Here is a 57,671-nt window from a genome sequence, read left to right as displayed (position 1 = left end):
CATCAGTTCGCCAAAGGAACGGAAAGAGCGGATGATGGCTGTCGGGATGATTTCCTCCAGCAAGTTCTGCAGTCCCAGACAGGAGAGGGTGTTGGAGTCGACGATTGCTATTTCAGGAGTCATTCTCGTTTTTTTGTTTCTGCAAAAATACGGATTATTTTTTAGGGTTTGTCTGTGCGGGGCTGCAAAATGAAAAATTCTCCTATGCAGAACTATTCTCCCTCTCCTTTTGGGGAACGGGGAGTGTCTCCTTTCGCATATTGGCTGGGGCTGACATTGAAATATTTCTTAAAGACTTCCCGGAAGTATTTCCCATCGCAGAAACCGGTTCTTTCTGCTACTTCAGTCACGGAATATTTCCCTTCTTTCAATAGCTCGGCAGCATGTTTCAAACGGATATTCCGTACGAAATCTGCCGGTGCCTGGCCGGTCAGCGCTTTCAGTTTACTGTAGAAACTGGTACGGCTCATATTCAGGAGCGAGCACAATACGTCTACTGTGAAATCGGGATTATCCATGTTCTCCTCGATATGTCTCTTTACATTCGACATGAATTTCCAGTCGAGACTGTTGGAGCAAGTGGTAGTTGTGGAGGGCTCTTCTTCTGTATTGATTTCCAAATCCGCATATCTCTTGCGCAGCAATGCGCGGTTGGCAAGCAGATTGGCAATGCTGGCTTTCAGTATGTTTATGCTGAAAGGTTTTACAATATATTCGTCCGCACCGATATGGAGTCCTTCGAGAATGTTCTTTTCATCTCCCAGTGCCGTCAGCAGTACTACCGGGATGTGGGATGTTTCAATATCGTTCTTGATGGCGATGCATAATTCGTCGCCTCGCATTTCCGGCATCATGATGTCGGAAAGAATCAGTTCCGGCCAGAATTGTTTTACAATGGTCAGCGCTTCCTTGCCGTTGTTGCATACTTGTACATTGTAAATCGGGGAGAACGACTGGAAGAGATAGTTGCGCAGCTCGTCATTGTCTTCTACAATCAAGATGCGATGCAGTTTGTCATTGTCTTCAGTCCGGAGTTCTCCGGCAAGTTTCAAAGGAACGGTGGGGACATCCGGTTCATAGAAGGTCTTCTTATCCTTAACGGACAGAGTGAAGTTCTTGAACTGTTCTTTCTCTTTGGGAAGGATGATTCTGACAGTACTGCCTTGGCATTCGGTGCTCTCAATGTATATTTTTCCATTGTGCAGGCTTACCAGCTTCCGCACCAGCATCAGACCGATACCGCTTCCCGTTATTTTGGAGTTGATGGCATTTGTTCCACGGAAGTGCATCTTGAACAGTTTTCTTTGTTCTTTGGCGGGAATTCCTATTCCATTATCTTTGACTTCCAGTCTCCAGGAACTTTTCATGTCATAAACAGAAATGAGTATATCGCCATTTTGGGGAGTATACTTCAGAGCATTGGATATGACATTTTCCAGGATAGAGTCCATCTTCTCTTTGTCGAACCATACATTCATGTAGCTGAAATTGCTTTCGTATCTGAAAGTGATATGTTTTATGGTGGCATAGGTCTGGAAATTGTTGTATATCTCCTTGATGTAAGTATTCAATTCATATTCTGCTATGTACAGATGAGGGGAATATACTTCTGCCCGTTCAAAGTTTATCAGATTGGTAGTCATGCGCAGGAGGGAGTTGACATTTCTCAGTGCCATGTGCATATTGTTGGTCTCGGCTTCGTTCAGTGTCTTGTTTTCAAGCATTTCTTCCAGAGGTGCCTTTATCAGTGTCAATGGCGTGCGGATATCATGCGCGGTATTGACAAAGAAACGGGTTTTCTCATCGGATATCTTTTTCTGTTTTCTCAGTGCCATGACACGGAAACCGACAACGGACATCAGTACTGTCAGCAGGACATAGCAGGCTATGGCCCAAAAACTGAACCAGACGGGGCGCGCAATGCTGATGTCGATGCTTCGCTCTTCAAAATAAAGATAAGGCTCTTCCTTGGATACCGCCCGTATGTAAAGTTTGTAATCGCCCGAGGCAAGGTTGGTGAAGCGGAGATGCCCTTCTTCACCCAGGCGGTTCCAGTCATCGTAAAAGCCTTCCAGCTTCCAGTAGAAAGTGACATTGTCCGGCGCGTCATAATTGATGGATGAAATACTGAGGGAAAAAGTGTTCTGGTTATATTTCAGCTTTAACCGGTCTGTCTGGTTGATGTTTTCCTTCAAGGGGGAATTCGGACTGCCGGAAAAGACTGTCTGATAGAGTATCTGAAAATCGCTGAGTATCATAGGAGAGTAGATGTACTTGGGCAAACGGGTTCCTTCGGGAAACTCGATGGCTCCGTCTGTGCTGCCAAAGACAAAACCCTTGTTCTTGCGTAGCGTTCCGGAAGAGGCACTGAAGCAGGAGGACATCAGCCCTTGCTCTTTAGTCCAGTTGTGGAATGTCTTCTCCGTAGGGTGGAAACAGCTGATTCCGTTTTCGGTACTCATCAGGATATGCCCGTCCGACTCGGGGAGTATGGTGTAGATGTTGTTTGAAATCAAGGCACAATTGTCCTTGTGATAATGCTTGAACGTATTGTCCTTTGCGTTGTAGACAACCACTCCGGAGCCGTTTGTTCCTATATATAGAGAGAGGTCTTCCGCTTGGTAAAGTGTGTTGATGTAGGTCATCTCTTCCTGCAAGGCGACATATTGGAATCTACCCGACTCTTTGTCCAGCAGATACAGTCCGGCACTTGTCCCAATCCACATGTGTCCGTCATCCTTTTCTGTAATGGCGGTGACGGAATTTATTCCGGGATACAGACGGACGGAATTCAGGGACAAATCGAAGCACTTCAGATTATAGAACCCTCCGGACCAGATATATCCTTTGGAGTCTTTTACGATGTCGCGGATATACTTGTCAGGACGAATGTTGTCCGGATTGAGCAGGTAAGGGGAGAAATATTCTACCGAGAGTGTCCTTTTATTTATTTTGTATACTCCCGAAGTATATCCTCCTGCCCAAATAATGCCGGGTGATACCTCGCATAGCGTAATGAAGATGTGATTCTTGTTTTTCAGTTGATGGTCGAAGGAGCTCAGGAATGAATGCCACTGCCCGGTTTTCGATTGATAAAGGCTGATTCCGTTACTTGTTCCGAACCATAGGTCTCCGTCACTGTCTTCAATGACAGAGTGTACCTGGTCGTTGACCAGCGATTGTCTGTTTCCGATAGAATGCTTTATCCAGTTGTAGCTTTTGTACCGGTTGTCTATAATGGTAATTCCTTCCGGGTAGTTGGCTATCCATATCCGCTTTTCTTCATCAATATAAATGTCATTGATGTTATTGCTGTTCATCTCATTGTGGCTTTTGTAGCTGGAGACGATGTACGGTTCCGAGATACACGAGTTCATGTTGATTTTGTGTATACCCATACCTTCTGTCGCTATCAATAGCTCTGTCTGGTTCAGAGGCTTGATTCGGGCAATGTTTACATCGCTCAAATCCGTATTGGAGTGTATAATCCGTTGTTGCCGTATGTCGTAGGCAAAGACGCCTTTTTCAAAAGTACCGATGAAAAGTCTTTGTGATTCTTGGTGGAAATAGAGTGAACTGATTTGGGCCTGGATTTTGTCAAGAGGTTCAAGAGGGACAATCTGCAATGTCTCATTTTCGAGTTTGACATATCGCAATCCCTTGTCGGTACCCATGAAGAAGTGGTTATTGTCCACTTGTTCGATACTTGTAATGCTGCTTTTCAGTTCATTGGACATTTGATGGACCTCTCCGGTTTGTGTGTCGTAGAGAGCGATGCTGTATCTGCTGCACAGCCAAATCCTGTGATTGCAGTCCATATAGCCGTAGCTGATATTGACCGGTGTCTTGGGCAGTTTATATACTCTGTTGAACACATCGTGTTCTTGGTTGTATTGAAAAATGCGACCGGCTTTACCTATGACCCATAATTTCCCTTTCTCTTCAAAATATAGCCAACCGAGATGGATGGGGAAACTTGACTCTTTGTTTTCTTCTATTAATTTATAATGCTTGATGTCTTTTCCATTGTACCGGTCTATGCCTTCGTTGGTGAGGAACCACATGTAACCTACCGAATCCTTTTGAATGTCGAAGATTCTGCGGTTGCTCAATCCGTTTTCCACCCCTATGTATTTATATGTTTGCGCCGTAGCTATGAGAGGCAAAAGGAATAGAAAGCATACAATGTTTATGATGAACCTCATAATAAATACAATATAACAACATATATGTGATAATAGTTTACAAATTAAACGAGAAAAAGTGAAAAATCAAAATTTGGATGTAAATATTATAGCTTAATCAAAGAATGCCTTTGCCGCTTCCGCACATCGTTCGCCGTCAATTCCGGCAGAAACAATGCCTCCGGCATATCCGGCGCCTTCTCCGCAAGGGAACAATCCTTTTACGCGTACATGTTGCAGTGTCTCCTTGTCTCTTGTTATGCGTACCGGCGCCGAAGTACGGGTTTCCACTCCAATCATTGTCGCCTCGTTCGTCAAGAAACCACGGCTGTATTTCCCGAATAGCTGGAAACCTTTGCTCAGGCGTTCTGCAATGAAAGAGGGCATCCAGAAGTGGAGAGGTGAGGAAACCAGTCCCGGTGCATACGAAGTTTCCGGCAGGTCGTAACTCAGTTTTTTCTTAGTGAAGTCTGCCATTCTCTGTGCCGGTGCTGTCTGCTTCATATTGCCTTGTTGCCAGCAGAGGCGCTCCAGATACTCTTGAAAATACATCATGCTTAATTGGGAATTGACGGTTGGCAATTGACAATTAGCCGCGCTGTTGTGCTGCATAGAAATTGTAAATTGTAGATTGTCAATAGTAAATTGCTCTATGTCTTCCGGGCGTAGCTCTACCACCATTCCCGAATTGCTCCAACGGGAACCGCGGTTGCTGGGACTCATCCCGTTGACTACAATCTGCTCGGGACCGCTGGCGGCGGGCACAACGAAGCCGCCGGGACACATGCAAAAGCTATATACTCCTCGTCCGTCCACTTGGTTTACAAAACTATATTCGGCGGCAGGCAGATATTTTCCCCGTCCGTTCCGGTTGTGATATTGTATTTGGTCTATCAAGGTGGCAGGGTGTTCTAGTCGTACGCCTACGGCAATGCCTTTAGCTTCAATCTCTACATTGTTGGCGGCAAGCCAGCGGTATACGTCCCGGGCAGAGTGACCGGTGGCAAGTATCACCGGGCCAAGGAAAGTCTTGCCGGTATTTGTTTCAATGCCTTTGACTTCATCCTTCTCTATGAGCAGGGCGTCCATGCGTGTTTCAAAGTGGACTTCGCCACCGCACTGGATGATAGTGTTCCGCATGTTTTCAATAACACGTGGCAGTTTGTCCGTACCTATGTGCGGATGTGCATCTACCAGTATGGAAGTGGAGGCTCCATGTTGGCAGAAGACATTCAGAATCTTGTCTACATTGCCGCGCTTTTTGCTGCGTGTGTACAGCTTGCCATCCGAGTAGGCTCCGGCACCTCCCTCTCCAAAGCTGTAATTGGACTCCGGGTTAACGAGTTGCTGGCGGCTGATTTGCGCCAGGTCTTTCTTGCGTTCCCGTACGTCCTTTCCACGTTCCACAATGACGGGGCGCAGCCCCAGCTCTATCAGTCGCAGGGCGGCAAAAAGTCCTCCGGGGCCGGCACCTACCACTATCACTTGGGGCTTTCCTTCTACATTATTATATAAGGTATGTTGGTATTCATCCTCTTTTGGCATTTCGTTCAAGTAGGCACGCACGTTGAGGTTGACGTAGATGGTCCGCTGGCGGGCATCGATGCTACGCTTCAAGATACGCGCTGCGGTTATCTCCCGTGCATTCAGTCCTTTTTCGTGTATTAAGTACTCTTTCAGGCGTTGCTCGTTTGCCGCTACTTCGGGCAATACGCGTAGTTGGTATTCTTGTATCATAACGATTATCCGAATAAGGCACGGAATGCCTCTTCTACCTTCCGTACCGGTATTAATTCTATTTTTATCTTTTGGGTATTGAGTCCCTGCATATTATACTTGGGAAGTATAAAACGCTTGAAGCCAAGTTTCTCTGCTTCTCCGATGCGCTGCTCAATGCGGTTTACCGGGCGTATCTCTCCCGACAGACCTATTTCTCCCGCCATGCACACCTCTGGCTCTATGGCCGTGTCCATGTTGCTGGAGAGGATGGCGCTGATGACGGCAAGGTCTATTGCCGGGTCGTTCACTTTCAATCCACCGGCAATATTGAGAAATACATCTTTCTGTGCCAGTTTGAAGCCTACACGTTTTTCCAATACGGCCAGCAGCATATTCATGCGGCGGATGTCGAACCCTGTGGCAGAGCGTTGTGGGTTACCATATACGGCACTGCTGACCAATGCCTGCGTCTCGATGAGGAACGGTCTGATGCCTTCTATCGCGGAGGCGATGGCTATGCCGCTCATACCTTCATGGTCCTGGCTCAGCAGCAGTTCGGATGGGTTGCTCACCTGCCGTAATCCATCTTGCCGCATTTCGTAAATACCCAGTTCGGCAGTGCTTCCGAAGCGGTTCTTGATGCTACGCAGGATGCGGTACATGTAGTGCTGGTCGCCCTCGAACTGGAGTACGGTATCCACGATATGTTCCAGTACCTTGGGGCCGGCTATGCTTCCTTCCTTATTGATATGCCCGATGAGGATAACCGCCGTATGCGTTTCCTTGGCAAAGCGCAGGATGGAGGCGGAACATTCCCGTACCTGGGCGATGCTTCCCGGCGACGATTCAAGGGTTTCGGTAGAAATCGTCTGTATGGAGTCGATGATGACGATGTCCGGGCGGATGTTCTTGATATGGACGTAAATCTGTTCCAGGGAAGTTTCGCATACGATGAGGCAATCACTGGAAGCACTTGTCAAGCGGTCGGCACGCAGTTTCAATTGGCGGGTACTTTCTTCGCCGGAGACGTAGAGGATGCGTTTTTCCGGTATGCGGAGTACGGTTTGTAGCACCAGGGTGGATTTCCCGATGCCCGGTTCGCCGCCAATCAAAACAAGAGATCCTTGTACAAGACCACCACCTAGTACCCGGTTCAGTTCGGCATCATGGAGGTCGATGCGCGGTTCGTCATCGGCTACAATTTCATGGAGGGTTATGGGTTTGGCTTTGGCGGTCTCTATGCCCGATACGGGACGCTTGTTCACCACTTCTTTCCGTACCACCTCTTCCACATACGTGTTCCACATTCCGCACGACGGACACTTGCCTACCCATTTGGGAGAGTCTTGTCCGCAGTTGCTGCATACATAAACCGTCTTCTCTTTAGCCATAGTTGTGCATTCTCTTCTAAAATGATTGCCCAAAGGTACAATTTTTCGATGCAGGGCTTGCAGACTCCCATAGAGTTTTTTTATTTTTGTGAGTAGAAAACAATAACATGTTATAAAAGCCATGATAGAAGATATTCTTGCATACAACAAGCGTTTTGTAGCCGAGAAGGGGTATGAGAAATACATCACGAATAAATACCCGGATAAGAAGATTGCCATCCTCTCTTGTATGGATACCCGTTTGACCGCTTTACTGCCGGCAGCCTTGGGCATCAAGAACGGCGATGTGAAGATGATAAAGAATGCGGGTGGAATCATTTCACATCCGTTCGGTAGTGTCATTCGTAGCCTGATGGTGGCCATTTACGAGTTGGGCGTGACGGAAGTGATGGTTATTGCCCACTCCGATTGCGGTGCGTGCCACATGAGCAGCGCCCAGATGATAGAGCATATGAAGGCCCGGGGCATCAAGCAGGAGACGATTGATATGATTCGTTTCTGCGGAGTGGATTTCGAGTCTTGGCTGTATGGATTCGAAGATACGGAGAAATCGGTAAAAGGTACGGTGGAAGCTATTATCAATCATCCGCTGATACCGAATGATATCAATGTCAGCGGTTTCATAATAGATTCTGTGACGGGAGAATTGACCCCGGTGCAGTGATAGTTGTGCTTCACACGGTAATTTCCCCTGCCAGCGGTCGTCCCATCAGTTCGCGTATTTCGGCAGGTGGATAATCGTGCCCCAGAAGGAACATCAGCTTGGTTACGGCAGATTCCGTTGTGCTGTCATATCCGCAGACAACTCCTGCCTGCATCAGTTGGTAACCGGTTTCATAGCGCTCCATTTCAACAGTGCCGGCACTGCATTGGGTGACGTTGACAATGATGATGCCTTGTTCGCAGGCATCATGCAGGCGGCGTAGAAACCATTCCTTTCGGGGAGCGTTGCCGGAACCGTAGGTTTCGAGGACTACGGCCTTCAGTCCTTTAGTGGCAAGTATGGCTGCCACGACATTTTCCTGAATACCTGGAAAAAGCTTCAGTATGGCGATGTTGGTATCAAGCAGATAATGAGGCTCCAGTTCGTGGGGAGTGCCGTGCGTATGAATTTGCACATTATTATATTTAATATGTATACCGGCGGAAGCGAGTACCGGATAATTGAAGGAACGGAAAGCATTGAAGTTCTCCGCGTTCATTTTGGTGGTACGGTTGCCGCGCATCAGGTGGTTTTCGAAGAAGATGCAGACTTCGGGTACGATGGGCTGTCCGTTGGAGTGGCGGTCGGTGGCTATTTCGATGCTGGTCAGCAGGTTTTCCTTGCCGTCTGTGCGGAGCACGCCAATAGGCAGTTGCGAGCCGGTTAGGATGACGGGCTTGTTCAGCCCTTCAAGCATGAAGCTGAGTGCAGAAGCTGTGTAGGCCATGGTGTCTGTGCCATGCAGGATGACGAAGCCTGTATATTGGTTGTAGTTGTTGCTGATGATGCGTACCAGTTTGCGCCAAGCATCGGGGTCCATGTCCGAGGAATCCATGGGTGGGTCGAATTGATAAGTGTCGATACGGAACGCAAATCTCTGAAGTTCGGGAACATGTTTCTGCAACTGCTCGAAGTTGAAGCTTTCCAGGGCGCCGGTTTCTGCATTCTCTATCATTCCGATAGTTCCACCGGTGTATATTAGCAAAACGGAAGTGTTTTCTGGGTTCATGCGCACTTTTCTTTCATGTTTTCCATGCAAATATAATGATATATATTGAGAGTGATAGCAAAATGTTAGAAAAGAATAAACGGATATACAGAAAAAAGGTATGGAAAGTGTGAAAGTGTAAGCCGTAAGTTGTGCATATTTCTTGCCTTTTTAGAGGCTTTCTGTATTTTTATCGCAAAAAAGTCGCAAAAAGTGATAGATTGAATGTTTTTATTGTTACTTTTGCAACACTTATCATAAATGATAGAAACAAGAGACTATGAACAAGTACTATCAACATACAGTCACATCCATGTGGACCATGACCCTTAGGGGTTAGGGATAGTATTTTGTGTTTCTACGTGTTACACCATTTTCAAGCAGTTTTTCCATTTAATTAAAGTCAATGCAAGCCGTAGCAGCTTGTTTCCGACACATTGTATCAACCATCTCAACAATATAAAGAGAAATGAAAGTAATGAAATTCGGCGGAACGTCCGTAGGTTCCGTGAACAGTATTTTGAGCGTCAAGAGAATTGTAGAAGCAGTCGATGAACCGGTTATCGTGGTGGTGTCCGCATTGGGTGGCATCACGGACAAGTTGATAAACACCTCTAGAATGGCGGCAGCCGGTGATGCTTCTTACGAGAATGAGTTCCGGGAGATTGTCTATCGTCATGTGGAAATGATTAAGGAAGTGATTCCGGCAGGCGAGGCGCAGGTTGCCTTGCAACGCCAGATTGGTGAGTTGCTCAACGAGCTGAAGGACATCTTTCAGGGCATTTATCTGATAAAGGACCTTTCGCAGAAGACGTCCGATACGATTGTGAGCTATGGCGAACGTCTTTCATCTATCATCGTTGCCCAGTTGACGGGAGCGGAGTGGTTTGACTCACGCAAGTTTATCAAGACGGAAAAGAAGCATTCCAAGCATGTGCTGGATACGGAGCTGACAAATTCGTTGGTGCGCGAGACATTCAGTAGCCTGCCCAAACGCGTATTGGTTCCGGGTTTTATCTCCACAGACAAAATGACGGGAGAGGTAACGAACCTGGGTAGAGGTGGCTCTGACTATACGGCGGCAATCATTGCTGCTGCACTGGATGCCGACAGTCTGGAAATCTGGACGGATGTAGACGGATTCATGACAGCTGACCCGCGTGTGATTTCCAGGGCATACACTATCAATGAATTGAGCTATGTGGAAGCTACGGAGCTTTGTAACTTCGGTGCGAAAGTGGTCTATCCGCCTACAATCTATCCGGTTTGCCACAAGAATATCCCCATTCTGGTGAAGAATACCTTCAATCCAGAGGGTGTGGGAACTGTCATCAAGCGAGAGGTTTCCGACCCGCAAAGCAAGGCCATCAAGGGTATTTCATCCATCAATGATACGAGCCTAATTACAGTGCAAGGCCTTGGTATGGTAGGTGTCATCGGTGTGAACTACCGTATCTTCAAGGCGCTGGCAAAGAATGGCATCAGTGTGTTCCTTGTGTCCCAGGCTTCTTCGGAGAATTCAACGTCTATCGGTGTGCGCAATGCGGATGCTGATCTGGCTTGCGAGGTGCTGAACGAGGAGTTTGCCAAAGAAATAGAGATGGGAGAAATTTCTCCTATTCAGGCAGAAAAGAACCTGGCTACCGTGGCCATCGTAGGCGAGAACATGAAGCATACGCCGGGTATTGCCGGAAAGCTGTTCGGTACGTTGGGGCGTAACGGTATCAATGTGATTGCTTGTGCGCAGGGTGCTTCGGAAACCAACATCTCGTTTGTAGTGGACAGCAAATCATTGCGCAAATCGCTGAATGTCATCCATGATTCTTTCTTCTTGTCGGAATATCAGGTACTGAATCTTTTTATCTGCGGCATAGGAACCGTAGGCGGCAGCTTGATAGAGCAAATCCACAGCCAGCGCCAGAAGCTGATGCAGGAGAACGGCCTGCAGCTGAATGTAGTGGGCATTGCCGATGCAAACAAGGCCATGTTCAGCCGCGAAGGTTTCGATTTGGGACGTTTTCGTGAAGAACTGCAGGAGAAGGGAAAGGACAGCTCTCTGGAAACGCTGCGTAATGAGATTATCGGTATGAACATCTTTAACTCTGTCTTTGTGGACTGTACGGCAAGTGCAGGCGTGGCTTCCCTTTACAAGGACTTGCTGCTGCACAATGTTTCGGTAGTGGCTGCTAACAAGATTGCTGCTTCTTCCGAATACGAGAACTACCGTGAACTGAAACAGATTGCCCGCCAACGCGGTGTGAAGTACTTGTTTGAAACCAATGTAGGTGCCGGACTCCCCATCATCAATACCATTAACGACCTTATCCATAGCGGTGATAAGATATTGAAGATTGAAGCCGTGCTGAGCGGTACGTTGAACTATATCTTCAATAAAATCAGTGCCGACATTCCTTTCAGCAAGACCATTAAGATGGCGCAGGAGGAACGTTACTCCGAGCCCGATCCGCGTATCGACCTCAGCGGAAAGGATGTTATCCGCAAACTGGTGATTCTGGCACGCGAGGCCGGTTACTGTTTGGAACAGAGCGATGTTGAGAAGAACCTCTTTGTGCCCGATGACTTCTTTGAAGGCTCCCTGGATGACTTCTGGAAGAAAGTGCCGAGCCTCGATGCCGATTTCGAAGCCCGCCGCAAGGTGTTGGAAGCCGAGAACAAGCATTGGCGTTTCGTAGCCAAGCTGGAAAATGGCAAAGCATCTGTCGGTTTGCAGGAAGTCGGCGCCAACCATCCGTTCTACGGGCTGGAAGGCAGCAATAACATCATCCTGCTGACCACGGCACGCTATAAGGAATATCCGATGATGATACAAGGCTATGGAGCCGGTGCGGGTGTAACGGCTGCGGGGGTATTTGCGGATATTATGAGCATTGCAAACGTTTAATCCAAATCGTAATATAGAAAGATGAAACACATCATTATATTGGGTGATGGTATGGCCGACTGGCCCGTGAAGGCTCTGGGAGGTAAAACCTTGCTGCAGGCGGCTGCAACTCCCTATATGGACAAGCTGGCACGCATGGGACGTGTGGGAAGGCTGGTGACGGTGGCCGAGGGATTTCATTCCGGCAGTGAGGTGGCGAATATGTCCGTTCTGGGCTATAACCTGCCGAAGGTGTACGAAGGCCGCGGTCCATTGGAGGCGGCGAGTATCGGTGTGGACTTGCAGCCGGGTGAGATGGCGATGCGCTGCAACATTATCTGCATCGAGGGAGACAATATCAAGAATCATTCTGCCGGGCACATTACTACAGAGGAAGCGGATGTGTTGGTAAAATACCTTCAGGAGCATTTGGGTGATGACCGCGTGCATTTCCATACGGGCGTGCAATACCGCCATCTGCTGGTAATAAAAGGAGGGGACAAGCGCATTGACTGTACGCCGCCCCACGATGTCCCTTTGAGGCCTTTCCGTCCGTTGATGGTGAAGCCGATGGAGGGTACGGAGAATATTTCGGTCCCCGAAGGCGGTGCAGAGCTTACTCCGAAGCAGACTGCCGATTTGATTAATGATTTGATTCTCCGTTCGCAAGTGTTGCTGGAAAACCATCCGGTCAACATGAAGCGGAAGGCCGAGGGTAAGGACCCTGCCAATAGCATCTGGCCGTGGAGTCCCGGTTATCGTCCGCAGATGGAGCGCCTTTCAGACAAGTTCCCGCAGGTGAAGCGTGGTGCTGTGATTTCTGCCGTGGATTTGATTAACGGCATCGGCTACTATGCCGGATTGCGGCGCATCACCGTAGAAGGTGCGACGGGGCTTTATGATACCAACTATGAGAATAAGGTGGCTGCCGCCCTTGATGCATTGCGGACGGATGATTTTGTCTACCTGCATATCGAGGCCAGTGATGAGGCCGGTCACGAAGGAAATGTCCCCTTGAAGATTATGACGATTGAGAATCTGGACAGCCGTGCCGTAGGTCCTATCTACGAGGCTGTGAAGGATTGGGAGGAACCCGTTGCTATCTCCGTATTGCCCGACCATCCCACTCCCTGCGAACTCCGTACGCATACGGCCGAACCTATCCCGTTCCTCATTTGGCATCCGGGTATCGAGGCTGACGAAGTACGGACATTTGATGAAGTGGCAGCCTGCGAAGGCAGTTACGGACTGATGAAAGAAGACGAGTTTATTAATGAATTTATGAGTTCCACCACAGAGTAACACAGAGTTTTACGGGGTTTTATTTATAGAGAATTCTGTGAGACTCTGTGGTGAATAAAAAAATACCGCAATGAAATATTATAGCACCAACAAACAAGCCCCCGAAGCCACTCTTGAAGAGGCCGTGGTAAAGGGGCTTGCCGCAGACAAGGGGCTTTTCATGCCCTTTACAATCAAAACTCTGCCACAAGAGTTTTACGATAGCATCGATACACTCAGCTTTCAGGAGATAGCCTATCGCGTGGCAGATGCTTTCTTTGGCGAGGATGTTCCTGCCGATACGCTGAAACAGATTGTTTATGACACACTCAGTTTCGATGTCCCTCTGGTCCGGGTGACAAAGAATATTTATTCGCTTGAGCTGTTCCATGGTCCGACGCTTGCCTTTAAGGATGTAGGCGGTCGCTTCATGGCGCGTTTGCTGGGATACTTTATCAAGAAAGAGGGCAAGAAGCAAGTCAATGTGCTTGTTGCTACCTCCGGTGATACGGGCAGTGCCGTTGCCAATGGTTTCCTCGGTGTGGAAGGCATACACGTCTATGTGCTCTACCCGAAGGGAAAAGTCAGTGAAATCCAGGAGAAACAGTTCACTACCTTAGGGCAGAATATCACGGCTATTGAGGTCGATGGTACGTTCGACGATTGCCAGGCTTTGGTTAAATCCGCTTTTATGGACCGCGAGCTCAACGAACATCTGCAACTGACCAGTGCCAATTCCATCAACGTGGCGCGTTTCTTGCCGCAGGCATTCTATTACTTTTATGCCTATGCTCAACTGAAACGTGCCGGCAAGGGAGGCAATGCCGTCGTGTGTGTACCCAGCGGTAACTTCGGTAACATCACTGCCGGCCTCTTCGGCAAGCGTATGGGACTGCCCGTGGAACGCTTTATCGCTTCCAACAACCGCAATGATATCTTCTTCCAATATTTGCAGACAGGTGTTTATACGCCGCGTCCCAGCATCGCTACCATTGCCAACGCGATGGATGTGGGCGACCCGAGTAACTTTGCCCGTGTACTCGACCTTTACGGAGGCAGCCATGCCGCCATCTCTGCCGAAATCAGCGGTGCCACTTATACCGACGAGCAGATTGCCGAAACCATGCGGGAAGTGTGGAAGAAGGACCATTACCTGCTCGACCCGCACGGAGCCTGCGGCTTCCGGGCCCTGGCCGAAGGACTGAAACCCGGCGAAACGGGCGTATTCTTGGAAACGGCCCATCCGGCGAAGTTCAAGGATACAGTGGAGAAGATTATCGGTGAAGCCGTAGAAATACCTGCCAAGCTTCAGGCCTTTATGCGCGGCGAGAAGAAGAGCCTGCCAATGTCGAAGGACTTTGCGGACTTCAAGCAATATCTGATGCATGTATAAAGAATGGGACGTCAGTAAAGAAAAACACCGGATTGCTTGACATTGCCTTTCGGATGTTGTATCTTTGTAACTGCAATCTTAGTTCAGATTCAATTTTAAATTAGCATAAAAGGAGAGGCGTCGCTTCTCCTTTTTTGTTGTGTTCTTCCGTCACTTCATTAGCCAAAGCTTAGGGTTTACTCTCCTAAACCGGTGCTTTACAGATTTAATCCTCCACTTCAGCAAGCGGAATGGCAGGCATTTGCTTGGAAAATTCCGGCGGTTTTGACGAAAAGTCCGGATGTTTCGGATGAAAAGCTCCGAGCTTTCGGATGATATGTTCAGCGCCGACAGATGGTGTGTCGAGGATAAACAGATGATATGTTCGGGACGGATACATGGTTTGTTGGCTATATGAACGGACGATCATGCGTCTGTTCCGTTAATCTTCCATAAATCTGCTCTTGACAAGATTGGCTGCTTTATTCTGTATCGGGTTCTTCCCGGATGATGTTTATCATGCTGCCCAACTTATGATGGTTGTTCCATAGCACAAGCACTTCAATCTTCCGGAGACTGTGCCGGTAAAGAAGCGTATAGTCGGGATGCGGAATGATGTACCGTATGTTCTCTGCTTCGGTGGGCTGTCCGATAAACGGATTCAGCGTGACACGGTACAATGCATTTTGGAACAAGGTGTACAGAGTCCCGCCACACCGTTTGTTGCCATCTCCTTCTTGCGAGGAAATCAGCAGGTCCTTCAGAGCTTCTTTGGCAAGTGGCGACCAGATTATTTGTTTAGCCATGCTTCCACCTCCTTACTGATTGTGACATCCTCTTGTCCTTCTCCCTCATCCAGTTGCCGGCAGGCTTTCTTAAGGTCATGGCGTAGCCGGGTGGAGAATGCGAGGACTTGCTTTGTTTGCTGGGACGATTGCTCTTCTTTAACTTTTGCCATAACGTTATCTCCTTTTCCCTTAAAACATTTCAAAGTAATGAATTGTTTGAGGGGAAAAATACGAAGCTGATGAAAGATAAGAAACTGGAAGCCAATCTCAGTATGGTTGCATCGCGCGTCATGGCGGGGTTGAATATGAATGGATTGAAATTTCTGCTCCCTTTGTGGCTGGGTGCATTGACGGGTGTCACGGTGCGTTGTGTCTTTGCTGCCGTGGCATTTTGGATAACAAGCTGGTTTGTAAAGGAGGCACCGGTCACAAGGCGGCAGCGGATAGGGCTGTTCTGTCTGGGAGCTTTCGGACTCTACGGGTTCATGTTCTGCTATCTGCTGGGCATCAGTAAGACGACTCCGGTTTCCAGTGCCATCTTCAACTCCATGCAGCCCATTTGGGTCTTTCTGATATCCGTCTTTTTCCTGCACGAAAAGGCTACGCTGATGAAGGTAATCGGCATAGCGCTGGGTTTTGGCGGTGCGTTGCTGTGCATCCTTACGCAAGGCAGTGACGACTTGGCGCACGATGCATTTACGGGAAACATGTTCTGCATGGTAAGTTCGCTGGTCTTTGCCGTTTACCTGATTGTGAGCAAGAAATTGCTGGAAGAGGTCGGGGTAGTGACGATGATGAAGTACATCTTTGGCGGTGCGGCAGTAATGGGATTGATAGTGTCGTCCATTATAGGCTGGGATGCACCCTTGCTTACGGATGCCTTGCATGGGGAGTGGCACTGGGTGCCGTGGGCGGTGCTGGCTTTTGTGCTGGTTTTCCCTACTTACCTCAGTTACTTTCTGGTTCCGGTGGGCTTGAAGTATCTCAAGACGACGGTTGTAGCCATGTACAGCTATCTGATATTGGTGGTGACTACCGTTGTTTCCCTCACCTTGGGGCAAGACCGTTTCAGCTGGACGCAAGCCGCTGCCATTGCCATGATTTGTATCAGCGTGTACTTTGTTGAAGTGGCGGAAGCGAAGAAGTAGTGACGAATACCAGGTATTCCCCTTCCGCCTCGATGGTGAATTCCGTACCGGTGCATTCGTTGAGTGTGCCTTGCCACCAGTTGGTGAAGTCGCTGAGGGGATAGACCAGTTCTTTGCCATGCAGACCGTGTGCAGTGAAGTTGATGATGGATACTTGCTGTCCGGGATGGCTTGGGAAGGTGCGGGTACCCCGGCAGGGGATGAAGATGCCGTAATCGGTATAGGTACGTACATCGGCTCCGGCGCGGAGATAGTCGATGAGCAGGCTGATATTTCCCAGGGTATGGTCTTCACGCTTGCCCGTGGCACCGATGATGGCGATGCGGCGTTTACCTTGCGCCAGCAGGAAATTGACGGCTTTGGTCTGGTCGTTGGTTTCCTGGTCGCTGATGCGGTGCAGGATATGTCCGAACTTCCGGCGGTTTTCATCACTGAGGGAGTCACCGTCGCCGATGATTACGTCGGGAGTATGGCCCCGGCGGATGTATTCGTCCGCTCCGCCGTCGCAACAGACCACGTAAGGCGCTTCTGCCAATATCTTTAAAGGTAGGGGACTTGCAGGATATTCCCCATTCGCCAAAACTACGGCATCAATAGTTAATAATTGCTCGTTGCTCGTTGATAGTTCGTTTTTCATATCTTTCTTAATCCCTAATCTCTAATCCTTCATCCTTGTTCATCATTTTCCTCCATTTGAAGTAGCCAAAGATAGCTATAATTGTATAAAGGCCGTATAGTCCGGCCGTAAAATCGAGTCCTTTGTAGATGTACAGCCCGGTGCTCACTACATCCACCGCAATCCATGCCCACCATTGTTCCACATATTTCCGTGCCAGCATCCACATGCCGATGATGCTCATGGCAGTGGTGAAAGAGTCCAGCCAGGGCACATTGCTGTCCGTGAAGTTCACCAATATCCACGCAATGCCCAAAAGGGCAGCAGCGAATATGACAGTCAGCGGCAGCAGATAGCGCACCGGCATCCGCGTAATGGGGAGTTCCTTCTGTCCTTCTGTTCTTCTGTCCTCCACCTGCTGCACCGGGGCTTTCTGCCGTAGAATCTTCCGGCGCAGAAACGTACCGTATTTCCACATCATCCACCCGTAGATAGCAGCCCCCAGATAGTAGATATTTATCCCGAAGTCGGCATACAGCCCCGCATCGTAGTAGACGAAGATGTAAACGGCAGGCATAATGATGCCCGCTATCCAAAGATAAATGCTTGCCCGGTACTCCAACCAGAGGTAGAGCAATCCGACAAGTGTACCGATAATTTCAAGAGCGTGTTCCATAAAAACAGAAAGACTATCCTCCCTCCCCTTCAAGGGAACGAGGGGTTTTAAAAATTAATAGCTATATGTCCCAGTACATTCGTTCCCGCTTGGGCAGCGTAGCCGGCATAGTTGTAACGGACTTTTCCTCCGTTATCGTCGAGATAGTATCCGCTGCCTGCGTATCCGTTGTTTTCGTATTCTTCATTGAACAGATTGTAGATGGTGCACCCTACGGTTACCGACTTTACTTTAGGCAACTTGAAGGTATAGGACAGATTCAGGTTGCTTACGAAATAAGCATCCAGCGTGCACTCCTCTTGCTTGGCGTTACTCATGTATTGCTTGCTGATATATTGTGACTGCAACGAGGCCTCGAATCCCTTGAACGTATAGCCCAGGCGGTTGTTCAGTATGAAGTCGGGAGAGAATGCGATGGGGGTATCCCCGTGTTTGATGACCCATGCCTCCGACCCGGCCTCCTCGTTTTCAAAAAGTGTTTCGGTAAAGTTCTGCACACGGTTCTTGCTGAGTGTGGCATTGATGTCCCATTGGAAACCGCAGTCCAGTTTGATGCCAGCCATCAGTTCAATACCCGTACGGTAGCTGTCGGGCACGTTGCTGGCCATGGCTTCGCCTATCTCGTTCAGCTCCCCCGTCAGTACCAGCTGGTCTTTATAGTCCATATAGTAGAAGTTGGCACCCGCATGGAGCCATGAGTTGGCGAAGGTATATCCCAGTTCGTAGTCGAACAAGCGCTCAGCCTTGGGATGTTCGGTGAAGTAGCCGTCGGTGTAGTTGTTGCGCGTAGGCTCTTTATGGGCTACGCTGAACGAACCGTATAGGCGGTGGTTGCGGTCGATTTGCCAGGACAGTCCGGCTTTCGGGTTGAAGAAGTCGAAGTCTTCGTCAATGTCCAATTTTTGCATTCCCGAAGTGGTGGCAGTCCAGTTGTACTTGTCGTTCAGTCCGTTTATCTTGTAGTTGATGTGGCGGTATTGCAGGTCGAGGTAGGCGCTGAGGCCGCTTACCAGTTCATAATTGGTTTTCAGATAAATATTTCCGTCATTCTTTGTGGCGTTGTTGCGGTAGTAGTCGTGGTCGGGATTCAGTTCGCCGATATAGTTCTTTACCCAAAGCACTTTTCCGAAGTGGTCGCCGTCATAGCGGTTCAGTGCACCGCCTAGCGAGGCATGCAGACGGTCGGCTTTGTAGCTTACGGAGAAGATTCCGCCGCCAAACCAGTTGTCCATTGCCTTCTTGCGGATAAGGTCGCTTACTTCTATCTTGCCGCCGTTGTATTCGAAAGGCGACATGCCGTACTCTGCCAACGAGCGTTCGCCTTTATATTCCTGGTAGTACCCGTCGCCTTTGGTGTAGTGCAGGCCGATATTCAGATTCCATTGCGAGGTGAAATTGTGGTTGAACAGCAACTGGTAATTCTTCTGCGTATAGTTGTCGGTCTGGTCGTCATAGAAATGCAGTGCACCTCCTTCGTCCGTGAGGTAATGCTTCTCGCCGTTGTCGTCTTTATAATATTCTTTGCTGTATACATGGCCGTCCCGGTCGGTGGCGTACATGAATCCGCAGGAATTGTAACGCCGTCCGTAACGTTCCATCTCCTCCTTGCTGGCATAGTTCCATGCGTGGTAAGTGCGCTCTTTGCCGGCAAAGGTTATCAGTTTGACGGAGGTATTGTCATTGTAGTATCCTCCTTGCAGATAATAGGAGTTCAGTCCCACAGACGCCCGGTCTATATACCCGTCCGTACTGATGTTGGAGAGCCGCGCATCGAACGACCAATGATTGTTGATGAGTCCCGTTCCCACTTTCACCGTCTCCTTGTGCGTATGGAAGGAGCCGTAGGAACCGTTGAATTCTGCATAGGGTTTCATGGAGAAATCACCCGTCTGCATGTTGATGCTGGCACCGAAAGCTCCTGCACCGTTCGTTGAGGTACCTGCTCCGCGCTGTACCTGCATGTCCTTGACGGAGGAGGCGAAGTCCGGCAGGTTGACCCAGAATACCGTGTGACTCTCCGCGTCGTTGATGGGAATACCGTTGGCGGTGACGTTGATGCGTGTGCCGTCTGTTCCACGGACTCTCAGCGTGGTGTAACCCACCCCGGCACCGGCATCGCTGGTAGTAATGGCGGAGGGTGTCATACTCAATAGATATGGCAGGTCTTGTCCGAAATTCTGTTTTTTCAGTTGTTCTTTGCCTATATTGGTGAATGCCACCGGTGTGCTGCTTGTGGCACGTGTGGAGATGACTTCCACTTCCTGCAGGTTTATCACCCGCAGACTGTCTAGCTCTTGTGTCTGCGCACAGACACCCAGTGCTGCCATAAGGAGGCAGGTCGCCATTGCATGTCTCTTCATTTGCAATTGTTTCGTTTAGATGAATACAGAAAAGGGGAACTTTTCTTCTTTTCCCTCCGCCGGCATTACCCGGATCAGGTTAATGGGTATGATCTCAGCCCGTCGTATTAGGGCACCCCTTAGTTGAAATCGGGAGCAAAGGTAGGAGTTTTCGTCGAAAGTGGCAAGTTAAGTGAACGAAAGTCAGAGTTATTTGTTAATTTTGCAGCATTAATTTTAAAAAAAGAGTATAGTTATGTTATCATCTTTATTCATGGCAGCCTTTGCTGCCCAAGTTGCTGACGACGGTTTCAGCAAACTGCAGATATTCCTTCAGCAATTGATAGATTGGGGCGTAAATGCCGGTGGACGTATTATCGGAGCCATTATCATCTTTGTGGTAGGACGGTTCCTGATTTCCCTTCTTCGGAAAATGCTGGCGAGGTTATTGGCAAAAAGACATGTGGATGCCAGTATCCAGAGCTTCGTGAAAAGTTTAGTCAATATCTTGCTGACCATTCTGCTGATTATTGCCGTTATCGGCAAATTGGGAGTGGAAACCACTTCTTTTGCAGCTTTGTTGGCATCTGCCGGTGTGGCTATCGGTATGGCACTTTCCGGAAACTTGCAGAATTTTGCGGGTGGACTGATTGTCTTGCTGTTCCGTCCTTTCAAGGTAGGTGACTGGATTGAAAGCCAGGGAGTGTCCGGCACAGTACGCGAAATCCAAATCTTCCATACGATTCTGACCACAGCCGACAATAAGGTAATCTATATCCCTAACGGTGCGTTGAGCAGTGGCACTGTGACCAATTACAGCCGCGAGGACACCCGTCGCGTGGATTGGGTGATTGGTGTGGAATATGGTGAGAATTATGACAAGGTAGAAAGCACCGTGCGTCGTATCATCTCCGAAGACAGCCGTATTCTGAATACTCCCGAACCGTTTGTAGCTCTCCATGCCTTGGATGCCAGCAGCGTGAATGTAGTTATCCGTGTTTGGGTAAAGAGTGGAGATTACTGGGGCGTTTATTTTGATATGAACAAGAAGATTTACTCCGTATTCAACGAAGAGGGCATCGGTTTCCCGTTCCCGCAGTTGACGGTGCATCAGGCGAAAGACTGAGTTATCATTTATGGGCAAAAAATAGTCACTGTTTCGACGGTGTCTTACTAATACTGATAAAGCAGATTATGTAGATTTATTCAATTTAAATCTGATTAATCTGCTTTTTGTATGTGATAGAAGTGGTTGCAGTTTGTTCTTTTCCTACTTTTGTTTACTTTTGCCGATATTCAATGTATCTAATACTAAAAAAAGAAAGCAAAATGGGCTATGCGGTTGATTTTGATGGTCAGCTATATAATGGTTTGAGCATTGGTAAAGCAGAAGCTTTTGCTTCTGTCTTTGATCGTTATCACCGTTTGTTGTATGCTTTGGCTTACCGGTATTTAAAATCCGGTCCTGAAGCAGAAGATGCAGTTCAACATACCTTTATGAGATTGTGGGAACAACGGGAAACTTTTGATTTTTCTGAAGGGTTGCGCAGTCTTTTATTTACTATTTTGAAGAATTATATCTTGAATGAGTTACGTCATCAGCGTATTGTGCTTGAGAAACACGAAGAATTGCTTCAACAGAATAGTGAAGAGGAAGATGTGATGAAAGCATTGGAGGATGCTGATTTTCGTAGACACTTGCGTTCTGTTATTGGTAAGTTACCACCTCAAAAACAGAAAATATGTTTGATGAAGATTGAACAAGGCTTGTCCAACCAAGAGATAGCAGATAAATTGCATATTACTATACCAACAGTAAAATCACATTATACACAAGCAATTAAACAACTTCGTGGTATGATCGATAAATTGATACTCATACTTTTGGTTTGCTGAAGTGTTTTATATAATATAATATCAAGGTAATGAAGATGGATAAAGAAATGATAGACCGGGTACTTGATAATTCGGCTTCTTCAGTAGAGAGTAAGGCTACTATGGATTGGTTTGCAACTGAGGAAGGACAAGAATATCTTTCACAAAGAATAACGGCAGAATCTGTGCTTATGGGGGAAAGAGAAATAGAAGAATGGACTGGTGGAAATATTCCCACAGAGCGAATGAGGAAGCGTTTCTTGGGACAAATAAAGCAGCATAGTAGATTGTGGAGGTGGTGGCAAGTCGCAGCTGTCTTTATACCTTTTCTGTTGTTTGGCAGTACCATTGTTTTTCTGGCAGATAAGGCAGGTGTCTTTTCTGATATACAATATGCAGAGATTGTAGTGCCGTGTGGTGAACGTATGCAAGTCGTTTTACAAGATGGAACGAATGTTGAGCTTAATTCAGCAACAACTTTGCGCTATCCTAAGAAGTTTGGACTATTCAGTAGGAAAGTAGAACTTTATGGTGAAGGATATTTTAAGGTGGCAAAAGAAAGGGGACGCCCGTTTACAGTACAGACAAAAGATTTGGAAGTGAGAGTGACTGGTACTCAATTTAATATGAAAGCCTATCCAGCTGATTTTCATATTTTTGTTACTTTGGATGAAGGAAGTGTGTTGCTAAAGGGAATGGGGGATAAGGTATACCCGTTAAAACCGGGGGAAAGTGCAGCCTATGATTGCCGTTCTGGCAAGTGTGACATTACTCGTCCTATAGATTTGGATGGAATGAAAGCATGGCGTACTAATAGTCTGAATTTTTATATGGCACCTTTGAAGGATATAATCAAAGTGATGGAACGGCAGTATGATACGCAGTTTATTATAAATGATTCTATTTTGTTGGATAGTAGGTATACACTGTCTACTAGTAAAGTGAATGTCATTGATGTGCTTCATGATCTGGAAAAGGTTTCTTGCATAGAATTTATTGAAAAGGATGAGAATGTCTTCGAAATAAGGAGAAAAGACTGATACCCAGTTAAGGGAATTATGATATAGGTGTATGGATTTAAACAGAATCCTGCACCTATTTTTTTGTATTGTTGAAAAAAAAATGTTTTCGACTCATACCTTCCGGAAGTTGATGTGTTAGCTTTATATGAAAGGCCTTTAAAGAGATTATTGAATTATGAATTAAAAAATTTAATGCTTTATGAAATCACGATTCAAAACAAAGAAATTACTTCTTTTGGGAATCTTGTTGTTTGGTTTGTCTGTTGCAACATGGGCACAAAAAGTTTCCTTGAACTATACCAATGTAGAGTTGCAGGATGTATTGCTATCCATTAAAAAGCAAACCGGTTATGTATTGGTGTTTAGTGATCAGATATTGGATGTACACCGAAGAGTATCGATAAAAGTAGAAGGAGAAGATTTGGTCAATGTGTTGAAGGAGTTATTAAGTGATGGTAATGTAACCTTCGAGATAAAGAATAAGAAGATATATTTTATTCTTAAAGAACTGGTTGATGTTGAATCTGCCAAATCCTGGAAGATAACAGGGGTGGTAAAGGATGTGAATGGAGAACCGATTATTGGTGCTAATATTCTTGTGAAAGGTTCTACCATTGGAGTGATATCTGATATTGACGGTAAATTTCTGCTGAATGAGGTGCCGGCCGGTTCCATTCTGGAAATTTCCTATATCGGATATGACAATCGGGAAATCAAGCTCAAAGATGAGGCCCCATTAACGGTTATACTGACGGAAAATTCAACTCTTCTGGAGGAATTGGTGGTAATTGGTTACGGGAGTGTTCGTAAACGCGATTTGACGGGAGCTGTATCGCAAATTAATGCAGATCAAATACAGAAAGGGCCGGTGACGAATATCCTGCAATCTGTGCAAGGAAGGATTTCCGGATTTCATGTTACTCCGAGTTCCGGACAACCGGGTGCAAGTACTGATGTTCTTATTCATGGTACACAATCCATTAATGGAACGAATGCTCCCATTTATGTGATTGACGGGACAATTTCTGAGAATATCAATAATCTGAATCCGCAGGATATTGAAACCTTTACTGTATTGAAAGATGCTTCTGCTGTGGCTATCTACGGTTCACGTGCCGCTAATGGAGTGGTGGTAATTAATACAAAACGTGGTAAAGTGGATGAGAAACCGACAATTTCGTTCAAGACGGAACAGAGCTTCCAACAAGAAGGCAATCTGAAAATTGATTATTTGAATGCAGCCCAATGGCTTGAAATAGCTACGGAGGCATATAAAAATGGAGGTAAGGATGTGCCTTGGGGTGACAGTGATTTGGAAAAGATAAAAGGCAATGACAATTGTTGGCCGGATTTGATGAAAAGAACGGGATATCTGACCAATAATAATCTTTCAATAACGGGGGGAAGTAAGAATTCCAATTATTTTGTGTCACTGAATTATTTGTATAATGAAGGTATCATCAAAGAACAGAGTTATAATCGTTTGAATCTTCGTTTGAACAGTGACCATAAGATTGGTGATAGGATTAAATTCGGACATTCTGTTAATCTCTATGCTTCAGAACAGACATCTCAACGTGATTTTGATTGGAGGGATACATATGCTGCCTCTTTCCGTTATTCTCCTTTGAATGCCATGTATGATAAGGATGGTGATTTTGCTACAATATCCAATACTTATCTACAAAGTAAAACTCCTAGCCCATTGTGGATGCTTAAAAATTCAGATAGAACTGTACGCAATAAAGGAATTGATGGTAATCTTTATTTAGCCGTTGATATTCTTGAAGGATTGAAGTTTACGGCCCGTGTGAGTGGGGAGTGGAAAAATGGTTATTCAAATGATTTCATTGGTGCCATGGATACAAAATACGGTATGGAGGGCAGTAATGTGAATAAGGTAACTAAAACGAATGCAGAAACATTCCATTGGATAACCGACTATACCTTGGATTACCAGAAAACCTTTAACCAAATTCACTCGGTTTCTGCATTGTTGGGTTATTCTGTAGAAAAACAGACTTTTGAGGATTTAATGGGGAGTCGTGGAAATACACCGAGCAATGATATTAAATTTCTGAATGCAGGTGATCCCAGTACTGCACTTAATAGCAATTCGTGGAGTGAATGGAGTTTCCTTTCTCAATTTGGACGTTTAGCTTATTCTTTCAAAGATAAATATTATTTCAGTGGTACGTTACGCCGTGACGGTTCGTCACGTTTGGTAAAGGATAAATATGGTATCTTTCCATCTGTATCGGCAGCATGGCGTATAGGAGAAGAGAAATTTATGGATGCTTTTAACTGGTTGGATGAACTGAAGTTCCGCTTGAGTTGGGGCAAGGTTGGTAATGTGTTGAGTATTAATCCTTATGGTACATCGGTATATCTTTCACAACAGAACGCGGTATTCAATGAAAAGGTTGTTGCCGGATATACATTTGCCAATGCTGTCAATACAGATTTGAAATGGGAAAGTACTGAAAAAAAGAATATAGGTTTGGATCTTTCCATGTTTGGAAATTCTTTTTATGTGGTTATGGACTTTTATATTGAGGATACTAAAGATTTGTTGTTCAACCAACCTATAGCTACTTCTGTTGGACTTTCAGGCAGTCCTTATATCAATGCCGGACATATACGCAATACTGGTATTGACTTTGAAATAGGATATAGACGTACGATTGGTGACTGGAAATTTGATGTTAACTTTAATGCTTCTCATGTACACAACGAAGTGATAGATTTGGAAGGACGGGATTTGACTACTTCAGGTATCAAGGAGGGCTATCCAATCGGAAGTTTTTATGGTTATGTGTCCAATGGCATTATCCGTACACAGGATGATTTGAATAATCATCCGCATTATGCCGGAAAACAGATAGGAGATATTTGGTTTAAAGATATTAATGGCTACGATGAAAACGGAAACCTTACGGGTAAGCCGGATGGAAAGGTAGACACAGCTGATAGAGCTTTGTTTGGAAAAGTATTTCCCGATTTGAACTATGGTTTGGCAGGCTCAGTCAGTTACAAAAATCTTACGCTTCAGATTCAGCTTCAAGGTGTTCAAGGTATTCAAAAGAATATGTTGAGCGGTGGCTATGCAACAGATATGTTTGGTGGAGAACCGAATATGGAGGCAAGCTATATTCTTGATAGATATGATGCTGAAAGAAATCCTAACGGGAAGTATCCTCGTGTGGCAGTGGGAGATCCGGGACAGAATCAGCAGTTCTCTGACTTTTGGTTGATTGATGCCTCTTATCTGAGTATTCGCAATCTGAATCTTAGTTATAGTTTTCCCAAAAATATATGCAATAAATTGGGTATGGAAAACTTGAATGCTTATATTGGAGTCCAGAATTTATATACGTTTGGCAATGAGTATTCTGAAATTAGCAGTACTGTGACCGTACCTATGCCACGTACTTGTACGTTCGGATTACAATTTGCATTCTAATAATATTATCATTTTAAAGTATCATTGATTATGAGAAAAAATATATTTAATAGAAGCACATTGACGGCTATTTGTCTATCATTAGTTATGTCCGCTTGTTCGGATAGCTTTTTGGATATTCAGCCTCAGGATAAACCTGGTTCAGATAATTTTCTGAATAATTTATCTTCCGCACAAGAACTTGTTGTTGCATCATTTAATCCTTGGGTGGCTCAAACACAGATGTATGGAAAGCGATTTGCCACGATATGTGACGCACTGACAGATGATGGCGGGCTTCGACTGAATGGTAATGATTTAATTCAGGTATTGGATTGGAATATTACACCAAGTCTTAATTATCCAACAGACTGGTGGAAGTATTCTTATCAAAGTGTCAACGCTGCCAATTATGCTATTCAGGAGATTCCGAAACTAAAGAATAAAGGATTTACTGATTCTGAAATAAATCCTTATATTGCAGTTGCACGTTTCATGCGTGCTTTTAATTATATGTTCTTGACGACATTTTATGGAGATGTACCATTAATCACGGCTCCGCTTTCATCTTTTGATGAATTCTCTCAACCCCGTACCCCGGTATCAGAGATTTATCAGAAAATTATAGAAGATTTTTCTTTTGCTAAAGAAAATTTGACGAGAGATGGTAATGGATATACTGGCATGCCTACCCGTGCTACTGGTGCTGCCTATCTGGCAAAAGCTTATTTATATAATAAGGACTTTGTGAATGCAGAACAAGCAGCTCGTGAGGCAATACAAATTGCTGAGTCTGACGGATACTATCTGATTGATGATTATGAATCCATTTTCAGTATTGACAACGAACAAAATCCGGAACTGTTGTTTTATTTCGCTTTTGAACGTAATAGTGGACTTTGGGAACAGGATTTTTGTGTTGAAAGGAATGTAAGGGATTTGCCGACTGAGTTGAAATATATTCAAGGGGGTGATGGTTGGGGATATTGTCTGCCTACTCGCAGCCTTTATGATGCGTATGAAACGAATGATCCTCGTCGTGAATATACTTTGTATTATCAAGGTTCTGTATTCGGCACATATACTCCATCCACTCCCTTAACTCTTGATTATCATAGTTATGACAGCGATGGGAACCAAACGGCAATCCCCATCACTTATAATACCGGTGATAAAGTGATTTATGATTATAAATGGTCTCCTACCGGATTGAATGTGAAGAAACTGACGGAGGATTTAACGGGATTGACCAATGTTCGTTATGCAGGATTGGATTGGCCTGCTATGCGTATGGCTGATTTATATCTTTTTTTAGCTGAAGCTTTGGCAGAACAAGGCAAGGATGAAGCACTTGTATGGGTTAATAAGGTACGCTCGAGACCTTCTGTCAATATGCCTCCAAAATCAACTGCCGATGGAGATTTAGTTGATATTGTACGTCATGAAAGAAGGGTGGAACTTGCAATGGAAGGTGAACGTATTTTTGATTTACTCCGTTGGGATGCTGTGAAAGATGTATTTGGTGATGGAAAACAAATTAAGCTTCATTTTTATTCAGACTATTTGCCAGAGACAAGCAGTGATAAATTTAAAACAGTACCAGGATTGACGAAATATCCAACAGACCATATTCTGTTCCCTATTCCTCAATATGAGATGGACCAGAATAAAGCCATTATTGAAAATAATCCGGGTTATTGATAAATCGAGAGAATACCGGATTGAATTTTTCTACTTTCTGGTATTCCTTCTCTTATTTTTATAAAATACTTTGTATATGAAGAAATACTTGTTTATGCTGTTGGCTTTATGTTTGATGCCGGCAAACAACACTGCACAAATTTTAAATAGTTTGAAGGATATAATCAGACCAACAGACCCTTCACTCATCAGAACATTAAATGGTCAGTGGGACTTTTATTTTATTAATGGGGCTGACTGGAAAGAGCAGGCTTGTTTTTATCAACCTGACTATGATATAAGCTCATGGGATAGAATCCTTGTGCCGGGTTGTTGGGATGCGCTTGGTTATGTAGAACCTAAATATGCTAATCCGGAAGAAATAAACGGGTTATACCGCAAGAACTTTACAGTCCCTAAGGGGTGGAAGGATAAACATGTTTTTTTAAGTTTTGATGGAGTTTTGCGGGGATATGAAATATGGGTAAATGGAAATTATGTGGGAAAGTGGGAATCTTCCTATAATACTTGCCATTTTGATGTTACGGATTTTTTAAAGAAAGGTGAAAACCTATTGGCTGTAAGGGTATATACTCATTATAAAGGGTTTGATTTTGATGGAAATGATGATTGGGGACAAGTTGGTATTAACAGAAATGTTTCTATGTTTGCCATACCCGATACGCATCTAAAAGATTTCACTTTACGCACGGATAGCGTGTCAAATGAAAGTGCACGCATAAATATGATGTTTGATATTGCTTCCTTTACAAGTTCAGTATCGGCTAATACCTATATTGAGGGTTTGATAAAGGAACCGGGTGGAAAGATTGTTGCTCGATTCAGAGAAGAGCTTCAGAAGGCAGAACAACAGATTTCCAAAGAAATAATTCTGGATAACCCTTTCTTGTGGAATGCAGAAACACCTCATCTTTATCGGTTGGAATATTCTCTTTATGCTCCGAAACGTGTGCAACATTTTACTGTCAATTTCGGTGTGCGTGAAGTATTGGTGGAGAAAAATGTGATAAAACTAAATGGTAAGAAGATAAAGTTACGTGGAGTGGATTTACATGAGACAGATCCTTTTAATGGAAAAGTGGTAAGTGAAGAATTAAATCTAAAAGATTTGAGGATGATGAAAGATGCGAATGTGAATTTTATCCGTTGTTCCCATTACCCACGTGATCCCCGGTTCTATGAACTTTGTGACTCAATCGGTATGTATGTAATGGATGAGGTTCCTTTTGGGTATGGCGATTCTCATTTATATGATAAATCCTACCAGGATATTTTGTTGACTAGAGCAGATGCCACCGTTCGTAGAGACAAGAATCATCCTTCTGTATTATTCTGGAGTATAGGGAATGAAAATCCCCTGACCACCATTGCTGAAGAAACGGGAAGGTATGTAAAACGAATGGATCCTACACGCCCCATTTGTTATCCGATGATTCACAATTATTTTCTGAGTTTGGACTTCAATATACCTGACTTTGTCGATATATTTGCTCCTCATTATCCTCCGGTTGCTACATTGAGATATTATGCGGAGGCTGCCAAACGCCCGGTTATTCTGACAGAATATTGTCATTCGCTAGGCCAGTCTTTCGAACAGCATAAAGATTTGTGGGAATTGATAGAGAAGAATGACAATTTGGCCGGTGGCTGTGTTTGGGAGTGGGTCGATCAAGGTATGGTAGATAGAAAAGCTACTTTTCCGGGTAAGTATGCTTGGACAAACAAAATGTGGTTGAAGGATTCTACTTGTATTACTTTAGAAGGCAATTCCGGGGCAGATGGTATGCTTTATGCTAATCGTATACCTTTGAGTAATTATTATGAGTTGCGTAAAAACTATGCTCAAGTTCCGGTATGTACTGAACGGTTAGTTGGCAAGAAAGGGGTGAACCATTTGAAAGTCCAAGTAGCCAATAGATTTGATTTCGTGGATTTATCAGAAAAGGTCTCTTTTGAATGGCGTTTGCTGGATGGAAAGCATGTGGTTTCTGAAGGGAAAAAGAGTATCCAATGTCTGGCTGGTTGTATGGGCTATATACCGATTGAACTGGTATTGGATGAATCTCCTGCAGATAGATTTTATGTTTTGGAAATAGCTATATATACGGTTGAAGGATATTCAGTGGGTAACTATTCTATTCCAATTGTTTCAGAAGAAGGGCTTTTCATGACTCAATTGTTCAAAATAGCGGATGGTGAATTGATAGAGATGGATACTGTAGAGATATTACAGCAATTATCAGGTTGTTTTCAAACATACCCATTAATGAGAGTGGGACGTAAGTTCAGCATGTCTGAAGAGTTACGTGCGAAAGGTAAGGCAATAGAGAAATATTTGATGGAACCTATTGAATGTAAAAAAAGTGTTGTGGATAAAAGATATATTCAGGAAGTGGATTACATGAATCCGGCAATTTCTGCTATAGGTCGGGTTAGTTGTGGCAGTTTGCCAAGTGGTGGCATTAAGTTTAATTATTCATTGGCTCCGCAAACTAAAGGAAAGTTATTGTTGGAAGGAGGGTTGGCATTTCTTTTGGATACCAAAATAAAACATCTTCAGTGGTTGGGTTTTGGCCCTTATGCATCTTATCCGGGTAAACAATCTGCCAATGATTATGGTGTCCATGATATAACAGCCGGGGACTTATACTTTGAAGGAAATAGAATGGGCATTGACGTTTTACTTTGTTCGGATAGTATTGGGAATGGTTTTGCGGTGATAGCTCCAAACTGTAACATGAACTTTGAACAAACGGATAAAGGTATAGTATTATCTATAAATTCTGTGGTATCTGGACTTTGTGGAAAGTTGCGTGAAACAGCCTATCCTATATATACAGATGATATAGGAAACTTAGAAGGAAGTTTGGTTATTTATCCTCTTTCTGCAGGAAAATGGCCTCAAAGTATATCTTATCTTTTTAAACCAAGTAAAGATATAAAAGGAACGGAAAATCCATTTCTATCGGTTTACGATACTTATTTGATGAAATATTCAGATATTGTTAATTAAATTCATACTGTGGGGCAGTAGTCTCTGTGAAGAGGCTACTGTCCAATTATTTATTCTCCGTATACTCCGAGCTCTGCCTCTACTTCTTCGCAGACATCTTGTTCCAGGTTGAGCAGCTGATTGATTTCTTTTCGTTTTTCCAAATCCGTGAAATAGCTCTCCACTACTGCATAGATGTTGAAGCCGGTTGTGGAACCCGCAGCCAAATCCAATGACTCAACCATTTTCTCTACTGCTTGATGAATGCGTTTCTTACTGATAAAATGCAGTTCATTACTATGAATTAAGCTCTTTTCCATGATATTTTCTGTTTTAGTTATTGTAGTTATAACATTCTATCAAGCAAGTTAGTTCATGTAGATTGAACAGACTTGATGGTCGGCCGAACGATATTTCTTTTTATATTTGCAAAAAATATGAACGCGGCAATGAAAGAACTGTTTATAAAAATACTCCGTTTTCTGATGTTTGTACTGGTCGTAGCTTTGGGCTGCATCGGATATAACATCTATGAAGATACGTTGGCTGCTGTGTGGATACCCGTAGGGGTAGGACTTGTGGTGGCAGTCGTTACACTTCCTCTATATAAAAAATGGATATGGCTGACAACGATGGAGCAAAAGGCAGTGAATACATTGTGCCATGTGCTGTGCGTGGGTGTCATCAGTTGTTCGCTTTTTCTTGTGGGGAATTATCAGATGGCGGCTCCTGCTTCGACAAAAGAGGTGACGGTCACCGTACTTGAGAAGCTGATAAAAGAACATGAAAAGAGACGTAAAGTGGGCAAGCACCGTTATGTGTCGGACGGAGTACGTAAGGAGTATTACTTAAAGGTGGCTTTCGAGGATGGAGCGATAGAGACCTTGCATGTTTCCACAGCCACATACAACAAAGCACGAAAAGGCAAACCGAAAGTCCTGACTTTGCAGAAAGGAGGTTTCGGATTGCCGGTGATAACGAAGGGGCTATAGTTTTCATCCCCCCCATGCAAGACATCAGATGAGGAACTGAATGCTCTTCTTAAAGATTTCTGCGTACAAAATGTCCGTCAATCCAAATGGTGGCATGGTGCCCTTTGAATTTCAGTAGTACATAATTGGGATCTGCCGGGCCTTTGCTGAAGTGTGCGATGAACCACTCTTGCCACATCTCCAGCTTGGTGGCTTCGTCTTCTATAATCTCTACCTCACCGGTGAGCACTACGCTGTTTCCTTTTTCCTGGAAGCACAAACCGGCTTTCGGATTGGCTGCAAACTCTTTTGTTTTAAGACTGTCTTTGCCGGTCGCCAACCATACGGTTGTGGCCCCTTCCGACTTGATGTTGCTCATTGGAACGGGCCGGGGATATCCCTCTTGGTTGATGGAAGTGATGACTACGGTTTCGCATCTTGCCAAGATTTCTGCTGCTTTCTCGATTAATGTTGCCATATTGGATATTTTTATTGATTTGATTGCTGCAAATATAGGTATGGTAATCGGAGGAGCTATTGTAAAAAATCGACTTTCATGTTTTCACATAACTCAAAGTCCCTTCTTCCAATGGAGCGGAAGTGAGAAACTGGCATGGCGCGTTGCCGGACATCTTTTTGATTTCTTTTGAGAGATGGGAAACATCATAATATCCTGCTTTGATGGCAACGGACAGCAGATTGTCGAAAGAGGTACTTCGCAGCAAGTCTACAGCATGTTTGAACTTCATAATCCGACTGTACTCTTTGGGCGTAAGTCCGGTGTGCTGCTTGAATTTCCGTTCGAAATGGCGTTGGCATAGGCAAGTCTCCTCCGCTAGCCGGAGGAGTGACAAGTCACCCTTGCATCGGTTGATTTGCTGTATGGCGAACAGCATGCTCCGTTCTGCTTTTGGGGTGCATCGGTATAAGGCTTGAAGCAGGAAGCCTTCAATGAAGGCCAGGTGCTCTTGAATGGTTCCCAGTTCCCCCAGCCTTTCTGCAAAAGAGTGGGTAAATAGGCTTGTAAGCTCATCGGCGTTTAACCGCAAGTTGGTGAGCTCCTGCAAAGGGAGATTCATGAAGCGGAGTATTCCGCAAGGCAGAAAACGGATTCCCAGCATATGGACTGTTACCGTACGGGTCACCAATTCGGAATATTTGGTCATGGCTCCAATGAAGTAGGCATGGTAGGGCTGCATGACGAGGTTGTCGTGTACAGCCTTAGGGGCTTCACCCAACGTGAAGATAAAGTCGGTGCATCCGTCCGGCAGGATATTGATGTGCATGCCGTATTCGGGTTGTCCTTTGAACTCCCAATATTTGTCAATATAGGGGGAGAGCAGGGGGCTGGGATGATATTCTTTGTACATAGGTTGTAAAGATAGGAATAAACTTCGAAGATAGGGAAATCCCTATGTATAAATAGAGAGAATCACGGAAAAGGAGGTTTTTATCATACTACATTTGCTGTATGGATAAATACTAAAACTTTCTATTATGAAAAAGATGTCAGTTGTTTTAGGCTTGTTACTCGCTGTCTTGGTGATGGGCTGTGGCATTTATGAGAGCTACGGGTTTGATTATAAGCAGTTGAGCAGCATTGAACGTGGTATGAGCTTTAAAGAGGTGTGTACCATTTTAGGAGAGCCTGCATTTAGAGATTTGAATAAGGAGGGAGAGGCTTGGACATTCCGTGCTTATACTCCTGCGGGGTGGTCGGCTGTCAAGGTGTGGTTCAAAGACGGAAAAGTGGACGAAATGAAGAGCTATCTGGAGGATACTTATCCGGTTACCACTTCGCGGGACAAAAGTTTCATGGACGAGAAAAAAGAATCTTCCGACAAGAGTAGCGAAACAAAGGTAATAGTTTCGCCGGAAGGGAAACATTACATCAAAATGGGCTCGGTAGTAGTCACTCCCGAAGGCAAGCATATAATAGTACCTTGATTATACCAGCATAATCGTTTCCGGATATAGTATAATGTGAATATACCTTTCTATAAAGTGCTGATATTTATAAAGTTCTATATTTTTTGCAGATTTTAGGTATATGTAGTTCAAAGAATGTTATCTGAAATGAAAAGAATGGGCAATGTTTGTCATTGCTCTGTCTTTATCTTATATTTGAGTAGATAATATAGGATATCATTTTAAGAAAGGAACTAATAATAAGATAATAATATGAAGAATATTGAGAAGGCGACCAATAATATGAAAATGGTATATTCCATTCTGTGCAATCTTAAGAAGTGTACAATCTTTGAATTACAGAAACTGACGAAGTTCAGGGATGTGGATTTGTGTTTGGCCTTGGGGTATCTGCTGCAGAATAACCAGATTTATCAGAAGCGTATTGATAACATGGTTTACTATGGAGTCGTCGCAAAATGAAAAGATATACAATAGGTTTACCACACATTTTGCTTACATGCTTGCATGGTGCTTTCTAATTGTTTGTTATATCGCGTTTTACGGTATGTAAGCAGATGCCATGCAAGTATGTAGGCAAACTTTGCTTGCATGCTGTTTTTTCTTGTGCAAATGGCTGGTCTTCTTTCCGCAAAGAACAGCTCTTTCTCCTACTAAAAGCTTATTAATGACTATTGTGCACGGTTGTGATGCAGTTTCTTCACTATTGTGGTACGGCTTCTCCATACTTGTGGAGAAGACGTACCACAATAGTGCGCATATCTAACTGTCATTTAATCAGTAGATTAAAATCCTATGTTTGAGTAATGAAAGCCTGATAAACAGTCTTTCATTGGCTGTGTATGTACCTTCAAAAGAGTGTGATATGGTAGTGGATAATGTTCATGTCTTACAGTTTTTCAGTGAAAGAAATCATGAATATTGGGATACTTGAAAAATAAGTCCCTCTTTTGCACGCGAATTAGAAAACCAAAAGAGTTTTGTAGTCCTCATCGGAGGGGCGTAAAAATATCGGATAAGATGACTGGGTAAAACCAATCATTTTCATTGTGATTCTGTTTACAGAGCTTTGAAGGATATGAGGTACAAGGTTGTCCGTATCAAGGATATAAAAGAGGATTTATCCGATTTTGCCGGATATAAGAAGAAATAATCAGATTTGCCCCTAAAGTAAACTTAAAGGATTTAGAAATAAAGCAGTTCAATCCGGAACATCCTTTAAATGAATTGAACAGATTGAATAAACTGAAAAAGTCCAATCCGGAGGCTTTCCATTACTGGTATCAGATTTATAAGATTATTCAAGAGAATGAAGAGAGTAAATAAATTCAAATAAGAAAAACAGCCGCTACAACTGTCAATCACAGTGTAGAGGCTTTTCTTTTAGAGTTTAAAGCATTAAGAGGGGTATAATGAAGGTGCAAGTTCATTGTTAATCCTATATAACTTTACTAATAATGTTTTTTTTTGTATTTTTGAAGAATTATAAACCAAGAACTTACGTAAACGCACAACCGATATGAAATATAAAACCAGTCTGATAACTATTTTATGGGGAAGCCTTTTATGTTTCACTTTATCTGTTGTAGCACAAAATAGCCTGCAATATCAAAAAGACTCTTTGCGGCAAGCGATTGAACACGCCGAAGGTATTGACAAACTGAAGTCGTACAACAAATTGTACTATTTATATATGTCGGAAGTTGCCGACGACCAAAAAATGGATACATTGCTGATGCTGTTCACTCAGGTTGAAGCCGAAGCCATAAAGCAGGGAAATGTAGAAATGCAGGGAATGGTGTATGGAAATACCATCATATCCCACATAAACCGGAAGGAGTATGACGAAATCATTCAAAAAGCGCCCGGCTATCTTGACTTTTATATCCGGCACGAATTGTGGAAGTTCTATTATCAGATCAATATGCAGCTGATTACTGCCTATAATCTGAAAGGGGATTATAAACAGGCAGCCGAAGCGGCGGAACTCATGTTCGACCGCGCCAGGAAGCGGGAGGACAAGGCAGGGATGGCATTGGCGCTCTATGCTACCGGAATCACTTATAATGTTCAGAATAGATGGAAAGAGGAAGAAGAATGTTTCAGAGAGTGCGCCGGCTTATTATGGGAAGTTTCGGGATACGACAATATCCTGACGCAATCCTATGCGTTCTTATGCACTGCTCTTCGGGCACAGGCACAGTATGACAAACTATTGCAACTTGTGCCTGACTATGAAAAAGCGATTGCACGATTCGAGAAATCATCCGGAAGAACACAGCCTGAAGCGCGGGGAAATCTCTATGTAGCATTGATGAATACATACATAGATACGAAAGACTACGACAAAGCCGGGGAATATCTCTCCAAATTGGAAAGTATTGTCAATAACAATATTTCCAAATATGAGTTGGCGCGCGCAAAGGCTCTGATTTTTCAGTCACAGGGAGACTACCGCAAAGCACTTGCCGTAATAGACAGTGCAACGGCCGGGATTGATGAATCGGACTTCAGCCTCAATGATACCAGAAAAATAAAGATGGAGATACTTGCCCGGATGGGACGTGTTGACGAAGCGTTAGCGCTATTGGATCAGTTCATAGCTACCAATGATACTATAAAAAACGTGGAGGTCAATGCCCGGTTCGATGAATTACGTACCCAATATGAAGTGGAAAAACATATTGCCGGGAAAGAGCGTAATTTCCATTACCTCCTTTTTGCTCTTGCCATTTGTCTGGTTCTCGCTTTGCTCTTGGCAGGTGCTTTCTATTACAACCGGACTATTGCCCTCAAGAATCGTAAGTTGTATGAACGAATTAAAGAACAAGACCGGTTAGCGGATGAACTATCCCGATTGGAGAACATTCGCCAATCGGAATCCTCCCCGGAGGATTCCGGCAAAACAGCCGGAGCCACGGAACTGTTTGCACCTTCCGGCGAACAGCAGAATCTGGTTATTCGATTGCAGGAGTATCTGCTCTCCGATGATAACCTGTCCAATACTGACATTAACCGCGATGATATAATCTCCGCACTTGGCACCAATAAGAACACATTGACAGATGTCGTCAAAGCCGTTACTGGAAAATCTCCCATGGAGTATATGCGTACTCTGAAAGTGGAAGAGGCACGCCGGAAGCTCGACAGCCATCCCGAACTTACGATTGAGGCGATAGCTTTCAGTTGTGGCTTTAATATACCGAGCACTTTTTATCGTCTGTTCCGCAAACAATATGGCATTAGCCCGACAGAATACCGGAAAATGGCAACGTCCCAAGAAAAATAAAAAATACTGCTCCAAAATTCAAAAGCACGGTGAATCCGTGCTTTTTTTATGTCCGAAAGCCTGAAAAACGGCAGAAAAGGACAAAACGCCACAAACTTGGGACAAAATGCAATAGTTTTCAGCCCGTATTTCACATCCTTTGTACCAAGAAAAAGAAATATCTATGGACAATTACATTTTCCTTATCGCACTGGGACTTGTTTTCTGCTCGCTTGCAATTGTGGCTTTGGTCTTTTTGCATTGCCGGAAGATAGTTGAGAAGTGCAATTATTATATGGCGAAAGGCATCCGTGAGCAGGATTGTTTAGCTAAGCAATTGGAACGAACACGCATAGAAAAAGAAATGATGGAAAAGGTGATTAAAGCAGAACTGGCGGAAGCTGTTAAATCTTTTATGACAGGAGAAAAAAACGATGGCTGTACGACTGACTGTAAGAGACAGATATCGCGGATAGAGATAACCTATTTCATTTAATATACATATAACAAATGAACTTTATGAAACAATTACAAGAAAAACTACTGGCCTTGCTTCTGATGGCTTTATTGACCGGAACAGGAGCTTACGCGCAAGAGGCATCGGATAAACAAAAGACACCGGATTATCGGTTTGCCGTCCGCACGAATGTGCTGTATGATGCCTTCCTGCTGCCCACATTGGGTGTAGAGTGGCGTATGAATGAGAATGTCGGCATCAAGCTGGACGGCAGCCTCGCATGGTGGGGTGGCAATCACGGCAAGGTGCAGAAGATGTGGCTCGTCAACCCCGAAGTGCGGTGGTATCTGCTGCGCGAGAAACGCTTCTATGTAGGAGCATCGGGAACCTACGGCGAGTACAATATATATAAGTACCCGCTTGGCAGCATCCTCTCGAAAGACACCGGCTATCAGGGCAAGCTGTGGAATGCGGGATTGACCGTGGGCTACCGGCTTTATCTGTCTCGCGACTTCTCCATCGACTTCAACCTCGGTCTGGGCTACACCCGTTCCGAATATGACAGTTTCGGCATGACCGATGGCATACGTGTATATAAGGAACGGAACAGAACAAAGAGCCTATGGGGACCGACACAGGCCGGCATCAGCCTCGTGTGGAAGATTGGCAGCAAATAAGTAGAACTATAAAAATACGATATATGAAAAATTCGATTACATTACTTTGTGTCTGGGCGACAGTCCTCCTCCTTGCAGGTTGCGATGTGAAAGATCCGATTTACAACACTCCGCATCCCGACAAAGGGCAAATCACCTTGACAACAGACTGGACGCGGCGCACAACGGGCGTGGATATACCGGCAAACTACACGGTGGCATCCGGTGAATACATGGCTACCGTGAGCGATGCCACCAACACGCTCGACCGCCTTTTTGAGCCGGGTGTTTGCCACTTGCGTGTTTACAACACGCCGGAGCGCATCACCGTGAGCGGCAGTGTGGCAACCGTCGCCGGGGCCTCGGGTAACGTGGACGGAGCGGGGCTATTCATACAGGAAATGCCGGGCTGGTTGTTTACGGGCGTGACGGAAACTACGATAGAAGCGGACACCGACCACACCCTTACCGTTGCGATGCAGCAGCAAGTACGCCAACTGACGCTCTTCATCGAGCCGACGGGCAGTACCACGGACAGGATAGAGCGAATCGAAAGCTACCTTTCGGGGGTTGCCTCGACGCTGGATATGGATAACGGCACGCATGGTACGCCGCTGAACGTGGCACTGGCGTTTTCGAAAGTAACGGAAGGAGCCAATACCGGAAAATGGGCGGCCACGGTGCGTCTGCTCGGCGTGGCGGGTGTGCAGCAGAAGCTGGATGCCAAACTCTACTTTGCAGGAGACAGTCCAAAGCCGGTCACTCTCGACAGTGACCTCACCACGGAGCTTGCCACCTTCAACGCCGACAAGTATAAGCCACTCGCCTTGGGCGGGAAAATAGTGGAAACACCTACGGAAGCTGACTTCTCCGCCACCATTACCGACTGGACGCCGGGCAATGGCGAAGACGGCGAAAACGGCTCGGCCGGAATGGAGACGAACAATTGAATCAAAAATATGTAAAAAAGTAAGATTATGAAAATTAGAAACTTATCAATCATTGCCGCAGCAGCCCTTGCACTGGTCGCCTGCAACAACGACAACGAAGTTATCACCGACAACTGGAACGGCGAAATCCGCCTCACCAGCGGCATCACCTCCCACACCCGTTCCTACGGCCTCGACACACAGCTTGGCGCAGGACTGCAAATATCTGCCTGGGTGGACGACAAGAACAACCTCCCCATCTACCGGAACAACGTGCTCACCGCCGACGGCACCGGAGGCTTCACTTACGCCACCGATATGTACTACATCTCGCCCGACCCCGTGAACATCTATGCCATCCATGCCAATCCTGCCCCGGCGGGAGACGACTTCCCCGCATCGGTGTCCCACGAAGTGAAGGCCGACCAGACCACGCAAACCGCCTACGCCGCCTCCGACCTGCTCTATTCCACCAAGCGGAACGTGGCCCCCACTGCCTCTAACGTAGACCTCACTTTCTACCATTTGCTATCTAAAGTAGAAGTAGTGCTGAAGCGCGGCAACGGCGCCCCCGACCTCACCGGTGCCACCGTGACCCTGGAGAACACCGCCCTGAAGGCCACCTTCACCCCCAAGAAAGGCGTCGATATGAGTAGCCAGCCCGCACGCCGGGCGATGATAGCCCTTGCTGCCGACCCCAATCCCGCCGCTCCGATTACCATCCCCACGGTGGTGACGACAGACTTTAACGCCACCAATCTCCAGTACGCCGAAGCCATCGTGGTGCCCCAGGAACTAACCGCAGGCACCGTCTTCATCCGCGTGAAGCTGGCAGACAACACGAATTTCGTCTACAAAATCCCCGCCGGAGATGCCTTGAAGCTGGAAAGCGGCAAGCGGTACATCTATAAGATAACCGTGGACTATAAGGAACTGAGGCTGGAAACCGAAATCGAGGACTGGGAAACCATAGGCGCACCCGTAGAAGGCTCTGCATTTCAGGAGTAACCCATAAACAATAAATATAAAGAAAAAAATGAAGAAGACGAACATACCAATATATATAATGTACCTGTGGGCAGCCTTGGTTTTGGCTGCCTGCACAGGCGATGACGACGCGGCATGGCCCGAAGGCGGCGTGCCGCTGGAACTCTACGCCGCCGTAGAGGGATATTCCTCCGCCAACGCCCAGACACGGGCTACCACTGAAAATAGGTGGGAAGGGGGAGAAGTGGTGAAGCTGCTGATTGGCAGTAAAATCTCCGGCAGTACGAATGAGATACACCTCTCCGTCGATTCCGATGGAAAGCTGATTACAAATGGTGCCCAATGCACCTGGACAAGCCCGAATGAGGAAAAGATTATTTATGGGGAATATTATAATTTGCAGGCTGCTCCTTTATTCTCTGTACAGGCCGACCAGAGAGATAAAGGATATCAGGATAGCGACCGCATGGCTGCTCCCCACATCTGCATCACCGTAACGTCCCCCGATAAGACCCTCGTCTTCCGCCACGTCACAGCCAAGGTGGTGGTACACCTCAAAGCGGGCAACGGCGTGACCGACGATGAACTGCAGCGCGCCACTGTAACCTTTGAAAACCTCACGTGCACGGGAGGGAATATCAATCGCAACAATGGAACCGCAGAGCAAGTGCTCCCCGGCATCGACCGCATCACCCCCAACGAAGTGACCCCTGCCGCCGACGAATACGTACGCACCGTGCGCGCCCTGCTTCCTCCCCAAAATATGTCGGGACGGAAGTTCGTGAAAATAGTCATCGGAGGAAAGACCTTCTACTACACCCCCGCCGCAGGCGAAGCGAACTTCTTCAGTGGCAAGATGTACGAGTACCGCCTCACCGTGACCTCGGAAGGTATCAAAAATATCGACATGGAAGAAGGAGGAGGTACGTGGCAGCCGGTCGAGTAGAACAGTAGCAACTAAATTCATCAATAAAAAAGAAACCGTATGAAACAACATCATTCCATATTTCCCCCGGCAGCATCCCTGGCCTGCGCCCTCATCCTGATGCTGGCGGCATGCACGTCCGACGCACTGGACGAACTGCCCCCTGCCGGCACCGACCCCGATGCCCACCCCCTCACCATCACCGTGAGCGACGGCGGCATGTACGCCACCGGGCAAACCCGCGCCCAGGAACGCGGTTACAGCACCGTCTTCACCGAAGGCGACTGCATCGGCCTCTACGTGGTGAAGGACGGAACCCTGGAGGTGAAAAACCTCTGCCTTACCCTACAGGGAGGCAAGTGGACGCTGCCTGCCGGCGCTTCTCAGCTCTTATACTCACCCGATAAGAGTTATCATGCCTATTATCCCTACCGGAAGGATGGAGATTTGAACGGCAAGGTATTGCCCGGCGACGAAGACTTCTTTAAGTCTGTAGTCAAGCTTTGGTTTGTTAACCGCGACCAGAGTACCTACGCCCAATACACCGCCTCCGACCTGATGACGGCCCGTGGCGTGTATAACAACCATACGCTCAGCTTCGCGATGGAGCACCGCATGTCTCTGCTCATCCTTCAGGTGCCTGCTACGAAATATACCTATACCGAAAAGATAGACGGCCGAGAGATTTCTAAGAGTTATTACCGCTACACGGCGGTGATCAGTGAAAATTCATATTGGCAGGAGAACCCCTGTACGGCCCGCCTGCTGCTGAACACTACAGACCCCACACACTTGAATCCGGAACCGTATGAGTATTACTACAACGGAACTAAGGAGACTTTCAATCTTAAGTATTCCCAATTAAATCTTCAGCCCGGAAAATACACCGTTCACACGCTTGACGACAGTAAGGTGACAGAAGAGTCCCGGTCGTTAAAGGCGGGTGACTACTATATGCAGGACGGCAGCATCCTGCCCGGGGATGAAGATGTCAAGCCGTTCCGTGATGAACTACAGGAGAGTTGTCTCGGCGTAGTCTTCTGGGTGGGCGAAATCGATGGGATGCACTGGACGCGGACCGGCTCCAAAGAAGGCGACCGCCTGCTGATGCGCGACCATCCGGAGTGTGTGCACGGTATGGTCGTTGCGATGGATGATACCTCCTCTCAGGAGATGAAGTGGGCCACCGGAAAGGGGGCGACTGAGCATATTTATCAATGGGCCAAAAAATCATTCAACGAATTCACATCCGGAGAGCAGGCCGATTGGGAAGAAATACGGGCATCCGATATATCTTTCGGTTATTGCAGATCCCGTATAATGGCACTTTACGGCTCTCGGCACAGCGACACCACCTTTCCTGTCTACGATGCGATAGCCGATTATGCTGCCACGCACCCCGCGCCCACAGGTAGCAGCGGGTGGTTCTTACCGGGCAGTCATGAGCTTGCCACACTGTGTTTCGGTGCGCCCACTAGTTTTACTGAATCGGGCTCCACCTACTATTACAAGAATCTTCAGATGCTCAATAAAATCAATCCCCAGATTGATAAGGCGGTCGGTGATAAGCTTATCGGGAAGTATTGGAGCGGCTACGAATGGAATGAAGAGAGGGGCTGGCATGTAGATGTCACCACCCCCCACTATGGCGTAAAGCCCAAAACCGATACCTATAAAGTCCGTGCCGTGCTGGCCTTTTAGCGGCCTGCGTGCGGAAGCTGCGAGATAAAACGATTTATTAACCCCCGTCCCGCCAAGGAAAGGAGGTTATTGATTGAGTGGATTTAACAAGAACAAAACCTAAACATAAGTGAATTTCTTCGCTTGCATCTAAGGCTCGTTCTATGTCTTTCCCTAAATATTCAATCAAAGGAACTTCGGAGCATTGGTGGGTAATTGGTCGGCTACGGGAATAGAGTTATGAACATATACGCTGCCAACAGAATATGTCTTTTTAATTGACGATGTGAGGTGATAGTGCAATTATTAAAGCATTCTTTTTCTCAGTAGGCATAAGGGGAACTAAAAGAGGGGTGCAGTCAGACGGCACGAAGTGCCGGATGGCTGCGCCATCCGTCGCTTCGTTTACTCTTGGTCTAATAGTTCATTTTTGAACCTATCCAATTTGACTTTAGCGCTGTCCTTATTGCTACGCTTCGTATCAAAATAGTCTTTGATGATAGGTTCGGACAACTTGCACATTGTGCCTTTCTTGCCGTCTCCATATCGGGAGTAAGTTATCCCGTGGCACTCCAACAGGTAAGAAATTCTATCAAGCACATCATTTACGGGGATATATAAATCGCTACCCGTTTCAGCTTCAAATTCACTTCTCATATTCAATAAGAACTTCTGGCTTCTTTAACTGAACCATGTAAACCTGTGCGATTTAGGCATAAAAAAAGAGAGCTACTTTGATGTAACTCTCTGAATTTTTGGTGATTCGCCTGGGATTCTCTTTTAGGAGTTACCACGCTGATATTTAAAACTTTATAATTTTAGTTTCAAGCATATCCCATGATTTATCCCACTAATTTGCTACGTGCTTTTGCGGTAGTTTGCTCATGGAGAATACTGAAAACAAAGATAAATCATTTCTTTGAATTCGCAAAATGAGAAGTCAGTTTTGACTGGTACTAAAAAGATAATTTTTATTTTGAAACCAAATCCAAAACTTTATCAATGTCATTCTTATAGCTAATATCTTCAAATAAAATATCAAATATTTTATTTATATATGCCAATTTCCGTTTGTGAAGTATCTTGTCTTGCTTGAAAATATTATAAAACCCCATTAGCAATTTCATTTGACGTTCCCTAACTGTAGATGAATACTCAGTTTCTTTTTCTTTTCGAAATTGATAAAAATGTATCATTTTGAAAATTTCAAAGCATTGATCAGAATATTCAGCGCTATATTTTAGTAGATATTCAAGAATGTAATATTTTTTAAAATCAAAAGACTTCGAACTAATGTATTTTATTATAAATGGGTATAAATCGGAAAACTTCACATTTGATTTTTTATAATGTAAAAAACAACAATCATATTGATGTGAAATATGATCATCTTCATAGTTCAGATATTTTTTCAAAATAAATATAGCTTTTTCTCCTTTTGGGTCTTCTTCGAAATAAAAATAGGTTATAGCACAACTAATAACTTCCGCAATACATTTAGGATCATTATCGATATAGTCAAACAAAATCGACTCTGCATTTGAATAAGTCCTCACCCATGCGAAGTAAAGCATTGCAGAAATATTTTCTCGAAATTTCTCATTTTTAATCCCTTTTGCTCGAATTAAATAAGATGCCAATCGAGAAAAGTCATAGTGAGCATAATATTGAGCAGGGTTGAATGAGTAGACAAACAGTTCATCAGATGCATTTGCTGTAATTAATCGAAATAATGAAAATGCTCTCTCAATATTGTATCTATTCAAATATGCCAATCCATAAAGGACTGATGTTAGAATATCGTCATTGGCATCCTGAACAACTTTCTCCAACGTTCCTAAAACTAATTCCCCATGTTTTTCCATACTCAAACAATACAATGCATCTATTGCAGAACCCCGTACAGAATTTATGGCCGAGCTATACAAATCTCTATCATTTTTTCTTTCAGGATTAGGGTATGATAATGCCAAATTAACAGCAAAGTCAATTATTGTTTGATCGTCTATTCCTTTTATAAATAATTTCCGCAAACTTCGTGTAATGTAGAAAAGCTTATCATCCGAATATCGTTTATTTATTATTGCCGATACAAAAATATCTTTTAAAATTTCATTTGATAAGTCTGATTCTCCAAAAGCACATAGGGCTTGAGCAATATAAGAATCATGAATCTTTTTATCGGCAATCATTTTATGTATCAAGCTAACGAAGCGACCTGGTTGTTTTTTCACTTCTTCTTCTAACCTCCGAGCATGTTGTTCTCTTCCTCCTGTAAAATCATAGGAAATTTTATCTTCTGCATATTTGATAAATGATTTCAGCCATTGTTCATCTGTCATTTTTGCGTATGCATCGTGTTTGATTGGCGAACCAATACCTCTCATTTGAAAACTACTGCTATACAAATAATCAGAGGGCTTTACTTTAGGGAATTTTCTATTGAGTTCTTGATATGTCTTTTTTGCCTCTAGTATTGAATTTATATAATCAATGGGAAATGCCTGCAAAAATAAATAAGTAGTACGTCCATAAGAAGAATAGAAAGGATTTTTTCCTTCTCTATCATCAGGCATTAATTTTCCTTGATTTTTAAGAGATAAAATTATATTCAAGATAAATTTCTTGTTTTTGTTGCAGAATGTTGGAAACCAAAGCTGAATAAGTCGAAATAAATCTCCTTGCAATTCTCCATGATCTGTAATTTGATTTATTTGACGCATCCGTTTGATGATAGACATCACCAAATCCTCTTTATTTGAATCGGGCTTATCCAATACACACAATACAATCTTTAAGATAGAATGGTATTTAGAGGTATAATGAGTTTTAACGAAATCATCATAGAACACGGAGTTTTTAGTTCGAATTTCTTTTACCCAACGAATGAGCCTTGCATAAATTCGTTCTTTGTCTGTATGATAATCGCTTTTGTTGTTTACTACACTGAATGAGGTAAATAATCCATCAGGAACTAATAATCTATCTTCTTCGCTATCCCACAGGTGCTCTTGGCTTTTTATGGCTGAAAGAACGGTGTTGAACAGGAAGGTTATTGCTTTTTCGGGCGAAGTCTTGTTTATTAAATCTAAGAGTCTCTTCTTGGCATACCAATCATCTCCATGCTGTCCCTTTTCTCTTTCCCAAATTCCATTATAGATACTTTCTGAGATTTCCCTTATTACAAAATCCACATTTGCAGGGACAATATTTTCGAGTATATGATAATATGAAAATGAATCCAAGGAATCTTTACAATAAAGGAATAGGTCGTATGCCAATGAATTTGCCCAGTCTTGATTGAAATACAAAATTCTACCCACGACTTGTTTTTTTTCTTCAAACTTAAGGGATAATAACAAATTAAAAATGTCATCAATATTTGACTGCAAATTTCTTCGAAGAAGAAATGTTGCCATATTGAGCGACTGATTTTTCCTCGTTTCAAATGGCAAGTAATTGTTATAAAATGGACAACGTAAAATCCACTGAGAATATTTTGTTTTCTTTTCAAAGAACCTATCCCTAATTGTAGGCTTCAACTCATACATGTTTTTCAATAAACCTTGTTGAATTAACCAATTGGTCCAACCTTTTGAAATCAAACTATCAATAAAAATATCGTAATATTTTTTCTTTTGTAAAATTAGCTTTAATGCTATTTGCTTTTCATCATTAAAAGGGGTTTCGACATTGGATAATAATGAAATCACTAATGATTTTATATGAAACCTTATTCCGTTTGATTGTAGTATATATTTTGTTATTCGTATATATTCATTTCTGTCTGATATTGATAGATAAGAAATGATCATTTTTAGTCCAGATCGGCTTTCTAATGATTGTTTATTCGTTTTTATGTACTTAATCAGACTCCCCTTTTCTTCTATGAACTTTTTAGCAAAAAGATAGTCATAAAATGACTGATGGAAAAAGCGTAATGATTTATCTTTTTCTTCTATGACAATCCCTTTACTTTTCAAAAAAATGAATTCAGTTGGATAATCTTCGACCATATTAGCAGATGAAACTGTAATCGTTTGTTGTGCATGTTGTTTCTCAATTATTTTGTAAAGAAATTCTTTTAGCTTATTTTTATCAATCTTTGGATTTTGTATAAGCTGTTTCCACAATTCAACATATAAATCCTGAAGAGTTTTAATTTCATGAGCTTTTGTTTTATTATTATAAATTCGACAAAAAACATCCAAGTTATTAGGATTTCTTAGTAGAGAAAATAAAGTACCCGTCAAGTCTCCTTTTGCCAATTTTAATTTAGATAAGACGCTCTCCACATCTTTGTCATGAAGTTCACTTACTTGAATTTTTATATTGTTTTTGTAAGCATGGAACGAAAAGTCGTAGTTCAAATCATATTCTCGGATAGAGACAATTACTCTAATATTATGACGGTTTTTTAACGATTCAATGAGTTGAATATAAGTATTCACATAGTCTCGATTGGATGATAAATATTGCGAAAGAGCATCTAATTGATCAATTAAAACAATCGTTTTTCCGACATTTTTAGAGACTTCGATGATTGATTTAATAATTGGGTGAGTTAAATTAATTTTCGTTGTAAGATCATCCAGATTATTTGCAATTAAGGCATCTGACTTGAGACCAAGAACAGGAATTCCGTCTTTAGCCAGCAATTCATATAAATCCCGAAGTATCGTAGTCTTTCCACATCCAGCACTGCCTGAAAGAAACAGAACGTTATTACTTTTCTCTTCTGAATTAGTTGGTAATGTTGATTTTATCCAATTAAGCAGTTCTGTGGTTTCCTTGCGTTTTATATTAGAATTAGGAAGATTGCCAAAATAGTTTTTGCATCCGTAAAGCGTAAACGAAGCATTTCCTAATTCATCCAACAATTCAGGATTATAAATAGAATGTGGTTTAGTCAGTTCTTCTAATTTTTCTTTTATAGGTTCTAATGCTGTAGTCTCAATGACTGTTTTAGCCTCAAAATATTTACTAATCAGATTTTTATTGTACTCATAAGACAGCCTTCTATCTAATTCAATACCTATTATTGGAGTTATTTTGATACTTGACAGTATTCCATATAATTGGTTCTTTACTTTAGTAAGATCAATTACACTGAGCGTTTTATTTTCTTGGATTACTTTATTTATCCAATTTTCTAATTCAGACTCTTGAAGAATTTCGTTTGGGAAATTTTTTAAGAATGGTGTTGCTTGGTTATTGAATCCACTTGATGCCACAAAGTGGTATTCAAACGTATTAATGTCAAATATGAAATCAGCATGTATAATTGAGTATAGACAGAATTTTATAATCTCTCTTGCGCATTCAGGCTTGGTCAGTACTTTGTCATATAGTTTACATTGTACTACACCAACACTATTGCCATTTTTATATAAAACACAGTCTCGCCCTTGTTCTTTATTCCCACTCAAAAGAACAACATCATCAAATTTATTATTAACGATTTTCTCTTGGATGTCTTGATAATAAAGGTCTCTGACAAACTCCTCAAATCTTCGATCATCGAGGTGTAAATGATATATTATAGGCTGATTAGATAAAAGTGGCATATTTATTTTTCTGATCTAAAGTCTTGTAATAATAAAGGATATCTATCAAATAATTCCGTGATATATGCAATTTTATCTCTCTTTGAAATACTCACATGCATTGAGATATCATTTAGATTGTAAACTTCATTGCATATATGGGAATTATAATTGCTCATAAATAATATCAAAAACGTTCGTTCATGAGAACATAGAGAAAAGGCTACTTTTTTCAATTTTTCATATTTATAATGAGAGACTTCGCCCAATTCATCAACCTCCCAATGTTCTTCAAATTTCAAAAGAGGCGAATTAAATAAATAATTCCAAGTATCTTGAATTAACTTTGTGGCTGTGTATTCTTGATACTTTGAATAAATGTTTTGAGTAATTTCATTCAGTGCAGAATTTACACAACAAATATAGTCATTAACAAATTCAGATTTAAGTATAGTTTGAATTGGAGTATTATGTATAATAGTATTCCGAAGTCTTTTTATTTTCTCTAAATTACTCAGATGTATTTTGTCGAGAATTGGTATTTGAAGCGTATTAGCATATTTCTTCAGCCCATCACTAATTTTTCCATACATTAAATTTTGAGAAAAATCAGCTGAAAGTTGTTCGATAAGAGTATGGGATAAACTATTTGAAATAATATCATTTTTATATTTTACAAAATCTATTTTATCAGCATTCATTCTTTCAGGAAAAGCATATAAAATATTTGCATATGATTGAACTAGCGTGGACTCAAAGATTGCATATGAATACAGAAACAAAGACTTTATTTGTCTTTGTTCTTTGCTGTTGTCAATGTCTTGTTTTATCAATGCTAGCTCTTTGTTCGCCTGTTCAAATGGTAAAACAATATCTCTAAGAAGAATTATGTTCGGTTTTTTAGTCATTGCTATTTATATTTTTTTCTTTTTTTATTTCCACCAATAACTCCCTCACTTCTACTCCCAACGTTTTAGCAATAGCAAACAGTGTTTCAAGTGAAGGTTGAGACACGTTTGCACACCAACGGGAAACAGTAGCTTCATTCTTCCCCAATGTTTCTGCAAGCCATTTGCCTGTTTTCTTCCTTTCCACAAGTAATACTTTTAATCTGTTCAATTCCATTTATTAAATTATTGATGTATTTTGCAAAGATATTGATTTAAGTTGAACCTTCTATCTTTTGTTATCTTTTTAGTTATCAACAGACAAAATCTTTTATGTCACTGTTAAACTGACAAAAGTTATTCTCACGAAGCTTTCGCCTCTTTATACAATAGGGAAGCCATGAGCAAGAAATAACCGAACTTGGATAAGAGATAACTTTGGGCATAATATGAATCTAATTTTATCAGTTTAATCTTGGTTTTCGTTTCTTCTTTTTCTTTTTACGTTTCTGTGCTTGTAATTCCTTTGTCGATGTTGCATCGCAATTATTGCCATCTCCCAATGAGAAGATAGATAATAGAGAGTTACCACTACTGTTATTTTGCTGATTATAAGACTGTTTTTTATCTGTCTTGCTATCAAGATTGCAAGATAACATGTTCTCTTTTTCACTGGATTGGAATATTTCTTTTTTCTTTTCGCCAATAAAATATTGTTTTGGTTCTTTCAACTCCTGCTCCTGCATATTTAGTTTTTTACCTATACTGCCGTTTTTCATAGTGTTAGCATATTCAAATGATTTAGATAGTTGGCGGTTGTGGCCGAACAACTTATCAAATCCCTGTTCTGCCTGTTGGAATAGGTTCACACGGTCGAAACCACCCGCCACCGTCCCTTTCTTGGTGTTCTTGTGGTTGGTTAGCGGTGATAACTTCTTTTTGTTGGTTTGGTCTTTACGGCTGACAATCAAATGGCAGTGCATATTCAGCTCATTGTCTGAACGGCTACGGTCAAAATGTATCTTACCATAGAATTTTATATCCGCTTCGGATAGTCCTTTGTTGAAGTTCTTGGCATATTCAGGAATAAACACCTCCCGGATATACCGTTTCATTGCTTCGACTTGTTCCAGCTCTGTATTGCCCATTACTCGGAGCTCCTTTTCCGATGGGCTGACATGAATAGCATAAAACTTAGCATCTGTTTTTAGAAGTTGCCCGATATTGCTATCTATATCTTTTATGACCTTTAATTTATAGATGTTATCATCTGTCATATTGAAAAAACCTTCGGTATAGATTCCTTTCTCCATTCTTTCTAAATCCTCGTGTTCAAGGTAATTAGCTAGTTGTCGGCTACTACCAGCATTATTATATGTTCCGTTTGATGGTGGAGCAAAGTCTATATGCATAAGCCTATGTATTTATCAGGTTTATAATCTCTGCTTTCAGGTTCTCCTTCCTCTTGCTATCCATCACACCACAAGCAGAAAGTTCCGAATAGAGTTGTATCAGGTGAAGCAGCTTTTTATAATCCCGTTGATGTATCTGATAGAGTGCGTTAATCTGTTTTGACTGATTGTTTATCACATCGGCATGATTGATGAACTGTTCACTTAGCTTTTTAAGTACGGCTGTTTGTCTTTCCTGACTGGCTTCTAATTGAGAGAGAATAAGAGTTTCTAAAGTTTTGCCGATAGCATCGAAGCGCAAAGCGATAGAATTTGTAGCACGTATCATGGGATTCAGTTGTTCTTCCTCATAGTGACGGATGAAGCGGATAATATTATCCTGTCTCTTATTTATTTTCGCCAGTTCCGATTTTACAGATTCCGGTGCTTCGGATGGGTTGATATGTGCCTTGTCTATATACCCGAACGCCAACTTTACAACTTCGCTCTTTTTCAGTGAATAGCGTTTGCATATCTTCTCTACCAAAGCTGCCGTTTCCTTGTCTATGGAAATGGTAGTGAATATCGTTTTCCGACTGCTGTTTGGCATGGTAATTACTTTTTTATAGAAATATGAATAGATAAATACCTGATAATAAGTATTGCAACGAAAATACTTATTACAGGTGTCATTACAGCGTGTTCTTGTAACACGCTAAAGCCGAAGGCTTTGCCCCGCAGGGCAAGAGGGAAGAACAGGACTTGTCCAGTTCCCTCTTGCTCGATTTAGCGAAACAGGCTGAACCGATAGGTGAGGCAGTTTGTGCTAAATCGGGGTGGTAGCACAAAGGAATAGCCTGAACACAGGCTTCTTTCCCCTGCTACTTTTTGCTATCAGGGCTGATTAGCCAACTGATTGGCTTTTTCAAACTGTTTGTAGGTTTGAGAGTCGGCATATTCCCGGACGAAAGCCCGAATATCGCTGGCTCTATAATACGTTTTTCGCCCGATGGTAAAGTAGGGAAGTACACCTTTCGCCCGATAGCGTTGTAAAGTTCTAAAGGATGATTTTAGGAGAAAAGCTAAATCTTGGTTATCCAATAGCTTTTCGTTTTCATCGAATACAGTATCGGTGTTGATAAGAGATTTCAAGTCTTGTCCGATTTCAGTGAGTTTTTTGGATAGCTTCTCCATCCACTTCTCGAAGTTTTCGTTATCTATATACATTTTGCTTCAATTTTAAGTTCAACATTATTATTATCAATCGATTGATGAAGCAAAGTTCGGTAAATGGATGCAAACTAATTAGGGGTGTACCAGTGGTACTCCCCTATAAATTGTAGATAAGATGTTGATTATCTGTATCCTTTGTTTTCTCGTTCTTCGATAATAAACTTCCGAAGTTCATCTAAAAATTCAGTTAGTTTAGTAGGCTTACGGGAAATTACACTTTCATGTTTCTTATAACAATCGCCTAATTTAATATTGAATAGTTCTTCAAAAGATTTTGTGATAACAGATAATGGTACAGGTGTACCGTTCTTGTATACGATTCGTTTGGATAGGAATAGACCACTAACTAATTCCATTATGTTGATTAGTGTGGTTTCGTCTGTTAAATATAAAGTAGAAAAAGGTCGTGTCTTCTTGTGCTTCTGAAATTGTTCAGGGTATTGAATTCGTAGATTCAAGATACGGATTTCAGTTTTTATAAGTTCTATTGCTTCATCAATAAGTAGTAATGGTGCAATTTTCCCCTTGCCCAAATTGTACACGGTACGATTTGAGCCTGTTTAGTCCAAAAGAAAAATAGCGTAACAAAATGCTATAATCTTGTTCATTCATACTAATATCAGCTAAATGTTTAGCCAATTCTTCAATAGCTTCTGTAAAATCTAATACAGGTGCTTGCTGCTGTGAGTATTCCGACAATAGTCGAAAAAATCTCAATTTAAGAATGTTATTCATATCTGATTAATAAAAAGTGTCCTACTTTGTTTTTTGCTAAAAATAGGGTGTGAAAATACAACTATGAGCATAAATAAACTAATCGTTTTCATCTTTCTCCTTGTTTGTTAGGTGATTTATATATTCTTTTGTTGTAATGATAGTTGAATAGTAATGGTTGAGCGAAGACAGAAAAGCTGCGTGTACGTCTTTTGCTTTTATTATTTGATCTTGAAACTCTAAGTCTTTTGTTGCACAAGCATCGGATATTATTATGCAGTTATAACCGAGGTCTTTAGCCGCTCTTACTGTTGCATCCACACACATTTGCGTCATCATTCCACAGATAACTAAATCTGTAATATACTGAGAGCGTAATAAATTATCTAATATAGTCCGATGAAAACTATTAGGGGTATGTTTAATAATAACATTCTCTTCTTTCAGCGGTGCAACATTTTCATGTATTTTCGCTCCTTTAGTGTTGGGAAGAAAAAATGTTGCACCCTGTTTGGTAGAAATATGTTGTATATGTATTATGGGTAAAGACTGTAATCTAAAGTGTTGCAAGATTACTTGTGCTTTTAATCCAGCTTCGGAAATTCCAACTAATGGATTCAATCCTCCTTCAAAATAGTCATTTTGAATATCAATGAGAAGTAATGCAATTTTTGTTTTCATATATTTCTGCTTAATGTTTCTGCAAAACTAAATGTTTACTACCTTTGTATCAAGTATGTACAGAATTGTATGGTACATACTAAAATGTATCTAATGTAGATAATCAGTTCAATACGTCTGAAATAAAATGAATAAGAATATTAAAAAAGAGGTTTGCGTCCTTGATTATGCTTTCCAAAGAATAGGTGGAAAGTATAAGGGACGAATTCTTTGGGCTCTGTCTAAACATTTGGTTTTGCGTTATGGTGAACTTAGCCGTGAAATGTCAGATATAAGCACGAAAATGCTAACACAGACTTTAAAAGAACTGGAAACAGATAATTTGATTCATCGCAAAATGTATCCCCAAGTACCACCAAAAGTAGAATACTCATTAACTGAAACAGGTAAGGAACTTATTCCTTTTATTCAATATTTGGTTGATTGGGGATATAAAAAAATGGCAGATGACTCACTGGAATAATTCTCATTTTCAGGAGCATAGAACGGCTTTCTTATTCTTCTTTATGTGGTAGCAATGTAATCAAATCTTCATCACCTTCTAATAGGTAATAAGCTACAAATATTAGAAGGGTTGAATCTGATGCATTATCAAAATGTAAAATAGGTTGATTTTTAGGCTCGTAAAAAGCTTCACCTGCTTTTATTAGATATGAACTCTGTCCCTCTATTTGAAATAATAAAGTTCCCGAAACTACATAACCCACAACTGGGCAAGAGTGAAGATGATAATCTGCTTTCCCCTTTTGAGGTATTACAATCTTCTTAATTTCGACTTTTGATAAACTCTGTTTATCATGTAAATGAACTGTCAGAAGATCAGTTCTAGTTACTGTACTCTTTTTCATACAAATGCAGCTATTTAGTGATAAAAATAAAACGAATATCAATACTTTATTCATGATTTCTTTGTTTTGCTGCAAAATTAGTGTGAATGAGGTAATTATGTCATTGACCTATGTTAAGAGATTTAAGCCTGCTCAAAGATTCTGGTTTAATACCAAGATAAGATGCAATATGATATTGTGATACATGTTGTTCAATATGCGGACACGTTCGTAAAAGCAATTTATATCTATCCAATGCACTATCCATTAGTAGCGATGACTCTTTACGGCACTTTCTGATAAAGAGTGTATCTGCAATATACTTTCCTAGCTTATACCACTCATTAGATTCCTGTAACAAAAGTTCGTAGTTAGATTTGGATAAACTCAGTATGAGAGAATTCTCTAATGCCTGTATGCTTCCTATACTTGGCTCTTTGGTTAGAAAGCTTCTATAGGAAGTTGTAAAAGAACCATCTGTATAAAAATCACTTATATATTCTTCACCATCTTTTTCTATATAAGAGCGAAGTGTTCCCTTTTCAACGAAGCCAATGAAAGTGCATACTTTACCCTGCTGCAAAAGAAAATCTTTCTTTTTTAACGATAATCTTTCTGATACTTCTATTACTTTCTCATAATAGCTATTTGATAACCCAATTTCTTCTATTATCAATTTCTTTATGTCCATGATGTTTCTTATTAGTACTACAAAAGTAGACATAATATTGTATTGGAAAAATGTGAGGCTCTAATTAAATCATATTCAGGCTATTTTAGAGCATAGAATATGCCTAATCATGCCTTTATCAGACACTTCTGGACAGTTTTGAAAACTACTCTTGATTCTTCTTTCATTTGCCGATGAAAATAGAATCAACACGTTTTATAAACCATTAAAAATTGAAAGTATGGAAGTAGTAACCATTGAAAAGAGAACCTTTTCGTATGTCTGCGAACGGTTCACCGAGTTTGCCAAACGAATAGAAAGTTTGTGCAGCACTCATAGCCAGAAAGTAGAAAACTGGTTGGATAGTCAGGAAGTGTGCCTGTTGTTGGGCTTTAGCAAGCGAACGCTACAATATTATAGAAGTAGTGGACGGCTGGCTTATTCTCAAATCGGCAGCAAGATTTATTATAAGTCTTCCGATATTGAAAGAATTATTGCTGACAGTGAAACACAAAATCAATTATCCAAACAAACCACGCCTTATGAAAAGAACTAAAGAAGATTACCCGTCCTTCAATCTGTTTTCCATTGTCGGCACATGGGAAAGTGTTAATCTGAATCCTACGGTTATTATCTACCGGAACGATAAAGAGTATCATCTTTCTATTATATATGTATCAGAAACCACTAAACAGGCTTCACCCGCTACTTATGAGATACAGCAAGATGGTAGCCAGTATTTTATTGCCACTGCATCCAAACGGATTTATATAGATTATGATTCAGCAAAAGATGTACTTAGCATTTCATCACTGGGTGACTATCTGCGTAACTAGCTATCTAGCTATCTTGAAATCAATATTTCAATAAAATAATCTTTCAATCATGGAACTAATAAATAAAGATACCCCACAAGTCAAAGAATTTATTTCTTCACTTGATTTGATGCTGAATGGCATTGAATCTATTGTCAAGCACTACAAGCCCCACCTGAACGGGGAACGCTTTCTTTATAATAATGAAGTTTCCAAGAAACTGAATGTCAGTTTGCGAACCCTGCAAGAGTGGCGAGATACAGGGCTAATCCCCTTTATCCAGATAAAAGGTAAAATCATCTATCGCCAGAGCGATATTGATAAGCTGCTCCAAAAGCATTACTTTGAAAGTTGGAAAGAATAGCTATCTAAAAGAGTATGAATTCCACTATCTTCAAAAGATGCATTTTTTTATTATAGTAGAAATTAGACCTTTGCAACCTAAAAGCACTTGAATCTCAATCTTGTTTAGTTAGATTTTAAAATTTAATTTGATGTATATCTTATTAATTTCTTATTTTTGTAAGCATGAGTCTTTTATATGAAAGTTAAATTTAAAATGTAAATTATGCCGCTAAAAATAAATGTGCCTTATTCCGAAAAAGATTTGGCAAAAGAAAAAGGTGCTTTTTGGGATAAAGATAATAAGACATGGTTTGTTCCCGATTATAAAGACATCAATTTATTTTCTCAATGGATTGACACAGATAAGGTATCAATAATTGCAAAAGCACCTTTCTGGATAGGGGTAACTCAAAAAACTTGTTGGAAGTGTGGCAGTATGATTGACGTGATAGCTTTTGCATCTAATAAATTTTGGATATATGAATATTCAGATGACGATGAGGCATTACAAGAATGGTATCTCCAAGATTATTTTTCTTTTTTCTATATGCCTGGTTATATTGAGAAAGAAATTTTAGATATTGTATGTTCACGTTTTCCTACTTTTAAACTGGGATTTTCTAAGACTGTTAATGGAAAGTATTGGGCGAATCATTGTGAGCATTGTAATGCTCTGCAAGGTGACTTTTTCATGCATAATGAACCCGGTGGAGAGTTCTCTCCTATTGATATGGATGGTTACAAAGCTATAACTCTAATAGAGTTCCCATGTAAATTTGATTTACCAATAACTGCATCTTATTCTTGGGCAAGTAATGAAAAAGATATTTTAAGGTATTGTCCGAAAACGCAGTGGTAATAGCCATATCCTTATCATATGTTTTTTTGTTGTATATCTTGTTTTGAATTTAATAGGAAATGTTTCTTTTGCAGAAGATTTAGAAAACATTGTTTTTCGGAATTTAATTTGAATCATTGACTTTTCCAGTGAAGTATTTAGTCTGTGCAAGTCTTTAGATGAAAATACGCTCGAACATAGTGAGAGGAAGATTTTCATCTAAACCGAAGGATCGGACTTGAACGGACTGAATACGGAACTTACCTTTGTCAATGCTTCATATTAAGTTTTGAAAAACTTACAATAAAAGAAAAGGATTGAGAAAATGAAATTCATTCTTCCCAATCCTTTTTCTATATTGGCTACTGCCTCAATTATATAGCCAATTCCGACAGACAGCTATTTACTTTTTGCATATCCTTGAAAATATTCTGATCCAGTACTCGTGCATAATGTTTAGTCACGCTTGTATCTGCATGACCTAACATCTTAGCAACATTCTCCATACTTACGCCATTTGCAAGGCAAATGCTTGTAGCATAGCTATGACGGGCGGTATGTGTGCTAAGATTTTTATGAATTCCGCACACATCGGCAATCTCCTTCAAATAACTGTTCATGCGTTGATTACACAATACAGGTAAAAGTTTTCCGGTACACTCTGCCACATCCTTATATTTATCAAGTATGGAAGCTGCCACAGGTAACACAGGAATGTTACACATGATTTTGGTCTTTTGGCGGTTCTTCCTTATCCAAAGTTTGTAGCTAACACTTGAAAAGGGACCCGGGTAGCATTTGAAA

General features: G+C 42.6%; 53 protein-coding genes and 1 riboswitch (1 of these 54 running past the window's edge). Of the genes, 26 read left to right on the top strand and 27 right to left on the bottom strand.

What is annotated here, in order from left to right; genetic code table 11:
• The 4 genes from DW096_RS13420 to radA form a co-directional block, all read right to left on the bottom strand.
• Positions 1-123, bottom strand: partial view of a LuxR C-terminal-related transcriptional regulator gene (locus tag DW096_RS13420; protein WP_005828517.1) — the 5' portion only. Its footprint begins 489 nt before the window's first position; 123 of the gene's 612 nt are visible here — the first part of the coding sequence; its start codon is at positions 121-123; the stop codon falls past the left edge of the window.
• A gap of 89 nt (positions 124-212) precedes the next feature.
• A complete protein-coding gene (locus DW096_RS13415; RefSeq protein WP_120028848.1) occupies positions 213-4,205 on the bottom strand; it encodes a two-component regulator propeller domain-containing protein in 3,993 nt (1,330 codons plus the stop codon).
• Positions 4,206-4,298: 93 nt separating this feature from the next.
• Positions 4,299-5,921 (bottom strand): NAD(P)/FAD-dependent oxidoreductase, encoded by a 1,623-nt coding sequence (locus DW096_RS13410; RefSeq protein ID WP_057087054.1) that lies wholly within the window; start codon positions 5,919-5,921, stop codon positions 4,299-4,301.
• A gap of 5 nt (positions 5,922-5,926) precedes the next feature.
• Positions 5,927-7,294, bottom strand: a complete 1,368-nt coding sequence (radA, locus tag DW096_RS13405) for a DNA repair protein RadA (RefSeq protein ID WP_044467715.1) — start codon at positions 7,292-7,294, stop codon at positions 5,927-5,929.
• A gap of 121 nt (positions 7,295-7,415) precedes the next feature.
• Between radA and DW096_RS13400 the strand changes: the two genes are divergently transcribed.
• The gene (locus DW096_RS13400) at positions 7,416-7,958 is read left to right on the top strand and encodes a carbonic anhydrase (RefSeq protein ID WP_005834976.1); all 543 of its coding nucleotides are present in this window, start codon (positions 7,416-7,418) and stop codon (positions 7,956-7,958) included.
• 10 nt (positions 7,959-7,968) lie between these two features.
• On the opposite strand, the gene DW096_RS13395 is transcribed toward DW096_RS13400, so the two are convergent.
• Positions 7,969-9,006, bottom strand: coding sequence for an asparaginase (locus DW096_RS13395; protein ID WP_005834979.1), 1,038 nt, complete (start codon positions 9,004-9,006; stop codon positions 7,969-7,971).
• Positions 9,007-9,454: 448 nt separating this feature from the next.
• Between DW096_RS13395 and thrA the strand changes: the two genes are divergently transcribed.
• From thrA to thrC, 3 genes are all read left to right on the top strand, one after another.
• Positions 9,455-11,887, top strand: coding sequence for a bifunctional aspartate kinase/homoserine dehydrogenase I (gene thrA, locus DW096_RS13385; RefSeq protein WP_005828504.1), 2,433 nt, complete (start codon positions 9,455-9,457; stop codon positions 11,885-11,887).
• A 21-nt stretch (positions 11,888-11,908) separates the two neighbouring features.
• The gene (locus DW096_RS13380) at positions 11,909-13,168 is read left to right on the top strand and encodes a cofactor-independent phosphoglycerate mutase (RefSeq protein ID WP_117963723.1); all 1,260 of its coding nucleotides are present in this window, start codon (positions 11,909-11,911) and stop codon (positions 13,166-13,168) included.
• Between the two features lie 70 nt (positions 13,169-13,238).
• Positions 13,239-14,540 (top strand): threonine synthase, encoded by a 1,302-nt coding sequence (gene thrC, locus DW096_RS13375; RefSeq protein ID WP_005828500.1) that lies wholly within the window; start codon positions 13,239-13,241, stop codon positions 14,538-14,540.
• A gap of 205 nt (positions 14,541-14,745) precedes the next feature.
• Here the strand turns inward: thrC and DW096_RS19445 are convergent, their stop codons facing one another.
• The 3 genes from DW096_RS19445 to DW096_RS13365 all read right to left on the bottom strand — a co-directional run bounded on the left by DW096_RS19445 (position 14,746) and on the right by DW096_RS13365 (position 15,477).
• On the bottom strand, positions 14,746-14,919 hold the full coding sequence (locus tag DW096_RS19445) for a hypothetical protein (RefSeq protein ID WP_165853739.1): 174 nt from the start codon (positions 14,917-14,919) through the stop codon (positions 14,746-14,748).
• 82 nt (positions 14,920-15,001) lie between these two features.
• A complete protein-coding gene (locus DW096_RS13370; protein WP_022402259.1) occupies positions 15,002-15,325 on the bottom strand; it encodes a type II toxin-antitoxin system RelE/ParE family toxin in 324 nt (107 codons plus the stop codon).
• A complete protein-coding gene (locus DW096_RS13365) occupies positions 15,310-15,477 on the bottom strand; it encodes a hypothetical protein (RefSeq protein ID WP_165860120.1) in 168 nt (55 codons plus the stop codon). The genes DW096_RS13370 and DW096_RS13365 overlap by 16 nt, the downstream gene beginning before the upstream one ends.
• Positions 15,478-15,546: 69 nt before the next feature.
• Here DW096_RS13365 and DW096_RS13360 point away from each other — a divergent pair, with 69 nt between their 5' ends.
• Positions 15,547-16,455, top strand: coding sequence for a DMT family transporter (locus tag DW096_RS13360; protein ID WP_117866608.1), 909 nt, complete (start codon positions 15,547-15,549; stop codon positions 16,453-16,455).
• Here DW096_RS13360 and DW096_RS13355 read toward each other — a convergent pair.
• From DW096_RS13355 to DW096_RS13345, 3 genes are read right to left on the bottom strand one after another with little or no spacing between them, the layout of a single operon-like run.
• The gene (locus tag DW096_RS13355) at positions 16,415-17,092 is read right to left on the bottom strand and encodes a thiamine diphosphokinase (RefSeq protein WP_117866607.1); all 678 of its coding nucleotides are present in this window, start codon (positions 17,090-17,092) and stop codon (positions 16,415-16,417) included. The two genes, DW096_RS13360 and DW096_RS13355, sit on opposite strands and share 41 nt — an antisense overlap.
• Before the next feature lie 7 nt (positions 17,093-17,099).
• Positions 17,100-17,747, bottom strand: a complete 648-nt coding sequence (pnuC, locus tag DW096_RS13350; RefSeq protein WP_035458096.1) for a nicotinamide riboside transporter PnuC — start codon at positions 17,745-17,747, stop codon at positions 17,100-17,102.
• A 47-nt stretch (positions 17,748-17,794) separates the two neighbouring features.
• Positions 17,795-20,107: a TonB-dependent receptor gene (locus tag DW096_RS13345; RefSeq protein ID WP_117866606.1), complete on the bottom strand. Its 2,313-nt coding sequence runs from the start codon at positions 20,105-20,107 to the stop codon at positions 17,795-17,797.
• Positions 20,108-20,140: 33 nt separating this feature from the next.
• A riboswitch (TPP riboswitch) is annotated at positions 20,141-20,237 on the bottom strand.
• Between the two features lie 105 nt (positions 20,238-20,342).
• Here DW096_RS13345 and DW096_RS13340 point away from each other — a divergent pair.
• The 6 genes from DW096_RS13340 to DW096_RS13315 all read left to right on the top strand — a co-directional run bounded on the left by DW096_RS13340 (position 20,343) and on the right by DW096_RS13315 (position 31,139).
• Positions 20,343-21,212: a mechanosensitive ion channel family protein gene (locus DW096_RS13340; RefSeq protein WP_057087063.1), complete on the top strand. Its 870-nt coding sequence runs from the start codon at positions 20,343-20,345 to the stop codon at positions 21,210-21,212.
• A 203-nt stretch (positions 21,213-21,415) separates the two neighbouring features.
• The gene (locus tag DW096_RS13335; protein ID WP_005834993.1) at positions 21,416-21,982 is read left to right on the top strand and encodes an RNA polymerase sigma-70 factor; all 567 of its coding nucleotides are present in this window, start codon (positions 21,416-21,418) and stop codon (positions 21,980-21,982) included.
• Between the two features lie 29 nt (positions 21,983-22,011).
• A complete protein-coding gene (locus DW096_RS13330; protein ID WP_005834994.1) occupies positions 22,012-23,001 on the top strand; it encodes a FecR family protein in 990 nt (329 codons plus the stop codon).
• 181 nt (positions 23,002-23,182) lie between these two features.
• Complete coding sequence (locus tag DW096_RS13325; protein ID WP_005834995.1) at positions 23,183-26,446, top strand: TonB-dependent receptor; 3,264 nt, start codon at positions 23,183-23,185, stop codon at positions 26,444-26,446.
• 30 nt (positions 26,447-26,476) lie between these two features.
• Positions 26,477-28,126, top strand: a complete 1,650-nt coding sequence (locus DW096_RS13320; RefSeq protein WP_057282185.1) for a RagB/SusD family nutrient uptake outer membrane protein — start codon at positions 26,477-26,479, stop codon at positions 28,124-28,126.
• 76 nt (positions 28,127-28,202) lie between these two features.
• Positions 28,203-31,139 carry a glycoside hydrolase family 2 gene (locus DW096_RS13315; RefSeq protein ID WP_005838273.1) on the top strand — a complete coding sequence of 979 codons (2,937 nt, stop codon included), beginning with the start codon at positions 28,203-28,205 and terminating at the stop codon, positions 31,137-31,139.
• A 50-nt stretch (positions 31,140-31,189) separates the two neighbouring features.
• On the opposite strand, the gene DW096_RS13310 is transcribed toward DW096_RS13315, so the two are convergent.
• The gene (locus DW096_RS13310; RefSeq protein ID WP_057282186.1) at positions 31,190-31,438 is read right to left on the bottom strand and encodes a hypothetical protein; all 249 of its coding nucleotides are present in this window, start codon (positions 31,436-31,438) and stop codon (positions 31,190-31,192) included.
• Positions 31,439-31,567: 129 nt separating this feature from the next.
• Between DW096_RS13310 and DW096_RS13305 the strand changes: the two genes are divergently transcribed.
• The gene (locus DW096_RS13305; protein ID WP_117963714.1) at positions 31,568-32,110 is read left to right on the top strand and encodes a hypothetical protein; all 543 of its coding nucleotides are present in this window, start codon (positions 31,568-31,570) and stop codon (positions 32,108-32,110) included.
• A gap of 49 nt (positions 32,111-32,159) precedes the next feature.
• Here the strand turns inward: DW096_RS13305 and DW096_RS13300 are convergent, their stop codons facing one another.
• Together DW096_RS13300 and DW096_RS13295 are read right to left on the bottom strand one after the other, a co-directional pair.
• Positions 32,160-32,567, bottom strand: a complete 408-nt coding sequence (locus tag DW096_RS13300) for a pyridoxamine 5'-phosphate oxidase family protein (protein WP_117963712.1) — start codon at positions 32,565-32,567, stop codon at positions 32,160-32,162.
• A 76-nt stretch (positions 32,568-32,643) separates the two neighbouring features.
• On the bottom strand, positions 32,644-33,459 hold the full coding sequence (locus DW096_RS13295; protein ID WP_117963711.1) for a helix-turn-helix transcriptional regulator: 816 nt from the start codon (positions 33,457-33,459) through the stop codon (positions 32,644-32,646).
• A gap of 127 nt (positions 33,460-33,586) precedes the next feature.
• Here DW096_RS13295 and DW096_RS13290 point away from each other — a divergent pair, with 127 nt between their 5' ends.
• The 9 genes from DW096_RS13290 (at position 33,587) to DW096_RS13245 (ending at position 42,941) form a co-directional block, all read left to right on the top strand.
• A complete protein-coding gene (locus tag DW096_RS13290) occupies positions 33,587-34,036 on the top strand; it encodes a hypothetical protein (protein ID WP_057282188.1) in 450 nt (149 codons plus the stop codon).
• A gap of 234 nt (positions 34,037-34,270) precedes the next feature.
• Positions 34,271-34,480, top strand: coding sequence for a winged helix-turn-helix domain-containing protein (locus tag DW096_RS13285; protein ID WP_005835016.1), 210 nt, complete (start codon positions 34,271-34,273; stop codon positions 34,478-34,480).
• A gap of 1,057 nt (positions 34,481-35,537) precedes the next feature.
• Complete coding sequence (locus DW096_RS13275; RefSeq protein WP_117867301.1) at positions 35,538-37,307, top strand: helix-turn-helix domain-containing protein; 1,770 nt, start codon at positions 35,538-35,540, stop codon at positions 37,305-37,307.
• Positions 37,308-37,470: 163 nt separating this feature from the next.
• The gene (locus DW096_RS13270; protein ID WP_057282190.1) at positions 37,471-37,782 is read left to right on the top strand and encodes a hypothetical protein; all 312 of its coding nucleotides are present in this window, start codon (positions 37,471-37,473) and stop codon (positions 37,780-37,782) included.
• Positions 37,783-37,844: 62 nt separating this feature from the next.
• Positions 37,845-38,420: a DUF3575 domain-containing protein gene (locus tag DW096_RS13265; protein WP_369904486.1), complete on the top strand. Its 576-nt coding sequence runs from the start codon at positions 37,845-37,847 to the stop codon at positions 38,418-38,420.
• Positions 38,421-38,443: 23 nt separating this feature from the next.
• Entirely contained in the window at positions 38,444-39,349 is a 906-nt protein-coding gene (locus tag DW096_RS13260; protein ID WP_057282192.1) for a FimB/Mfa2 family fimbrial subunit, read from the top strand.
• 27 nt (positions 39,350-39,376) lie between these two features.
• On the top strand, positions 39,377-40,336 hold the full coding sequence (locus DW096_RS13255; protein WP_057282193.1) for a fimbrillin family protein: 960 nt from the start codon (positions 39,377-39,379) through the stop codon (positions 40,334-40,336).
• Positions 40,337-40,364: 28 nt separating this feature from the next.
• The gene (locus DW096_RS13250) at positions 40,365-41,261 is read left to right on the top strand and encodes a fimbrillin family protein (protein WP_057282194.1); all 897 of its coding nucleotides are present in this window, start codon (positions 40,365-40,367) and stop codon (positions 41,259-41,261) included.
• A gap of 39 nt (positions 41,262-41,300) precedes the next feature.
• Positions 41,301-42,941, top strand: coding sequence for a fimbrillin family protein (locus DW096_RS13245; protein WP_057282195.1), 1,641 nt, complete (start codon positions 41,301-41,303; stop codon positions 42,939-42,941).
• A gap of 384 nt (positions 42,942-43,325) precedes the next feature.
• Here DW096_RS13245 and DW096_RS13240 read toward each other — a convergent pair whose 3' ends face one another.
• From DW096_RS13240 to DW096_RS13190, 10 genes are all read right to left on the bottom strand, one after another.
• Complete coding sequence (locus DW096_RS13240; RefSeq protein ID WP_057282196.1) at positions 43,326-43,577, bottom strand: hypothetical protein; 252 nt, start codon at positions 43,575-43,577, stop codon at positions 43,326-43,328.
• Positions 43,578-43,891: 314 nt separating this feature from the next.
• The gene (locus DW096_RS13235; protein WP_057282197.1) at positions 43,892-48,487 is read right to left on the bottom strand and encodes an NACHT domain-containing NTPase; all 4,596 of its coding nucleotides are present in this window, start codon (positions 48,485-48,487) and stop codon (positions 43,892-43,894) included.
• 2 nt (positions 48,488-48,489) lie between these two features.
• Positions 48,490-49,374 carry a hypothetical protein gene (locus tag DW096_RS13230; protein WP_117867303.1) on the bottom strand — a complete coding sequence of 295 codons (885 nt, stop codon included), beginning with the start codon at positions 49,372-49,374 and terminating at the stop codon, positions 48,490-48,492.
• Positions 49,367-49,591, bottom strand: a complete 225-nt coding sequence (locus DW096_RS13225; protein WP_057282199.1) for a helix-turn-helix transcriptional regulator — start codon at positions 49,589-49,591, stop codon at positions 49,367-49,369. The genes DW096_RS13230 and DW096_RS13225 overlap by 8 nt, the downstream gene beginning before the upstream one ends.
• Positions 49,592-49,817: 226 nt before the next feature.
• The gene (locus DW096_RS13220; RefSeq protein WP_057282200.1) at positions 49,818-50,765 is read right to left on the bottom strand and encodes a DUF5712 family protein; all 948 of its coding nucleotides are present in this window, start codon (positions 50,763-50,765) and stop codon (positions 49,818-49,820) included.
• A gap of 4 nt (positions 50,766-50,769) precedes the next feature.
• Positions 50,770-51,354: a BfmA/BtgA family mobilization protein gene (locus DW096_RS13215; RefSeq protein ID WP_057282201.1), complete on the bottom strand. Its 585-nt coding sequence runs from the start codon at positions 51,352-51,354 to the stop codon at positions 50,770-50,772.
• Between the two features lie 284 nt (positions 51,355-51,638).
• Positions 51,639-51,971, bottom strand: a complete 333-nt coding sequence (locus DW096_RS13205) for a helix-turn-helix domain-containing protein (RefSeq protein ID WP_057282202.1) — start codon at positions 51,969-51,971, stop codon at positions 51,639-51,641.
• A gap of 128 nt (positions 51,972-52,099) precedes the next feature.
• Positions 52,100-52,519 carry an RteC domain-containing protein gene (locus DW096_RS13200; RefSeq protein ID WP_310591639.1) on the bottom strand — a complete coding sequence of 140 codons (420 nt, stop codon included), beginning with the start codon at positions 52,517-52,519 and terminating at the stop codon, positions 52,100-52,102.
• On the bottom strand, positions 52,473-52,712 hold the full coding sequence (locus tag DW096_RS13195) for a hypothetical protein (protein WP_081030727.1): 240 nt from the start codon (positions 52,710-52,712) through the stop codon (positions 52,473-52,475). The genes DW096_RS13200 and DW096_RS13195 overlap by 47 nt, the downstream gene beginning before the upstream one ends.
• Positions 52,713-52,790: 78 nt before the next feature.
• Positions 52,791-53,372, bottom strand: coding sequence for a cysteine hydrolase family protein (locus DW096_RS13190; RefSeq protein WP_117867338.1), 582 nt, complete (start codon positions 53,370-53,372; stop codon positions 52,791-52,793).
• 127 nt (positions 53,373-53,499) lie between these two features.
• Here DW096_RS13190 and DW096_RS13185 point away from each other — a divergent pair, with 127 nt between their 5' ends.
• Positions 53,500-53,835: a helix-turn-helix domain-containing protein gene (locus DW096_RS13185; protein WP_057282205.1), complete on the top strand. Its 336-nt coding sequence runs from the start codon at positions 53,500-53,502 to the stop codon at positions 53,833-53,835.
• Between the two features lie 31 nt (positions 53,836-53,866).
• Here the strand turns inward: DW096_RS13185 and DW096_RS13180 are convergent, their stop codons facing one another.
• Together DW096_RS13180 and DW096_RS13175 are read right to left on the bottom strand one after the other, a co-directional pair.
• Entirely contained in the window at positions 53,867-54,220 is a 354-nt protein-coding gene (locus DW096_RS13180; RefSeq protein WP_057282210.1) for a cupin domain-containing protein, read from the bottom strand.
• A gap of 100 nt (positions 54,221-54,320) precedes the next feature.
• Complete coding sequence (locus tag DW096_RS13175) at positions 54,321-54,890, bottom strand: Crp/Fnr family transcriptional regulator (protein ID WP_057282206.1); 570 nt, start codon at positions 54,888-54,890, stop codon at positions 54,321-54,323.
• A 220-nt stretch (positions 54,891-55,110) separates the two neighbouring features.
• Here DW096_RS13175 and DW096_RS13170 point away from each other — a divergent pair, with 220 nt between their 5' ends.
• From DW096_RS13170 to DW096_RS13155, 4 genes are all read left to right on the top strand, one after another.
• The gene (locus tag DW096_RS13170) at positions 55,111-55,425 is read left to right on the top strand and encodes a helix-turn-helix domain-containing protein (protein ID WP_057282211.1); all 315 of its coding nucleotides are present in this window, start codon (positions 55,111-55,113) and stop codon (positions 55,423-55,425) included.
• On the top strand, positions 55,412-55,705 hold the full coding sequence (locus tag DW096_RS13165) for a DUF3876 domain-containing protein (protein WP_057282207.1): 294 nt from the start codon (positions 55,412-55,414) through the stop codon (positions 55,703-55,705). Before DW096_RS13170 ends, DW096_RS13165 begins: the two co-directional genes overlap by 14 nt.
• Positions 55,706-55,754: 49 nt before the next feature.
• Complete coding sequence (locus DW096_RS13160) at positions 55,755-56,048, top strand: helix-turn-helix domain-containing protein (protein WP_057282208.1); 294 nt, start codon at positions 55,755-55,757, stop codon at positions 56,046-56,048.
• A gap of 204 nt (positions 56,049-56,252) precedes the next feature.
• Entirely contained in the window at positions 56,253-56,888 is a 636-nt protein-coding gene (locus DW096_RS13155) for a DUF5710 domain-containing protein (protein WP_057282209.1), read from the top strand.
• Positions 56,889-57,241: 353 nt separating this feature from the next.
• On the opposite strand, the gene DW096_RS13150 is transcribed toward DW096_RS13155, so the two are convergent.
• The coding region (locus DW096_RS13150; protein WP_233555720.1) for a site-specific integrase at positions 57,242-57,671 on the bottom strand (430 nt) is incomplete at its 5' end.

Origin of the sequence: Bacteroides sp. AM07-18, assembly GCF_003602695.1 — a bacterium.
GTDB classification, from domain to species: domain Bacteria; phylum Bacteroidota; class Bacteroidia; order Bacteroidales; family Bacteroidaceae; genus Bacteroides; species Bacteroides uniformis.
The sequence above is the reverse complement of the archived record's forward strand: the minus strand, read 5'-3'. Positions and strand labels throughout refer to the sequence as shown.

What these genes read in the sequence shown, in the direction of transcription:
- DW096_RS13415 (WP_120028848.1), bottom strand. Translation starts at nt 4,205, where the DNA reads ATGAGGTTCATCATAAACATTGTATGCTTTCTATTCCTTTTGCCTCTC.
- DW096_RS13410 (WP_057087054.1), bottom strand. Translation starts at nt 5,921, where the DNA reads ATGATACAAGAATACCAACTACGCGTATTGCCCGAAGTAGCGGCAAAC.
- radA (WP_044467715.1), bottom strand. Translation starts at nt 7,294, where the DNA reads ATGGCTAAAGAGAAGACGGTTTATGTATGCAGCAACTGCGGACAAGAC.
- DW096_RS13400 (WP_005834976.1), top strand. Translation starts at nt 7,416, where the DNA reads ATGATAGAAGATATTCTTGCATACAACAAGCGTTTTGTAGCCGAGAAG.
- DW096_RS13395 (WP_005834979.1), bottom strand. Translation starts at nt 9,006, where the DNA reads ATGAACCCAGAAAACACTTCCGTTTTGCTAATATACACCGGTGGAACT.
- thrA (WP_005828504.1), top strand. Translation starts at nt 9,455, where the DNA reads ATGAAAGTAATGAAATTCGGCGGAACGTCCGTAGGTTCCGTGAACAGT.
- DW096_RS13380 (WP_117963723.1), top strand. Translation starts at nt 11,909, where the DNA reads ATGAAACACATCATTATATTGGGTGATGGTATGGCCGACTGGCCCGTG.
- thrC (WP_005828500.1), top strand. Translation starts at nt 13,239, where the DNA reads ATGAAATATTATAGCACCAACAAACAAGCCCCCGAAGCCACTCTTGAA.
- DW096_RS19445 (WP_165853739.1), bottom strand. Translation starts at nt 14,919, where the DNA reads ATGTATCCGTCCCGAACATATCATCTGTTTATCCTCGACACACCATCT.
- DW096_RS13370 (WP_022402259.1), bottom strand. Translation starts at nt 15,325, where the DNA reads ATGGCTAAACAAATAATCTGGTCGCCACTTGCCAAAGAAGCTCTGAAG.
- DW096_RS13365 (WP_165860120.1), bottom strand. Translation starts at nt 15,477, where the DNA reads ATGGCAAAAGTTAAAGAAGAGCAATCGTCCCAGCAAACAAAGCAAGTC.
- DW096_RS13360 (WP_117866608.1), top strand. Translation starts at nt 15,547, where the DNA reads ATGAAAGATAAGAAACTGGAAGCCAATCTCAGTATGGTTGCATCGCGC.
- DW096_RS13355 (WP_117866607.1), bottom strand. Translation starts at nt 17,092, where the DNA reads ATGAAAAACGAACTATCAACGAGCAACGAGCAATTATTAACTATTGAT.
- pnuC (WP_035458096.1), bottom strand. Translation starts at nt 17,747, where the DNA reads ATGGAACACGCTCTTGAAATTATCGGTACACTTGTCGGATTGCTCTAC.
- DW096_RS13345 (WP_117866606.1), bottom strand. Translation starts at nt 20,107, where the DNA reads ATGAAGAGACATGCAATGGCGACCTGCCTCCTTATGGCAGCACTGGGT.
- DW096_RS13340 (WP_057087063.1), top strand. Translation starts at nt 20,343, where the DNA reads ATGTTATCATCTTTATTCATGGCAGCCTTTGCTGCCCAAGTTGCTGAC.
- DW096_RS13335 (WP_005834993.1), top strand. Translation starts at nt 21,416, where the DNA reads ATGGGCTATGCGGTTGATTTTGATGGTCAGCTATATAATGGTTTGAGC.
- DW096_RS13330 (WP_005834994.1), top strand. Translation starts at nt 22,012, where the DNA reads ATGAAGATGGATAAAGAAATGATAGACCGGGTACTTGATAATTCGGCT.
- DW096_RS13325 (WP_005834995.1), top strand. Translation starts at nt 23,183, where the DNA reads ATGAAATCACGATTCAAAACAAAGAAATTACTTCTTTTGGGAATCTTG.
- DW096_RS13320 (WP_057282185.1), top strand. Translation starts at nt 26,477, where the DNA reads ATGAGAAAAAATATATTTAATAGAAGCACATTGACGGCTATTTGTCTA.
- DW096_RS13315 (WP_005838273.1), top strand. Translation starts at nt 28,203, where the DNA reads ATGAAGAAATACTTGTTTATGCTGTTGGCTTTATGTTTGATGCCGGCA.
- DW096_RS13310 (WP_057282186.1), bottom strand. Translation starts at nt 31,438, where the DNA reads ATGGAAAAGAGCTTAATTCATAGTAATGAACTGCATTTTATCAGTAAG.
- DW096_RS13305 (WP_117963714.1), top strand. Translation starts at nt 31,568, where the DNA reads ATGAAAGAACTGTTTATAAAAATACTCCGTTTTCTGATGTTTGTACTG.
- DW096_RS13300 (WP_117963712.1), bottom strand. Translation starts at nt 32,567, where the DNA reads ATGGCAACATTAATCGAGAAAGCAGCAGAAATCTTGGCAAGATGCGAA.
- DW096_RS13295 (WP_117963711.1), bottom strand. Translation starts at nt 33,459, where the DNA reads ATGTACAAAGAATATCATCCCAGCCCCCTGCTCTCCCCCTATATTGAC.
- DW096_RS13290 (WP_057282188.1), top strand. Translation starts at nt 33,587, where the DNA reads ATGAAAAAGATGTCAGTTGTTTTAGGCTTGTTACTCGCTGTCTTGGTG.
- DW096_RS13285 (WP_005835016.1), top strand. Translation starts at nt 34,271, where the DNA reads ATGAAGAATATTGAGAAGGCGACCAATAATATGAAAATGGTATATTCC.
- DW096_RS13275 (WP_117867301.1), top strand. Translation starts at nt 35,538, where the DNA reads ATGAAATATAAAACCAGTCTGATAACTATTTTATGGGGAAGCCTTTTA.
- DW096_RS13270 (WP_057282190.1), top strand. Translation starts at nt 37,471, where the DNA reads ATGGACAATTACATTTTCCTTATCGCACTGGGACTTGTTTTCTGCTCG.
- DW096_RS13265 (WP_369904486.1), top strand. Translation starts at nt 37,845, where the DNA reads ATGGCTTTATTGACCGGAACAGGAGCTTACGCGCAAGAGGCATCGGAT.
- DW096_RS13260 (WP_057282192.1), top strand. Translation starts at nt 38,444, where the DNA reads ATGAAAAATTCGATTACATTACTTTGTGTCTGGGCGACAGTCCTCCTC.
- DW096_RS13255 (WP_057282193.1), top strand. Translation starts at nt 39,377, where the DNA reads ATGAAAATTAGAAACTTATCAATCATTGCCGCAGCAGCCCTTGCACTG.
- DW096_RS13250 (WP_057282194.1), top strand. Translation starts at nt 40,365, where the DNA reads ATGAAGAAGACGAACATACCAATATATATAATGTACCTGTGGGCAGCC.
- DW096_RS13245 (WP_057282195.1), top strand. Translation starts at nt 41,301, where the DNA reads ATGAAACAACATCATTCCATATTTCCCCCGGCAGCATCCCTGGCCTGC.
- DW096_RS13240 (WP_057282196.1), bottom strand. Translation starts at nt 43,577, where the DNA reads ATGAGAAGTGAATTTGAAGCTGAAACGGGTAGCGATTTATATATCCCC.
- DW096_RS13235 (WP_057282197.1), bottom strand. Translation starts at nt 48,487, where the DNA reads ATGCCACTTTTATCTAATCAGCCTATAATATATCATTTACACCTCGAT.
- DW096_RS13230 (WP_117867303.1), bottom strand. Translation starts at nt 49,374, where the DNA reads ATGACTAAAAAACCGAACATAATTCTTCTTAGAGATATTGTTTTACCA.
- DW096_RS13225 (WP_057282199.1), bottom strand. Translation starts at nt 49,591, where the DNA reads ATGGAATTGAACAGATTAAAAGTATTACTTGTGGAAAGGAAGAAAACA.
- DW096_RS13220 (WP_057282200.1), bottom strand. Translation starts at nt 50,765, where the DNA reads ATGCATATAGACTTTGCTCCACCATCAAACGGAACATATAATAATGCT.
- DW096_RS13215 (WP_057282201.1), bottom strand. Translation starts at nt 51,354, where the DNA reads ATGCCAAACAGCAGTCGGAAAACGATATTCACTACCATTTCCATAGAC.
- DW096_RS13205 (WP_057282202.1), bottom strand. Translation starts at nt 51,971, where the DNA reads ATGTATATAGATAACGAAAACTTCGAGAAGTGGATGGAGAAGCTATCC.
- DW096_RS13195 (WP_081030727.1), bottom strand. Translation starts at nt 52,712, where the DNA reads ATGAATAACATTCTTAAATTGAGATTTTTTCGACTATTGTCGGAATAC.
- DW096_RS13190 (WP_117867338.1), bottom strand. Translation starts at nt 53,372, where the DNA reads ATGAAAACAAAAATTGCATTACTTCTCATTGATATTCAAAATGACTAT.
- DW096_RS13185 (WP_057282205.1), top strand. Translation starts at nt 53,500, where the DNA reads ATGAATAAGAATATTAAAAAAGAGGTTTGCGTCCTTGATTATGCTTTC.
- DW096_RS13180 (WP_057282210.1), bottom strand. Translation starts at nt 54,220, where the DNA reads ATGAAAAAGAGTACAGTAACTAGAACTGATCTTCTGACAGTTCATTTA.
- DW096_RS13175 (WP_057282206.1), bottom strand. Translation starts at nt 54,890, where the DNA reads ATGGACATAAAGAAATTGATAATAGAAGAAATTGGGTTATCAAATAGC.
- DW096_RS13170 (WP_057282211.1), top strand. Translation starts at nt 55,111, where the DNA reads ATGGAAGTAGTAACCATTGAAAAGAGAACCTTTTCGTATGTCTGCGAA.
- DW096_RS13165 (WP_057282207.1), top strand. Translation starts at nt 55,412, where the DNA reads ATGAAAAGAACTAAAGAAGATTACCCGTCCTTCAATCTGTTTTCCATT.
- DW096_RS13160 (WP_057282208.1), top strand. Translation starts at nt 55,755, where the DNA reads ATGGAACTAATAAATAAAGATACCCCACAAGTCAAAGAATTTATTTCT.
- DW096_RS13155 (WP_057282209.1), top strand. Translation starts at nt 56,253, where the DNA reads ATGCCGCTAAAAATAAATGTGCCTTATTCCGAAAAAGATTTGGCAAAA.